Genomic DNA, 57,671 nt, shown 5'->3' with positions numbered 1-57,671 from the left:
CTTGAGTGACTTTATTTACCTGACAGATAGTTTGTGAAATCTATAGTTTGGCAAAATCAAAGCTGAAAAGCCACAATCTATGAATAATTCGGATACGATCAAGATTCTCTTCATTGCTGGTTTCGAGCGCAGTGGAAGTACTATTGTTAATAGAGTTTTAGGCCAGATCGAGGGATTTGTCGCCTGGGGCGAATTACGTGATGTTTGGCAACACGGTTTGGTCGAAGACAGAACTTGCTCTTGTGGAAAAAGATTCAACCAATGCCCTGTTTGGACTGATATTATTAAGTCTTTCTTTGATGCTCAACAGGGCAAAATAACCCCTCAAGAAATGATAGCACTTTCGAAGTTAGCTCGAAACGCGTTTTATCTTGAGAACTTTGGTTTACCTCTTCCTAGAAGCGTCAACTTAAATGTCCAAAAATATCTCAGTCAATTAGAGAATCTGTACACAGCAATTCAATCAAAAACAAATAGTAGAGTTATCGTAGACTCTACTAAGGCTGCTTGGTATGCAACTCTACTAAAAGAATCATCGAAGATTGACCTCTACGTCTTACATTTGGTTAGAGACCCTCGAGGCGTATGCTATTCACTTCAAAGTCGTAAGATGAAAGGTGAATTAGCATCCCAATGGTATAATCCCATCCATGCATCCGTTACGTGGCGCTTCAAAAATGTACTGTCGGAAAAGTTGTCTGCGTTAGAATCTGAGCAATATCTAAGGCTTCGATATGAAGATTTCATCGACAGGCCAAGTTACTATATAGAATTAATTATGGATTTCCTTAAAGAGGGTCTTTCTGAACCTCTCTTTAAGGAAAATGAAAAGTCTTTGGAAATGAAAGTAGACCATCTTTTTGCAGGTAGCCCAAGCAGTCGATTCAATCAAGGGGTGGTCAACCTTAAACTAGACAATCGGTGGAAAAAAGAACTCAACCCCATCAACAAAACTCTAATTACCAATATTACGAAACCTCAAATATCTGAATATGGCTATTTGAAAGGTCCTTAAAGTGCTCTTTAGAACGCGCTTGAATACTGTTACAAGTGCATTTAAAGAAAGCCTTACTTTTTGCATAGGAGCTTGCCCATAGGTTCTGTAGGCTTTTGATCATTGTGATATTGGCAGGAGCATAGAGAGAAAACGATTGATATGACACAAGAAGTTGAAAACAGTTTGCCGACTTTCTTAGGCATTGGCGCTATGCGTTGTGGAACAACTTGGCTTGACACGATGCTACGCTCTCACCCAGAAATCTATCTTCCAACACGTCGAAAAGAAGTTCATTTTTTCGACAAATATTACGAACGAGGACTGGATTGGTATACAAGCTTTTTTTCGGGAGATGAACTCTTAGCTTACTCAAGCGTTGGGGAAATTACGCCTGCTTATTTACATGTCCCTGAGGCTCCAGAGAGAATAAAGCAGTTACTACCGACCTGCAAATTTATTGCGATTCTCCGAAATCCAGCGGAGCGGGCTTACTCTCACTATGGTTTCTACTTGAGAAATTATGCTGAGAAAAGAGATTTTAGAACTTTTATTCAGCAAGAGCAAGAGGCTTTTTCAAAAGGTCTTTATGGTCAACAGATAGAAAGATACCTGCAGCATTTCTCTCTAGATCAATTTCTGCTTCTACTTTATGAGGATGTAGCTGAAGATCCGACCAACATTCTTAAAGCGATCGCACATTTTTTAATGCTTGACGAGCACTTGTTCGATACATCGCTGATTACCCAAAAAAGCAATCCTTCTGGAGTTGTGCAATTCCCACGAGTTCGCTCTGCTGCTCGCTACGTCAGAGATGCTCTACGTGATCAAGATTTAGACTGGATCTGGAACTTGGCAAAATCTTCTGGTCTAGAGAAGATGTTTTCGAAAAAGACTTCTTCCATTCCACCTATGTCCGCTGAGATGAAAGAAGAACTAATTAAAAAATACTGCCAAGACATTATCTTACTCGAAAGATTGACAGATTTAGATTGCTCTAGATGGAAGCAAACCTGTGTAGGGCCATGAAGGAAGATTGCTCTTGAAAGGTCTATCTTAATTTCCACATTTTGTTATCTGTAATTCACCGCATTAACTTCGATACATGCCTGACAGCTTTTCTAGTTGCAAAATAAGCGTCGCTATCATTATGTCCTGTTTCAACAGACGTGATACCACTTTAAAGTCTTTATCTTCTGTGTATGCACAAGATGAGGATTGCGATATATATCTCGTAGATGATGGTAGTTCGGACAACACATCCGAATCCGTTAGATCGCTATATCCAAATGTTAACTTGCTAAGAGGTGATGGCAGCCTATTCTGGGGAGGGGGTATGAGAGTCGCCTTTGGCGAAGCTCTTGAAACTGGATATCAGTTTTATCTTTGGCTCAACGACGACACCTTTCTAGAGAATGATGCTATCACTAAATTACTAAACACTTATTTCCAATTATTTCAAAAAGGCTATCCTAACTCCATTATTGTTGGTTCAGTCCAAGATCCAGCAACCGGACAGTTGTCTTACGGCGGTAGGTTGCATACTAAACGGTTCATCTTCAAGCGCTTCAGGTCTATTCAACCCAGTGATGAACCTCAGCAGTGCGATACTATGCAAGGTAATGTGGTGCTGATACCTCATTGTGTAGCAGAGACGGTTGGCAATCTAGATCCTACCTTTACTCATAAGTTTGGCGATCTTGACTATGGATTAAGGTCTCAGAAGCTAGGTTGCAAAGTTTGGATAGCACCTGGGTTCCTTGGAAAATGCTCGAGAAACACCGTAGTCAATACGTGGGCTGACTCGAATTTAAACATAACGGAACGTTTTCGGAAGGTTCTTCATCAGAAAGAATTTCCACTTAAGGCTTGGACTGTATATGCAAGCCGTCACAAAGGCTTTTTTTGGTGGATTCACTGGTTTTTTCCGTACATAAAGGCCATAACTGGAAAGAGAATGGAGAAGCACACAAATTCGAATTGAAAACAAGATAGGTTTTGTCTTCTGTTCTGAATACTTGCGTTGTAAATGTCTCTGTGCTCATAAGCTCTTGAGTAAAGGAAATTAAGTATGATACCTTCTCGCATTGGTTATCTTTCTGGCGCACCAAGAGTGTCTACTAAGGCAAATGCAGAAATGAGTGGCCCAAGGTCGCATGTATTAGGAATTATGCAAGCCTTTCAATCACTAGATTGGACGGTTCAATCTTATATAGTTGGTAATAAAGTTCCTGATGCTTGGATATCAAAAGGATCCGAAGAGAAAGTTAGCCGTAGCTTCTATATGGCTTTATCTGCTGACATTGTCAGATTAATTATTAGCAAAAAAAATTCTTGGAAAGCCTTTGATGAATTATTTGGGAAAGTGGATTGGGTTTACGAACGATTTGGTGCTTTTCAGGCAATGGGCTACCGCTTTAAGAAGCACAAAATCCCCTGGATACTTGAAACTAACGCTCTTCTTTCACAAGAATCAAAAGAAGAAAGAAAAACAACTGTTCTCTCTAGCCTTTTACGTAGATATGAATCCAAGGCTTATCGAGAGTGTGATGTACTTGTTTGCATAAGCGAACGACTCAAGCAAAAAATCATTGAAGAGTTTAAAGTACCGCCTCACAAAATTGTAGTCACTCCAAATGGTGTAGACACCGATTTGGTAAATCCGGACAAGTACCTTGAGAAGAGAATATTTCCGTCTTTTACAATTGGATTCGTTGGGAGCTTATTTCCTTGGCAGGGCTTAGATTTATTGCTTCAGGCCATAGAAAATTTAAGAAAAGATGAGGATATAGCTATCAACCTGGTTGTTATCGGCGATGGCCCAATGCTTGAGTCTCTTAAGGAGATGACTGCAGAAATGGAGCTTTCTTCTCAGGTTTGTTACTTAGGAAGGTTACCTCAAAGTGAGTTGTTTCCTGTCATATTGGGCTGCGATTTTTGTTATTCTGGGCACTTCGATCCCCATGGCCAAAATACTTATCGATCTCCATTGAAGCTTTACGAATATATGTCAATGGCGAAACCCGTGATTGCATCTGATATAGATGCAACTAAAAACTTGGTTTGTGATGGTGAAACTGGTCTATTGTTTTCACCCAACAACTTGGAAAGCCTGAAGAAGGCGCTTTTAGAAGCCTTTAATTCGCGGCATTTGTGTGATGTCATGGGAGAGCAGGCGCGTAAAATCATTGTTTCTAGCCATAGTTGGAAAAGCAGAGTAGAGGTCCTTGTGAAGGAAGTCGAAACCATATTGTGTTTGTGACCGCATCTAAATATGTCGGAGTAAAAGTCTAACTATGTCTATTACAAACTTTTTGACCTTCTATAATCTCCTCGGTGTGAAGGTATGGCCTCTAACAATTGCTGAACTTAATGCTCTAATCAAGAGTGTTATAGAGGAGGGACATAAATCAATCATTTCCAATCATAACATCCACAGTTTATATCTCTTTCACCATGACCCTAAAATGCGAGAGTTTTATGGTTCATCTCATTACATTCACATTGATGGGATGCCTATAATCTTATTCGGCAGGATTCTTGGTCTTCCAGTCACCAGATCTCAGCGGGTAACTTATGCTGATTGGATATGGCCATTAATAGAAGAAGCCGCTAAAAACGATTGGCGTATTTTTTACCTTGGATCTAAACCAGGTGTTGCGAATCGTGGAGCTGATATATTACGTTTCAAATTTCCCGAATTAAACATTGCTACGATGCATGGGTATTATGATGCTTCGCCTGATAGCGAAGAGAACTTGGCTGTCTTAAAGAAGATCAAAGAATATAAGCCGCATATCCTTATGGTTGGGATGGGAATGCCACGTCAAGAACACTGGATTTTAGATAATCTAGACAAGCTTGAGGCAAATATTATTCTACCTAGTGGAGCTTGTATTGATTATGTTGCAGGAGCTGTACCTACTCCACCCCGATTTCTAGGTAAGTTAGGACTAGAGTGGCTTTATCGTCTAGCGAGTGAACCTGCCAGGCTTTGGAAACGTTATCTAATTGAGCCATGGTTTGTACTATTTTTATTTATCAAAGATTTTTTGATGAAAATTAGTACTTTCATGAATTCTGAATATCAAAATTAGGCTTTATCAATAGATAAAAGTTTTCAGATACTAATTAGTATCCTAAGTACTTTTCCAAACTCGGTTGCGAGAAAAGTTAGTTTGCATCTAGAGAACAAATCTGGTGTTTATATTGTCAAGTGCCACAGCCTAAGTTCTATTTATTGTAAATGACTTGTTGAGTGCCAATATGACAGAATCAAAATCTATGTCTAGTCAAAATTCAGTCAAAGAAATAGAGAATGAAGTTATATAACGTGCACACTTCATTCTCTCTCAGTACATCTCGCGAGCTAACAGTCAATGGTTCCGCATCTACCTGTGAAACGTCACTGTCGTCAACATAAACCGTCAGGCTCCCATGCGTTATTCCCATGCTACGACTATAGATTCTCCTGCTTTTTCCCATGACATTCGTCGAATTCCTGGCCTTGCTGGCCTGCGTCGAGGGGCAGTCATGGGCTGGATACGTCGCCTAGTCCTTCTTAGCTCGGATGTTCTGTCAGTTGGTTTTGCTTGGATACTGGCTAGAAATCTAGGCATACCCACTCCTGCTTTTCTTAGCGCTGAAGGATTTGAACTCACCCTGATCCCAGTCTTAGGAATTAGCATTAGCATCTTTGCTGCCCGTAGTCTTTATCAGGCTGGAGAACCACGACGAGACTATCTCGGCATGATTAAGGCTCAGAGTCTAGCTGTCCTACTGCTGCTGCTGACCAGCTATTTCTTCAACCCCAATCAGTTTGTCTCTAGGTCGCAATATCTCCTGTACTGGGGCTTTAGCCTTGTGTTCTTAGTCCTCGGGCGCTTTGTTATTGATAAAGGAACTCAGCGTCTGCGGCTTCGCGGTTCCATCCGCTATCCCGCCATGGTGATTGCTGATCAGGACTACCGAGAACGAGCCATTCAGATTGTTCACGGTGAAGATCGATACCAAGTAGCGGGTATTCTGGATGCCAAAGCACTGGATCGAGACATTCGGGAAGAAACCTTCCGCAAGATGCAGCAGCTTGGGATTGCTGAAGTCTTTGTTGCGTGGGATGCGATTAAGAATCGCATGTTTTTAGGGCAGTGGTTTCAAACCCTAGGAATTACGCTGCGCGTCATCCCGATTGAGCAGAATCGTGTGTTTGGGGCAGCCAATCTCCACATGCTAAATGCTGAGACGCCCTGCATTACTTTTCGTCCTCCCGTTATTGCCGGAGGCCAATTCTGGGTTAAGCGCATTTTTGATGTCACGTCTGCACTGCTGATTTTGACGCTGGCGTCTCCAGTGTATCTGGCGATCGCGATCGCCGTCTTCATCGATTCTCCAGGACCTATTTTCTACAAACAGACCCGCGTTGGCCTGCATGGTGAACCCTTCAAAGTCTGGAAGTTTCGCAGTATGGTGAATAATGCTGACAAACTTCAGGCCCAGCTTGAGCAGCAGAATGAGACCAAAGATGGCGTTCTTTTCAAAGTCAAGGACGATCCCCGCATCACCCGAGTCGGCCACTTCATCCGCCAATACAGTCTGGATGAGCTGCCTCAGATTTTCAACGTTCTCTTTGGTGAGATGAGCCTAGTGGGACCTCGCCCTTTGCCCCTACGTGACGTTGAAAAATTCAAGCAGCACTACTTCATCCGTCAGGATGTCCTGCCGGGTATCACCGGAATGTGGCAAATTTCAGGTCGTTCTGATATTGACAACTTTGACGATGTTCTCAAGCTTGATCTTTACTACATTCAGAATTGGTCCGTCTTGCTAGACATCAGCATTCTCTTTAGAACACTGTCTGCTGTTCTGAAGAAATCTGGAGCCTATTAGAGAGCAGAGCGGCAAACGTCGGTTTTAGTGAAGGAATTAGGGATTTCGTCCTTCACCCAATGGCTTCGCAGAACCAAGCTGCATCCTTTTAACTTTTAGATTAGCTTGGGCAGTGATAGTGCCGATCAAGACGCATGAGAGTCTGCAGGAGAACGGTAGCGCCGTTGGCACAATCTTCAGGGCTGGTATATTCCGTCTCGGCGTGGCTGATGCCACCCTCACTAGGCACAAAAATCATGCCCATGTCGGTGATATGAGCGATCTCTTGAGCATCATGACTAGCTCGGCTCGGTAAGGAACAGTGAGTAAGCTTGAGGTCATCGCAGACCTGCGCGATCGCATTCTGAATGTGTGAGTTTGCTGGAGAGGGTTCATTGTGTAAGCGCTGAGTCATTGAAATTTGGGTATCTGTCTCTGCCGCGATGCTATCAATCGCCTGATGAATGTCTGACAGCAGCTGATCAAGGCGATCGCTCGACAGATCCCTCAAATCTAGACTCATTTCTACTTTGCCGGGAATACTGTTAGGCACGTTAGGAGAAAGCTCCAGTCGCCCAACTGTTGCCACTTGATCACCGGGCCGCTGGCCAATTTGGTTAACTGCCAACACGATTTGAGAAGCAGCAACCAGAGCATCTTGCCGCATTGACATCGGAGTTGTTCCGGCGTGACTCGATTGGCCCTCCACCGTAATCCAGTACCGACGCTGTCCTACAATGCCCGTCACGATGCCAATCTGCTTATTCAGCGTTGTGAGCATAGGTCCCTGCTCGACATGCAGCTCAACGAAAGCAGCCATTGATTCAGGCGTTCGACGAGCATGATCAATGATGTCCCAATCGCCTCCTACTCGCTCTAAGCAGGTTTCGACAGGTTCCTGAGAGCGACTGGAGTAGAGTTTGGGATCATTCAAAAGCCTGCCTGCCATTGCCTTACATCCAATCATCGTCCGCTCTTCATCGGCGAAGACAATGACTTCAATGGGATGGTCCAAATACAGTTTGCGCTCTGAGAGCGTTCTAACGGATTCGATCCCCGCCAGTACGCCATAGGTGCCGTCATAGTGACCTGCGTTGGGGACGGTATCGATATGAGAGCCAGTTACCAAGGGCGGAGCCGCTTCGAATCTGCCAGGATAGCGCCCAATCAAATTCCCTGCCTCATCAAGGCGAACGGTCATTCCAGCCTCTACCATCCAGCGACGGACTAATGCACGAGCGTGACAGTCTTCTGGGCTAAACGCCAATCGTTGCACTCCACCGTTTGGTAACTTCCCAAGCTGAGCGAGCTGGTGAATCATGGTTGATAAGCGATCACGATTCACCGCCAAAGACGACAGAACCTTAGAGACCATTCATTCACCTCTTTGCAAAATTGCCTTTAATACGCTCGATAGGACCATAAGCCACTATTCTTATGAGCAAAACTGTATACTGTATACAACCATACATCTGTAAGCGCCATTACAGTCAGCCCATCTTTCCCAATATTCTGAACTCTGTCACGAAAGGAATCTGCTTTGACAAGCTTATCTAAACCTATCCCCCGTCGAGAATCGCTTCATGAGCAGACCTATCAAGCTTTGCGTACCAGCATTCTTTCAGGCGAGTTGCTGCCAGGAAAGCGCTTAGTTGAAACTTATTTGGCCGAGCAGCTACAAGTCAGTCGTACGCCTATTCGAGAGGCGCTGAGACAGTTGCAGCGGGAGGGATTAGTCACGGATGACGCTAGTGGTGGACTACGGGTCATCTCAATCTCTATAGTCGATGCCGTTCACCTCTATGACTGTCGTCTTGCTCTGGAAGAATCCGCAGTTCAAGCAGCCTGTCTCAATGCGACCGAACCTATGCTAGACGTCTTGCAGCAGTCCATCATTCAAGCTGAGCGAGCAGTGCAGCGACAAACCTCCGCTCTCAACACCTTTGAAATGCTTAATTTGGATTATCAATTTCACCGCAAGATTGCTGAGAGCACTGGAAACCGATGGTTGACAGGATTACTAGACCAGGTGTTTGACAAAATGATGCTGCTTAGGGTGCATACAACTCGCCACAACCCTAAAGTTCTAGAGATTTGCAACGAGCATCGCGACATTTGCAAAGCGATCGCCTCCCGGCAACCAGAGATAGCTATGCAAGCTATTCGAACTCACCTTGATGCTAGTAAGCGGCGCGTAATACAGGCGATTGAGACTTTACATTCGACAACTAAATAAGCCGTCTAAGTTGTTCCTTTAGGCACATAGCTTAGCGAAATCTTTTTCATGGTTTTCCAATTTTCGATATTGTTCTAAAGTTTCACAACGATTCTTATCTACTAAGTTAATGATATTTTAATAACAACTATAACAAATCAGAAAGCCCACTTTAAATCGGTGAAGGCTGTAAATCGCTTCGTCGCTGCTCTAGTTAAAAAATCGCTCAACTCTTATTCTCTAATGAAGGGTTGAGACACTACCTTAGTGCAGTGTCTAGCTCAAAATTTTAAGCAAGGCGTACCTGTTTGACAACACTTTCAGGAATAGCTAACTCATAACTTCAAAGCTGTCAGACCACTAGGTTATCGGTTGCAATACAGGATGGTAAGATCGCTACTTGGTCACTACACTTGCTCAGCGAATTTCAAAAAGTATAGTCAAGTATCTTGACATCAGGCTCGAATACTTTACCTACTAGTTCTTTCGTTTCTTCTGTGTAGTAGTGTCGATATGGCCTTCCATCTGATACATTAAGTTTTGGCAAAGAGGTAGAAACGCCAATTCGAGAACATATTTGATTAAAATCGGCGTTTAAGTTTTCATATCTTCCGACAAAATCAACTAGCAACCTATTATCTTCTGAGTATATAAAATCTTTCTGATATCTCACTTCATTTTCACACCTCCATTTTATGTAATTTTCGAAGCTACCTAGGCTTTTTATGAACTCATGTTGGTAATGTGTCTCTCTTTTCAGCATGTATTTATAGAGAGATACTTGCCAATCCCATGGATTCCTAACAACCGCGAATGAGAAGAACGAATTGAATGCATCGAAACCCAAAGCATCTATCATTTCGGATGCTTTGATATGCCCATGGAATGGATGAGGCTCAAAGAAAGGTGACGGAAACCCCTTTTTCTTGAGTCTTTTATGAACCCTCCATTGCCACTGCCCGATCGCAAATGGCTGCCATTTCTCTACCGCAAACGGTCGTAGTGCATGTTTGATGCTGATACCGGCGTTCTTATGTATATGGATGAAGATGAATTTATACTTCTCTGATATGAGCATATGACTTTGTTCCTCAAATGATGGAGGCTACTAATTGAACATAAAATTCATATGACAATCTCAAATGCAAATCCATATGAAAATATTTGATTGCATAAAGGTATTAAAATACTACAGTCTACTCACACCAAAATCAGAATAAAAGACACACTAAAGCTTCAAAATAGATACTTGAAATTTTTTGGTAGGATTGTGCATCTTAAAAGAACAACTTCAGCAACTATTCACCTGGATCATAGTAAAGTTCTAGGCAAGGTAGATTAGAATACTTTATTTTCCCGATTCACGGGTATTCCCGTGAATCCCTTTAACTGGTCATCCCAAGTCTATGAAATTAAGATGGATTGCTATAAAGCACAAGCATATGCAAGTAGATGTACAGAAAACGCAGATTTTCTACAATAATCTAGCAGAAGCTATAACTTTATTTGAATATTTTTCGGCCTTCTTAATTAGGAAGAAATACAGGTGTTTCTAGTTTTATCGTCGTGCGCAATTTTAGAGGATCCTTTCGATAAGCTATACACTTAGCAGGTTCAATATTCCGGGTAAAATTAGCTTTTAACAAAAGATTCTCAACTCCTAATAGTCGGACAATTTTCTAGGCAAGCGCTGAAACCTTTGATTTTTTGTTGACCTAATGATTGAGGAAGAGAGTTACAACCCGCATTCTCTTGTTGGCTTTAAAAAAACTGTCCGAAGTGTTGTCAAACCGTCTTAAGAGAAATATGCGTTTTCAATCCTTATTATAGTCTTAAATCTATATGGTCATACTCATCAAAATAGAATTGTCATTGATTTGACGGTAGTAGACTTATTTCTCAATTTGTCATCTATAGAAAACCTGTCTTACATATTCCAAGATTTTTCTCAAAACTGGTAGTATTCCGTCTGAAGTTGACTGACTGCACGTATGAAGGTGGTAAAACATTTAGGAGTCCTGTACGCATATCAGCGAGTAGCATTCGTTTCGTCAAGGGAAGTAGCCTAAGTATGACTTTAGAGAATAAGACTGTTTTCATCTGTGGGTCTGCCTTGAAAGGACAGCCAGATCACGGTAATCTACAAGGCGCAGTCTTCTTGAGGAAAGCCCAAACCAAACCTTACTATCGCCTACATGCTGTAAGAGACGGTTGGCATCCTGGTATTTACGAAGTTGCGTCAGATGGCATTTCAATTCCTGGCGAGCTATATCAGTTGTCGATAGAGCAATACGAGCATCTGGTTGCTACCGAACCGCCCGATATGTATCCGGCGGAGGTGACTCTGACGGATGGTACAACGGCGATCGCGATGCTCTATCCCCAATCTCTCATCGAGCGAGACGGCTGGCCTGACATTTCTGACATCGGTGGCTGGGCTGCTTACAAAGCACAACAGCAGGCGTAGCTATTTCCGAATCGAGTCCATGTTCTCCAGATACCAGGCATAGGTCTTTTCAATACCTTCCTTCAAACTGGTTTTGGCTCGCCAACCCGACTTCGTCAGCCGTGACACATCCAGCAGTTTACGAGGAGTTCCATCCGGTTTAGAGGTATCAAAAACGAGGTCTCCCGAATATCCCACAACGACTTGAATCGTCAACGCCAGTTCTTTGATAGACACTTCTTCTCCAGTACCTACATTGACGAACTCAGTCTCGTCGTAATTCTGCATGAGGAAAATGAGCGCATCTGCCAAATCATCGACATACAAAAATTCTCGCAATGGTTCTCCCGTTCCCCACACGGTTACTGTGGGTGATTGATTCAATTTAGCTTCGTGAAATTTTCGAATCAACGCGGGAAGAACATGAGAATTAGCGAGATCAAAGTTGTCGTTGATGCCGTAGAGGTTTGTCGGCATCGCTGAGATGAAATTGACGCCGTACTGACGGCAATAGTTTTCACAGAGTTTAAGGCCCGCAATTTTAGCGATCGCATAAGGTTCATTAGTCGGTTCTAGGAACCCAGTCAACAAATACTCTTCCTGCATAGGCTGAGCACATAACTTGGGATAAATACAAGAGGATCCTAGAAATAAAAGCTTCTGAACTTGATGGCGGTAAGCACTGTGGATTACATTCGCCTCGATCATCAAGTTGTCATACAGAAACTCAGCACGGTAAGTGTTATTCGCCTGAATGCCGCCCACCTTAGCGGCTGCAAGAAAAACGTAATCAGGTTTTTCTTGAGCAAAAAACGTGTCAACTGCTTGCTGATTACGAAGATCTAATTCCTTGCTAGATCGCAAAACCAGATTGGCATAACCTTGATCTTTCAGTGCTCGAACAATAGCTCCACCAACTAGACCGTTGTGGCCAGCAACATAGACTTTTGCTTGAGAATCCATATCGTTTCTTTCCTGTTTAAATCAGGATCTATAGCAATTTCAATTAAAGCAAAACCCTGAGTTCATAAAAAGGTCACGGGATATCTGTTGACATCCACAGAACTGAAACGTGACATAGTCGAATCAAAAGCCCCCTGCTTGGTTTTCGCACCAGACTGTTATCCAAGACAGGACTTACTCAAGAGCAGGGCTTGCAAAAACAGGTTATCAAATACCTGTCCTACCTGCGGACACTTTAAGTAAGTCCGGAGAGATACCCGTACCAGAGGACTTTTGAAACTAAATAGTTTTCTGGGGCAACTCAATCAGTCCCCACCTATTTCAGGGATAGCGGTAAGCGACTAAGATTGGCCCGTGATCACCTAGAAGCGCCACTCTCGCTAGGCATCCGTAAAGTAGCCTTATCTAGAATGTCTTTTGGCACGCTGCCGTTGAGCGGAACCAACCCTAATGCTTTCAGGTCAGCGTCCACCATCAAATGGACGAGTTCTTCAAATGTGACCGAAGGTTTCCAGTTCAGTTTTTCAGTGGCTTTGGTAGGGTCACCAATCAGCAAATCAACCTCTGCAGGACGCAAATACCGCTCATCAAAGGCGACATAGTCTTCCCAGTTGAGGTTGACGTGTCCAAAAGCGATATCCAAAAACTCTTTAACTGAATGCGTTTCACCAGTGGCCACAACATAATCGTCAGGCTGCTCCTGTTGCAGCATCAGCCACATCGCTTGAACATAATCTTTCGCATAGCCCCAATCACGCTTGGAGTCCAAATTCCCCATGTACAACTTGCTTTGCCGACCTGCTACGATACGCGCAACTGCTCGCGTGATTTTTCGAGTCACAAACGTCTCGCCTCTTCGGGGTGACTCGTGATTAAACAGAATTCCATTACAGGCAAAAATGCCATAGGACTCACGGTAGTTGACCGTTTGCCAGTGGGCATAGACCTTGGCACAGGCATAAGGACTCCGAGGGTAGAAGGGAGTCGCCTCTCTCTGGGGTACTTCTTGGACCTTACCAAACATTTCAGAGGAACCTGCTTGGTAATACCGAACTTCAATGCCTGTCCGAGATCGATAGTCACGAACGGCTTCCAGCAATCTCAACGTCCCCATACCGACAGAATCGACCGTGTATTCAGGAGAATCAAAGCTGACACGAACGTGAGATTGAGCACCGAGATTATAAATCTCAGTAGGCTTAACCTCTTCCAGAATGCGACGCAAAGTGGTTCCATCTGTCAGATCGCCATAGTGCAAAAAGAGCTTAGCTGTTTGACTATGGGGATCCTCATACAGATGGTCAATGCGGTCAGTATTAAAAGTTGAAGTTCGGCGAATAATGCCGTGGACTTCGTAGCCCTTCTCTAACAAAAGTTCACTAAGATATGAACCATCCTGTCCTGTAATACCGGTAATAAGAGCTACTTTAGTCATTATGAATATTGACTCCTAAAAATACATAATTTGCTTCTAGATATAGCAAGTGCTCAGAGATGTGGCCTCAGCAAATCTACAAGCATTGCACTAAAAACATAAATACCGTCATCTATTTTGGCTTTGAAGTTGTCGAAATGCCAACCAAACGAAGGGAGGGATTGTTTTGAGATATCGACCAAACAGACGTCGAGGTTCTTGGAGCAGTCTATAAAACCATTCCAGGCCGCTCTCACGGACCCATTTAGGGGCATGCTTCTTGACACGCGCATAGACAGGAAAAACAGCACCCACGCCAATCATGACAGAATTCACTTTGCCCCGCTGATCCTCCATCCAGATCTCCTGCTTAGGACAACCTAAAGACACGAAGGTAAACCCCGCGCCACTAGCATTAATGCGCTGAGCGATCGCAGCATTCTCAGATTCAGTCAGTGCGCGGAAAGGAGGTGACTCAACCCCTGCCAATTTCAAATCAGGATAGTCTTGCTTTAATCGCTCTTGCATTTTGCTTAAGACCGGTGGCGTAGAGCCAAAAAGATAGACGGAAAGCCCCTCCTGAACGGCCTTGTCACATACGGATTGAAAAATATCCATCCCGGCAACCCGATCTTGAGACTTAGCGCCAATTTTCCTCATTACCCAAACCAACGGCATACCGTCAGGAGTAACTAGATCAGCCTTCGCAAGGATGCTGCTAAAGCTCTGATTCCAACGAGACTCCATCAGCATATGGACATTGGCAACGCAAACCACCTTGCTACACCGACGTTTCGCCCAATCAACCATAACGCTAATTTGCTCGCCTAGCGTTAAAGCTGTTACTGGTGTGCCAGTTACCTCGACCTTAGGAAAGTTCACTTTTAAATTCCTCGTCTAAAAAATTTCGCACCGCTCAGAACGTCTCAGTGGTATTGCTGGTTTTGAAACCAAACTTTACGGAAATTTCACCAAGATCACAAATGCCTTCAAAAGCCATACTCTGATCTCCGGAGATGCTGAATGTCATCCTTCGCAACAAGAAGCCGCTGTGATCGCCGGGGCATAGACAAAAATATCTGGATAGACCATCCGAGACCTGATGTATTCGAAACCCTCAACAGCTATTGGGGGTTCATCAAATTAGTTTGAATCCATCGCATGTAACAACGACTCGACCTATCAAATCAACTCATTTGTTCATAGTTCACAAAAAATTTAAATAGTGTACGGAATTTTACTTAGACACTTAAAAAAATTATTTAAAGCCCTTTAGATTCTATAGTAGCGAAGACTATAAGTATAATAAACTACTCACTCATTTACGTGTTTTCCCTCGTAACTTTAATGGATTATGGTAGATACATAATTAGCCCTGCTTAAGAGGGAAGTCCTTCAGGATGAGCTGTAAGACAAGCTATGTTGATGCAAGTAATGCGGTATTCCCATCGCCATTGTATAAAAATGGCGTTTACCCTGAAAACATTTTTCCTAAGTGTCTTCGGAATCCAAGTAGGTCTAACCTAGTCTCTTGTATCCAAGTTTTTCGGCAGCGTTACAAAGAATGGCAGATCTACTCATAAACCTATTCCGTAATTTTACAGATAGGCAAAATTTCTATGAAGTCGTTCTCAAAAACTGCCTCCATATGTTTAGCTACGGACATGAATGCTCGCACTCTGCATTCTGTGTTCCGTTTGTAGATTCCGTGTTCATCTGTAATCCTTTCATTCGCCAAGCATTGTGCCAATTTGTGTAACTGAACCCGAAAGGCCCTAGATAGAAACCATGTCTGGAATGAAGGGCGCAATCTCAGCTCCATGACAAACGAGGAATGGATAACTGGTGTCTTTAGTCATGGATGTCGTGTTGCTGAAGCTAACAAGATTGTCAGCACAGCTTTTGCAAAAAAGTTGATACAAGCTATCGGACTGCGATCGCGGACCAGCTATGAGCAAATCGTAGTTGGTCCTAAAAGAAGGGAAGCTACGGTTCTCAAACTAGACAGGTTTAGATGGCCTGCCGGCTTGCCGTAACGGAACTGGCGACGGCTCATTTGTCGCTAGACGGTTTAATTTGTAAGATGCATTGCTAACAAGCAAACGCAAACACGATTTGTGGCTACTTCAAGCAATGCCCTCTTCAACTACTTGGACTGCGTCCGTTCTCTGCATCGTTGCTTTCGGCGTTGGCGGATTGCCGATTATCAGCTGGATTGTTGAGGGACTGGCCCAGAAACGCTTAGCGGATTTAGGGACAGGCAACATCAGTGTCTCAGCAGCGTTTTATCACGGCGGTACAAGGTTAGGGCTGCTTGCAGTTCTGTCTGAGGCCTTAAAAGGGATTGCAGTCGTGACGCTAGCACGATCGCTCTTCCCCGTTTCTCCGGCTTGGGAAATAGTTGCTCTGATTGCTCTGGTGGTAGGACGCTATGTCGTGGGGCGAGGGGCTGGAACAACCAATGTGGTTTGGGGCTACATCGTTCACGATTGGGTGGGCGCTTTGATCATCTTTGTTGTTTCGGGGACCTGGTTTGCCATCGTTCGTCGTCGACAACAGGGTCGTTTATTTGTCCTCATTTTGATTCCCATTGTCGAATTACTGCGACGTCCAGGGCATCCAGCGGCGATCGCGTCCACCATCATTCTCAGTCTTCTTCTGGCCTGGATCTATCGTCAGATCCCAGATGATCTATCGTTGGCCTCCACGCAGCCAGCATCCGATTCTCGTAGAATGTTTGAGTATTTTCGAGGTCGAGATGTGATTAAGTCACTAAGCGATAAACCTCAAGTGCAGCAGATGGGGCGGAAAGCAGCTACCTTGGCGGAACTCAAGCAAGCAGGCTATGCTGTTCCACCCGGTTGGATTCTACCTGCTGCCTCTGGCGTGCGATCGCTTGTGTCTCACTTAGAATCCATCGAAGTCGATCCTTGGCAGCAGCCCTGGATTGTGCGCTCATCGGCAATTAGTGAAGACAGCGAAAGCGCCTCTGCTGCTGGACAGTACGAAACTATTGCTCATGTCAGCACTAGGGCGGCATTAACTGAGGCGGTTGAGCAATGCCGGGCATCTTATCATCGCCCAGAAGCGGAACAATACCGCCGCGATCGTGGCTTGGAAGAACAGTCGGGTATCGCTCTGCTGGTCCAGAAGCAGGTTGAGGGCGTGTACTCAGGGGTGGCCTTTAGCCGTGATCCAGTCGAGCAAGGCAATGCCGTTATTGTTGAGGCTTTAGCAGGCGGTGCCGACCAAATTGTGTCAGGTCGAGTTACTCCACAGCAGTACCGCGTTGATGTCGATGAAGTCGCTTTGACAGAATGGCCGGCTGAGGAGGTATCTCAGTGGGAGCCGGCATCAATCACCCTAGAAGCGCTCAATCAGGGTTTGGAGGACTCCGTGCCTTCAACTCTGATCCAGCAGGTCGCCCGTCTAGCCAGACATTTGGAGCTGTACTACCATGGCATTCCCCAAGACATTGAGTGGAGCTTTGATGGCGAAACGCTGTGGCTGCTTCAGGCACGACCCATTACAACATTGGTCCCCATCTGGACGCGCAAAATTGCCGCAGAGGTCATTCCAGGTGTCATTCGCCCGCTCACGTGGTCCATCAATCGACCGTTGACTTGCGGTGTCTGGGGTGAAATTTTCACTATCGTGTTGGGCGATCGCGCGGCAGGGCTTGATTTCAAAGAAACAGCGACGCTGCATTACTCACGAGCCTACTTCAATGCCACTTTACTAGGCGATATTTTTCGCCGTATGGGGCTCCCTCCTGAGAGTCTGGAATTTTTGACTTTAGGCAGTCCATTTAGTAAGCCTCCGATTCTAAGTACGCTCAAAAATGTTCCTGGCCTGTTACGGCTATTGGGCAATGAATGGAGCTTAATTCAAGAATTTTCTCGGAACGATCGCCAGCAGTTTGCACCTGTCTTACAGCAGCTTCGTCAGGGGCGAGCGTCTTCCCTGCCGGTGTCAGACTGTGTGCAAAGAACTGACTTAATTCTTGATCAGCTCAAAACCGCCACCTATTATAACATTTTGGCGCCATTGAGCTTCGCCTTGCGACGCGCCCTTTTTCAAGTCCCAGAGACTGCGCTGGACCCAAGTCAGCAACCTGAAATCGCCTCTGTGCAAGCCATCAAAACATTGGCAACCTCTGCCCGTCAGCAGTATCCTCACCTCTTAGACTTATCTCAGGGCGAAGGGATTTCTCCTACGAATGCTCTATTTAAAAAGCTGTCAACAGAGCCCAGCGGTCAGTCGCTCTTGACCGAACTGAACCAATTAGTTGAGCACTACGGCTACCTCAGCGAAGTGGGAACAGATATCGCAATTCCGACCTGGCAGGAAGATCCTCAGCCCGTTCGAGATCTGTTTACTCAGTTCTTCTTGAATCCACCCAATGCGCCGGACCGCCCCGAAGACACGACTTCGGAAGAGTCGCCACAGGGTGATACATGGCAGTACCGTCAAGTGCAGAGCCGATTAAATCTAAAGGGTCGGGTTGCCACAGTCTACTTGATGCTGCTGGCAGAATTGCGATGGAGTTTGCTGAGGTTGGAGGAACACGCGATCGCTCAAGGACTGCTACTGCAAGCGGGAGATGCTTTTTTTCTTACTCTTGAAGAGTTGAAACAAGGCGTAGCGGGATTACTGCAAGCATCCACGCTACAGGCTGTGGTGGAGCAGCGGCGATCGCAATTCACTCAGCGTCAGCAGTGGAATACTGTTCCATTCATTGTGTATGGCAACGATCCGCCGGCTGATCCTACCCGTACAAGCAGTCCTCTATCTATAAATGCAGGAGTCTTACAGGGCATTGGAGCAAGCGCAGGACAGGTAGAAGGTCCGGTCAAAATTTTGAACACTTTACAGCTTTCTACCCCTTTGCCGCCCAACACCATCATTGTGGTGCCCTATACCGATGCCGGGTGGGCACCCATTTTGGCCCAGGCAGCGGGATTGATTGCGGAGGTGGGGGGGCGATTGTCCCATGGGGCGATCGTGGCACGAGAATATCGAATTCCTGCAGTCATGAATATTGCTCAGGCGACTCAGCAGTTTCAGGATGGAGAGGTGGTCCGCATTGATGGCCGTGTAGGGACTGTCGAGCGGGTTCAGGACTAAAGGTGAAGGGATTTTTTTGCTGTTATAGCCGGATTCTACAGCTGTTGTCAGTTCCGTTAGGTCAAGGCGGCGGGCCGGATGACTAAAGTTATGCTTAGTGCGCCCGTGGGCTGCTTGGTATGAAAGTTGCCATTGTCAAAACGACTGCTGCCTAGATGACTAAAGCCAAACACTCGAAGGGGACGCGACATATTGCGTCCCCTTCGAGTATTAGAACCCTATAAAGATCAGTGCACCTGTACAGCTGTTAGTGCTGTCACACGGCGGCGCGCAGGTTTTTCGAAGCTTATTCGGCGGTTGCGAGTTCGGTGCTGCCCCGACGACGACGGCTGGTCAGAGTGTTGAACAGCATTTGCCCGATCGCCTTTACCAAGTTGCCTTCTAGCTCTTGGAACATCTCCATATTAAGACCGAAGGCGTCGTTAGCTTCCTCAACAATTTGGTCAGCCATTGCTTCGCTAACGTCAATATCATCCAAAGACTGACGATAAGTTGCTTTAAACGCCTTCTCGTCGCTGATGTCTTCGAACTCGTAGAAAGCAGTGCCTTCACCATCAGTCAAGTTCATTGCTCGCTGAGCAATTCCCTTTAGAATTTGACCACCAGAGAGGTCGCCTAAATAGCGGGTATAAGAGTGACCAACCAGCAGTTCTGGCTGAGTATTGGAAACCTCACGGATGCGATCAACGTAGGTTTGGCCTGCTTTAGAAAGACTGATTTGTTCCCGCCAGTTAGCACCATAGTAATAGTGCAAATCTGTTTCTAAGCTCTGCTTCCGGTGAAGCTCTGGGAAGTAGATTTTAGAAACAACGGAGTGATCTTTATGACGCTCCAGTTCCTCTTCCATTGCTGTGTAGGCAAAGTAGAAGTTGGCAACTAGCTTCCGGTAAGAGTTCTTTTCAACAACGCCACGCAAAAAACATCGGACAAATCCGACGTTCTCAGCCATCGTATGCGCTTTCTTAGTGCCTTCTCGAAGCTTGCTTGCTAAATTACTGCTCATGCTAACGTCCTAGTCTATATTCCTAACTAGCGCTGTAAATTGGGTGTCAAAAACAAAGCCATGAATGTCACAGTATAGGGTTTTGATGAGACTTTTCATTACATTTTTTTACGGCCAAAACCTTATAGTGGATGCATAAACGCATTTTTTCGTGAAAATAGACCGCCAAAGGCTTTGATTGGTCTACGGTGAGGTGGTTGTTCCCAAATAGATGAATTCTGTTCACCTTTGTTTACATGAGGACACGATCGCTATCAGGACACGATTGCACGTTTTTCATTTTTCACCTCCGTAGCTGTCGCTAGTTCCGCTAAGACAAGACGGCGAGCCATCTGGCGATACGCTCAGCTCTGGGTGTTATTGAGTGCACAAATCTAGGAGTCTAAGCTATGTATCCACAGACATCCACCTTCGCTATAAAGCGAGCGGCTCAATCGGGTGCTCACTGCGGATACGATTGCTGTCTACTGCCGAAAGTACTTTATTTTCTGCAGTAGATGACTCCAGGCATTGGATAACGATGTCAGCAACATCGGTTCGGGTGATGCTGCCTGCTGCTTGAACGTTTTCGGTGACGATACCTTGTCCGGTTGCTGGCTCAGATAGCAGCCCTCCTGGACGCACGATGGTGTAGGGCAATTGGCTGGCAATCAAGTGTTCTTCGGCTTTAGCTTTAGCTAGCAGAGCCGGACGCAGCGTTTCCAAGACGGGTGGTGGAAGGGCGATCGCGCTCTCTCGCACACCAATAGAAGACACCAGCAAAAACCGCTGGCACGGCAGCGCCTTAGCCGCATCAATCAGAGTCCGGTTACCCAAATAGTCCGACCGAGGCTCGTCGCGGGTCATTCCTTTACCGCCGACCGTCGTGACGACCTTGAAGGGGGCATCTCCGAAACACTGTATTGCGGTCTTTACAAAATCCGCATCCAGAGCATCCCCAATCTGTATGCTTGCCCCTAGGGATTCTAACTGGGGACGAGTATCAGCTGTCCTGATTAAGGCGATAACTGTATAGCCCTTTTGACAAAGTGCTTTGACGACCTCAAAGCCAACGCCTCGACTGGCACCCGCGACAAAGCAATTCTGAGAAGTGTGTTGATTCATGATGACTTACGGTCGTAGCCTCTCTAACTTAGGAATGAATGAATTTTAAGTTCTCAGTTTTGAGTTTTGAATGATTGAGTCATCGGCGAATCCAAAGTTCAAAGTTGATACTTAAATACGTTCCCGTTCCTTAAAACAGCCTAAACCGTCTAAGTCCTTGCCATGGGAAGTCATTTTTTAGACAGGTCTTATCGGCTGAGTGTGGGGAATGGGGTGGCTTGGCTTAAATGCATGCCGCTATAAGTTTTACTAGTTCAATTGTGCGGCATAGGGGTTTCTACAAAAGCACAGTCTGTTAGGTCGGCTTCGCGAAAAGAGGTTGTCGCTGCGCGCCGTAGCTGCTGCCAGCCATACACTGCGCTGCGTAAAGATACACCAATGCAGGCGAGTGAAGTTGCTGCCAGTAGGCTTCCTCGTCCCCAAGATCCTGTGGTCAACAAATTGCTGCCATTCGTCCACACCAAAAAGGCCAGACCATAAGCTGCGATCGCCCCCATCATCGCGAATAGCGCTTGGATCAGCCCGAAAGCCCTTCTCCAAGCAGCCAGCAGACCCACCATGCCTAAAAACACGGCTCCTGCGACGGCAACCGTAGGATCGTTGTCGGCTAGTCGTCCACCATAGAAGAAGCCTGCCAGAGCGGCTGTTGAAGCATGTGCGGGCGGGGCAGCAACCTTAGCCCAGAAAAACGAGAGTGTTTGTAGACCCGTACTGACTGTGGCGATCGCCAATGCGGTATGCAATGCAAGCACATAGGGCCATGCAGCCTGTCCCGGCAAAGTCCCCATCGTGGCAAACACTAGACTGCTAATGGCATGGAACATGAGCGCGATCGCTAGCAGGACTGGTATCCCCAGTAAGCACCCTTTCTGGGGATAAAAGCCTGTGCGACATCGGACAAAACGGGCCGCAGTCAGATCCGTGCGGGAAAAATCACAGCCTCGCAAATCACACTCTAGGAAGGAAGCCCCACGCAGCCTCTGACCTCGCAGCGATTTGCCTTTCAGGTCTTGGCGAATAAATTTTGATGGAGAAGACGGTGACATTCAGGGACTCAACCCATATTGCATCAGCCCATTGGCTAAAAGCCATAGTCCCAGCGGGCGCGGTAGCCCCTAGCGTCAATGTGGGTAAATTCAGTTGAGCGGGCTAGGCCCCCTCGGTTGCCCCACCAGGCATCCAGCTTAGAGTACACGTCGTGAGGGTGAATCCCTTCAATCCGAAAATTTACGCCATCGCCACTGATATGGCGCGACGTTTTGGAACCGCCCACACGCAGATTCGTGGCGGGATCGCGATACCAAGAAACGATTTCGACGGGGCGATTGTCAAATAGCGTACGAATCTCCTCTAGTGTTTCAGCAATGCGGATCATGCCATACACCACATCGACACTTGCTGGAATCCGGGTGCCGCTGTGGGTCGCTTGTGCCCAAGTGAAGTAGCCGCCTGCAATGATGGGATCATGGCTGTAATAGGTCCCCTGAAAACCTGGAAGGTTCAAAGATTGACCGCGATCGCTCGATGTTTCTTTGCGACCTGCTGGATTAGCATCTTGAGGATAATTGTTGGGTTCAGTGCCTTCAATTTCGACATCAGGAGCGTACACATACCAAGTAATTCGCCCATCTTCACCCAGCGCAGTTCCTGATAGGGTCACCTTCAAGTAATTACCCTCAACTTCGGCGTATGACTGCAAGTCAAAAGACGTGTGCTTGGAGACGAATTCTTTCTCTGACGGTGAGAGCCGATTAAGAGGCGTATGCCTGGCTTTGAAAACAGTATCACTGGTTATTTTCAGCGTAATTTTCTGACCTGAGACTTCAATATCCGCTGCGCTGACGTACCACGTATCAGACAGTTGATCGCCCAACTGCACCTCTGCCAGGGTTAGTTTTGTGTGGTTCGCGATCGCGGGCAAGAAAGACTGCAACTCGAACTCGCGTCCGGCAGCGATGAAAATCTTGTCGCGATCGGAGAGTTCACTAGAGAGCAGAGGTTGCTGTTTGAACAGCGTGTCGTTCAATACGGTAGCCGTAACTCCAGAGCCGACAATCTCGACATCGGCTTTGCGGACGTACCAAGTCAAGGCGTTTTGATTGTCTAAGGCTGCTTTGGTCAGTTCCAGACGGAGATGATTGTGGTTGGCCTCAGTGAAAAACTTGACGTCGTACTCAGCCCCATTTTCCACAAACCGCTTTTCGGTATCAGCCAGTTCGCTAGATAAGACTGGCTGGAGCTTGAACAAAGTGTCATTCTTAGCTTTGACCTTCATAGCATCTGTAAGTGAAGTCTGTAGGTAGAGACAGAACGTGAATTATGCCTCAAAAACCTCGAAACAGATCAACAGTTAGAGGAGAAGAGCTTGTGTTTATCAGCAGCGCGATCGTACACAATCCCTGTGAGTTCACAATTGTCCTCTAGGTGATGAAGCTTTTCGGTAAGGGCCTGTAACAAGATGTTGGGCTGATTTGAGACGGCAGTTTTCACAAGAGTTTCCTCAACAAACGACACAGTTCGAATCAGGCTGTTGGACATAAAAACAGACTGTGGTCTGAAATTTTCACGGACAAAACGGTGTTCCCTCTCTTGCCAAACACTGGAGCAATTTACGACAAAGTGTGATCCGGGCCGAAATTTCATGCCTTCTCAAGATTTTTAGATTGTTTTGTTCTAATGGCTGCATTCACTTAGATAATTTCATCGTGAAGACCAATGACAACTCTTCTTCAACGACAAGATACATCCTTGTGGGAGAGATTCTGTAATTGGGTGACTAGCACCGAAAATCGACTTTATGTCGGCTGGTTTGGTGTTTTAATGATCCCTCTTCTCGGAGTCTCTACAACCGTCTTCGTACTGGCCTTTATTGCGGCCCCTCCTGTTGATATTGACGGCATCCGAGAGCCACTATCGGGCTCTTTGCTGTACGGCAACAACATCATTACGGCGGCTGTTGTGCCCTCTTCTAATGCGATCGGCCTCCATTTTTATCCCATTTGGGAAGCGGCCACGTTAGATGAGTGGTTATACAACGGTGGTCCTTACCAGATGATTGCCTTCCACTACATCCCTGCGTTGCTTTGCTACATGGGGCGAGAGTGGGAGCTGAGCTATCGTTTGGGAATGCGCCCCTGGATTTGTGTGGCTTATTCTGCACCTGTTGCTGCAACAAGTTCCGTCTTCTTGATCTATCCCATTGGTCAAGGTAGTTTCTCGGATGGTTTGCCAATGGGGATTAGCGGCACCTTCAACTTTATGTTTGTCTTCCAAGCGGAACACAACATCTTGATGCACCCATTCCACATGCTTGGGGTTGCAGGGGTGTTGGGAGGCTCGCTATTCTGCGCCATGCATGGCTCTTTGGTCACTTCCAGTCTGATTCGGGAAACGACCGACAGCCAGTCACAGAACTATGGGTATAAGTTTGGTCAAGAGGAGGAAACTTATAACATCCTCGCGGCCCACGGATACTTTGGCCGTCTAATCTTCCAATACGCTAGTTTCAACAATTCACGCTGGCTGCACTTCTTTTTAGCGGCTTGGCCTGTTGTTTGCATTTGGTTTGTCGCCCTGGGCATTAGCACAATGGCGTTCAACCTCAATGGCTTTAACTTCAATCACTCTATCTTGGATTCTCAAGGTCGAATCTTGCCGAGTTGGGCTGATGTGTTGAACCGAGCCAATTTAGGTTTTGAGGTGTTGCATGAGCGTAATGCTCACAACTTCCCTCTAGACTTGGCTAGTGAACCTGCCATTCCTGTTGCTTATCAAGCGCCAAGCATTCCTGTCTAAGTGACCTTTCCTGTGGACGAATGCGTTGAACAACACAGCGCCCTCTAGAGGGGCGCTTTTCTCGTGTGTGGATGCGGTCAGGTTGCCTAGCTTAGGCTTGCGCCCTGACCGCTGTCCTGTTCAACCCTATTGATTCAAGATATTGATTTGTTTCCGAGCGTTTGATAATTCAGCTTCTAGCGCTGCCATCTTCTCTTGAAGATAGACGACTTCATTAGACGCAGATGGTTTCTCGGTGCCTGACGAAGCGTTGGCTTTGCCCGATAAGTTTGATGCCATTCCGGGGTGTAGCTGCCCTAGCTTTTTGAGAGAAGTCGCTGCTTTCTTCTGAGCTTTGTCCTGTAAGCCCTTCGGTGTCTGTCGAAATTCAGAGCGGCGATCGCTGAAGGCTTGAAGGTATTCGTCAATGTAAGGGCGTATTTGGTCTATTTGAGTTTGATCTAGAAGACTGGAAATCTCTTCTAACAACAGTTGATTCCAGGATTCGATAAGCTCCCATTTCACCCCAATACCTGGAAATACCATGATGCACAGCGGAACGAATTCATCCCGAATGGGCGAAAGTGTATTGTCTAGAAAAGACAGCCAGAAATAGGCTTGATTCATTTGTAGGTCACGGATGCAGGAGTGGGTGACTCCGGGATCATTGAGAGATCCGCGACGACTGTAGTGAGCGGGAAATCTTTCAATGAGTTGGCTGTAGGTTCGATGGGCGATCGCCTGACTCTGCGGCAAACACTGCTCAACAATGGCCAGCGCTGGACTGTTGAGAGAATGGTTGCTGGCAGCTAAACAGACCCGTTGCCAAGGGAGTGCAACCTGCTCCTCTACAAATTTGAAATAGGGGGAGATCAAGAGTCGTTCTGCTTCTGACAGACTGTGGAGAATCAGCTCATTGCAGAAATTCAGAATCGTTGTTAAAAAGCCTAAGGTCCGACTGTCTTTAGATTGAATGTGCTGCTGCTGAAACTCGATCAGCAACGGTTCGAGTTCCTGAGCTAGCTTCTCAATGGGGGGCATGCCCCAAGCTTCCATCGACAGAGCTTCTTGCTGCAAAGCACTGCTGTGGTGGCTGGCCATCGACAACGTCGTTCGTAGTCGGTTGGAATCGGCAAAACCCGAAGCAGACAGCTGGTAAATCTCTACCAGTTTGAGATAAATCAGCAAAGCAAAATTAGACATTCGCTTTGCGTCATTGAAATCCACCACTCTAGGAATATAGGAGTAGAGGGACTCAGCTTTGAGGCTCGCCATTTGACATTTAATGACGACAACTCGCTCTGTAATCTTGGCAGCTGTCTTGTAACGTCCTTCTTGAGACGCAGCTTGGATAATGTCTCGACGGAAATCCGCCGTATTTTTCGACTCTGCAACGGACGACCAATCTGGAACGTAGCGTGCTTCCCAAATGTGGGTCAGGAGCTCAACGGCGGGCGTTTTGACATGATGAGAGGCAGAAATCAACATGAGTTTTTTAATAAATAGTGATAGCTAGCAGACAGCAAGAACGATCAGCGTTTATACGCAGAATGGACGTTCTTGGAGAACATGACGATCTCATCTGACAGAGAAACCAGATTTACAAAGAAGGAAACCGTCGGATTTGAAGGGTGACTGCAAGTGTGTTTGACAGACTTGAGTCCCTTGAATATTTAAATCGGTAACTTAGCTCACAGAATCACAAGCAACCGCTTTTGAAATGGGTTGACAGAAGTGCCCTTTTCGAGAGAGGTGCTCTGAATGAAGTCGGTTAACGGGAATTGACTTCGTAATCACTGTTCTCAAGAGAGTAACCGGTAAGACTCAAAAAGATTTGCATTAAACCTGCTGTAATCATAAATTAAAACATACACCGACATATCAAAAGCAATCGGTCTGACATTTTTTACTTTTTTAAAATTCATACTATCTAGATGTTTAAAGTGCGAATAATCAATAGATTTTCCGGATAGGTTAATAGCTACCTAGAGCACAATTGCGTCCGCTGCATTTACTAAAAATGACATAGAATTGATTATTCCTAATAATTTTGATGATTCAATTCGTACCATATGGACCTGCAAGTCCGCAAGTTTAGCTAGAGCACCTATGTAAGCACTATCCCTGCATACCAACGCATCTAGAAACTAGAGAGAACTTTTTGTGTTCAGCATGAGGCGCCGCAATAGTGTCGAAGTCTCTTCAGGGTTGGTATTTTTTTATACCTAGAACTACCCATGCAAATTCATATTAGATCGAATATCAATGGATATTGATTTTGAATAAATATTTATGTATGAACCGACCTCAAAAAGATTTTATGTTTTTTGGGAAGAGAAATATTTTGGGAAACTCAAAACTTTGATGAGAATATTTTGTAATACTTAAACGCAAAAAAGCCCTCTTTGATGAGGGCTACTTACCTGTTCGCTCTGGCACAGGAAGGTTTAGGACCAACGCTGGACAACTAGCCGAATGGAGCCATCTTCTTGCTGCTGTTGTTCAGCAATCTCGAAGCCTTGGTCGGCTGTTTCGTTGAGAAGCTTTTGATAGGCGTAGCGCTGAGTCACTTGCCTGATGAAGCCGTCAACGGATAAAGGCTGCTGCCAAAACTGAAGATCGGCGACGAGGGTGTACTCTTGACCGTTCCAAGCAAAACCAACATCGCGATCGTTGGACTGCTCGATCACAAGAGCAGCTGTGTGGGTTTGACCCTGATAGCCTCTAACCTTAGCGGGGCCTGGTTTCCATTGAATGTCTAAGTCTGTCAGAGCAGTTTGTAGAGCCTCCAGGTCGTGAATGCGGGTTTTGATATGGCTGAAATGGGACATCGTTTTACAACCTTCTGAATACTATGGACTACATGCTGTTGAATCGAAGACTCATTCTTTGTCCATCGGATAGTTCCGGTAGGAATACACGCCGAAGATGACACAGCAGATAACAAACACTAGGAGGGCTGAAAAAATTCCGCTTGCAGTAGAGCCAAATTGGCCTTCTCCATAGGCTAGGTAGAACGTGTTAGGCATTGATCAACTCCATTAGAGACATTTTATTCAAGCTTTTTTATCAGGTAGGGTAGGCGTGAGCTTCAAAACTCAGTGCCCTAATTGATTGAGAAAATCTTTGAAAAATCACATTTTCAATAGGTTGGATTTCGTTGGATTTTGCCCCGTTCAACACCAACCTATCCTTAAAGAGGGCTAATCCAATAGGGTGGGTAGCGCCCACCCTACGGTATTTCTATGGCTTGAACTCAGATCTTGAACTAAAGCATTATTCCCTGCATTCGCTCCCTAAATTCCTCAAATTTAGGAGGCTTTGACCTCAGGACCTCCCAAATTTGGGGGCGGGTGGATTAAAGCAGTAGCGTAAATTCGACTGCAAGGTTCAAGTTAAACAGATTGTTTGCGTTGGTCTTAGTAGTCTGTCAGGCTTGGATTTTGTTGGTTAGGTTGATGTGTAGGAAATCCAGCAAAACTGTTAGCAATGTTGGTTTACTCTACGAGAAGGCAAAGCCTACGCTCCGTTCTACTCAACCTACGCGCACTTCTATTTTTTAGCGTTGACACAGCAGTAATGCGCTAAAAACCAAGATCGGTTGTATTAAAGTTGACGCCCTCTAGGAGGATGGTGCCGTTGTAGACCTGCAAGATAATAATGATGAACAGTAGAAGGGCAACGAGCAATGCTCCCATAACCGGTGCTGTTCCCCAACCGGGGTTGACCCGTCCCGCTTCGGAGTTCAGTCTCCTGAGGGTGTATTGAAGGGGAGCGACTTTTTTAGGGACAAATCTTTGTTCCATAAAATACCTCTATTCAAGAAGCGTAGTGTTTAAGGGGGGTTGATTGAGAGAGGTGGGGAAGCAATACATCGCTTCCCCACACGGGTACAGAGGTTCCCGCGCCAGGTATACCGAGCTAGATTGTGGTTTGCCGGGTTGTGGGATCGCCCACTTTCTTGAAATAGCCCCATTCCACCTGTTCGGCGCTTAATTCGGGGTCGATGCCAGAGAACACGTCTTGGAAGAGCGCTCTGAGGCCGTGCCAAATATGACCAAAGAACCAGACTAAGGCGAAGCAAGCGTGGAAGAAGGCAAAGAACCCTCGGTTACTGGTTCTGAAAGCGCCATCTGAGTTGTAGACGGTGCGATCGAACTCAAACGGTTCACCCAGTTGGGCTTTGCGGGCATATTTCTTCACCGTTTGCGGATCGGTGAAGGTCTTGCCGTCCAGCTGTCCACCATAGAAGGAGACGTTTACACCTGTTTGTTCAAAGCTATATTCAGCATCCGATCGCCGGAATGGAATATCGGCTCGTACAGTTCCTTCTTGATCAAACAGAACAACGGGGAAGTTTTCAAAGAAGTTGGGCATTCGCCGGACTTCCAATTCCCGACCTTGCTTGTCTTCAAAGACGGGGTGACCGAGCCAGCCTGTGGGCAAGCCATCGCCATCAACCATGCGCCCGACTCGGAATAGACCGCCTTTGGCCGGACTGTTGCCAACATAATCATAGAAAGCCAGTTTTTGAGGAATGCTTGACCACGCTTCTGATGGGCTTTTGCCTTCCGCTTCCGCTGCGTGAACTCGACGGTTAATTTCCTGTTTAAAGTATCCTTGGTCCCACTGATAGCGAGTTGGTCCCCACAGCTCGATGGGATTGGTAGCTGTGCCGTACCACATCGTTCCTGCTGCAATGAAACCACCCGCAAAGAAAACCGCTAAACCGCTAGCCAGGGCACCCTCGATGTTCCCCATCCTGAGTGCCTTGTAAAGGTATTCTGGAGGCCGCACGAGAATATGGAAAAGACCACCGATGATGGCGACAATACCTGCGGCAATGTGGTGGGCAACTACCCCTCCCGGATTTTGAGGATTAAAGCCAGCGGGTCCCCATTCGGGGGCAACGCCTTGGACGTGTCCAGTTAGGCCAAACGGATCAGAGACCCACATGCCCGGACCGAAGACGCCCGTCAGGTGAAAAGCTCCAAACCCAAAGCAAAGGAGTCCTGCTAGCAGCAGGTGAATGCCAAAGACTTTAGGCAGATCGATGATGGGTTCGTCGGTTTTGGGATCGAAGAAAGTAGCGACATCCCAATAAACCCAGTGCCAGCAGGCCGCAAGAAATTCTAAGCCGGAGAAGACAATGTGAGCAACAGCGACCATTTCAAAGGTCCAGAAGCCTGGATCGGCAAAGGTTTCTCCGGTGATGCTCCAGCCTTGCCAAGAGTTAGTGACGCCCAAACGGGCAACGAAGGGCAGCAAAAAACAACCCTGTCGCCACATGGGGTTGAGAATTGGATCGGTGGGGTCGTAGCGAGCTAGCTCAAATAGCAGCATAGAGCCGGCAAACCCAGCACAAAGCGCATTGTGCATGAGATGCACTGAAAGCAGTCGTCCTGGATCATTAATGACGGAAGTATGGACGCGGTACCAAGGCAGTCCCATGGGGTCTTCTCCCGGATGTTAAGTGAACATGTGTTTAGGATTTTGTTATGGGGACTCACGGGTGTGAGTCCCTACGGTGCTTTCCTTATGGGGTTCACAAGTGCGAATCCCTGGGGGATCCTTGCCGTGAGTCTTTACACGGCGGATCCCATGAAATGAATTGCCCTAGCGGAGGCTGGGGTCGATGGGGGGCATGGAAAGGACAGGTTCGTTGTCGCGATCGATCCCGGTCTCAAATCCGGCGGCGGTTGCACGAGCACGGCCTGAGTGCCAGAGATGACCGACTAGGAAGAAGAAGGCGAAGATGAAGTGTGCTGTTGCCATCCAGGTGCGGGGCGAAACAAAGTTGAAGGCGTTTGTTTCGGTCGCTAAGCCTGCAACTGAGTTAATTGACCCCAATGGAGCATGGGTCATATATTCAGCGGCTCGCCGTAGCTGCCAAGGTTGGATGTCGTGCTTGATTTTCTCTAGATCCAAGCCGTTGGTACCCCGCAGTGGCTCTAGCCAAGGTGCGCGGGCATCCCAAAAGCGCATGGTTTCACCGCCAAAGATGATTTCTCCAGTCGGCGATCGCTGCAAATACTTACCCAACCCGGTCGGTCCCTGAGCCGAGGCCACATCCGCCCCCAAATTCTGATCTCGTGCCAAAAACACTAAAGATTGAGCCTGGGATGCTTCTGGAATAGTGGGACCGTAGAAAGCGCTGGGATAGACCGTATTGTTGAACCAAATGAATGCAGTAGCGATGAACGCCTGTCCGGCAACGTTGCCTAGGCTTTGAGCCAAATAGGTTTCTCCCGTCCACGGATACAGGTTGTATGTCCAACGCAGGGGCGGTACCAAAATATGCCAAATTCCGCCAATCACGAGCAAAGAACCCACCCAGATGTGCCCACCGATGACATCTTCCAGATTGTTGACGCTGACAATCCAACCACTGCCACCCGTTGGCAAGCGGAATAGATAGCCAAAAATGACGCGGGGGTCGAGGGTCGGATCTGTAATCATCCGCACATCACCACCACCGGGTGCCCAGGGGTCATACAGGCCGCCCCAAAACATTGCCTTGCAGACAAACAACAAGGCAAAGAGACCTAACATTAGGATATGAAATCCCAAAATTTGGGCAACTTTGGCGCGATCGGTCCAGTCAAACTGGAAAAAGCCTGAGAGCTTTTCGGGGCCTTGAATAGCATGATAAATGCCGCCAGCGCCCAAGACAGCGGAGCCGATCAGGTGAGCTACACCAATGGCGAAGAAGGGGAAAATACTGGTTACGGCACCGCCTTGACCCACGCCAAATCCGAGCGTGGCAATATGGGGCATCAAAATACATCCCTGCTCATACATTGGCTGAGACAGGTTGTAATGGGAGACTTCAAAGAGCAACATGCCGCCTGCCCAAAAAGCAATCAGTCCAGCATGGGCAATATGTGCACCTAAGAAGCGTCCCGTTAGTTCAGGGGTAATGAAGCGGGCATTGCCTGCCCACCAGGCGAAGCCACTAGAGGCTTCGTCGTAGCCGGGTCTGGCTGGAGCAAAGATAGAACCTTCCTCCGCCGGCAGCGTGGCCGATACGTCTGGTACGGTTTCGATGGGTGTTTCCACAGGGGAATACCTCCTGGAAATAGATAAACTTCGTTGCTACAAGGTTTTCTTTTTGGCGGAGACTGACGCGAACCCTGTTCTGCTGGCCCGCGTCAGTCCTGATGGGGTTATTCAGAGAATCCCCGAGGGAGGACCTCTTCTGGGAAGACAAACTTCTTCGCCGGCTGGTCTAGCTCTGCCATCCAAGCTCGAACGCCCTCGTTGAGCAGAACGTTTTTGGTGTAGAACGTTTCGAATTCTGGGTCTTGTGCAGCGCGGATTTCTTGGCTCACAAAGTCATAGGCCCGTAGGTTGAAGGCCAATCCGACCATACCGATCGCGCTCATCCACAAGCCTGTCACTGGCACAAACAGCATGAAGAAGTGCAGCCAGCGCTTGTTCGAGAAAGCAATCCCAAAAATTTGAGACCAGAAGCGGTTAGCCGTCACCATTGAGTAGGTTTCTTCGGCTTGAGTCGTGGCGAAACCCTTAAATGTATTTTTGCCATCTGAGTCCTTAAACAGCGTATTTTGCACGGTCGCACCGTGAATGGCACAGAGCAGCGCTCCACCTAATACGCCGGTAACCCCCATCATGTGAAACGGATTCAGCGTGTAGTTGTGAAATCCCTGGAAAAACAGTAGAAAGCGAAAGATAGCGGCAACACCGAAGCCAGGAGCAAAAAACCAGCTCGACTGACCCAGGGGATACATTAAAAAAGTAGCGACAAAAACGGCGATGGGAGCTGAGAAGGCGATCGCGTTGTAAGGCCGTAAACCCACTAAACGGGCTACCTCAATCTGCCGCAGCATGAAACCCATGAGTGCGAATGCGCCGTGGAAAGCGGTGAAAGTCCACAGTCCGCCAATTTGACACCAGCGAACAAAATCCCAGTTGGCTTCGGGTCCCCACAGCAGTAGCAGTGAGTGCCCCATGCTCTCGGCAGGCGTTGACACAGCCACCGTGAGAAAGTTGCAGCCTTCCAGATAGGAACTGACTAAACCGTGGGTGTACCAAGAGCTGACAAATGTCGTGCCCGTAAACCAGGCTCCGAGTGCCAGATAGGAACAGGGAAACAGCAATAGACCAGACCAGCCAAGGAACACAAAGCGATCGGCCTTTAACCAGTCATCTAGTTCGCCTACCCAGCTTCTGGTGGGCTTAACTGCGCCCATTGAAATCGTCATAATGATGTCCTCATTTCTCCAAACGTGTCCAAAGGGTTGAGTCAATGTGTGGGCAGATTTTCTGCCCCTGCAGGATGGGATGACTGACCTTATTGGTCAGCCGATCCGCTAAACGGGTTCGCTTTCCCCAGGACCGTCATTCATGAAATAGGGTGGTCCTGGTAGCGCGAGTTCTTGAATGATTTCGTCGAAGTAGGGAATAATTCTGGCGGCGTCGGCTTCCCCTAACTGCGCGATCGCCTCTGCCTTGAGACAGCGCATATATTGCAGAATGTTGGCTAGGGGAATGCCAATGTTGGTGTATATCTCCTTGATGCCCACCAAGCCGATTTCTCTTAAGGGGCGATCGTCACCGGCCAGCAGGCAGTAGCTAATCAAGCGGACATACCACCCCACGTCGCGTTTGGCCGCTTCCGTTTTGCGGCGATTACCGCTATTGCTGGGCGTTTTGGGGCAGACTCGCCAGAATTGTCGAGTGCCGCGCTCGACAATCGTCGGCGCCTTGGCTTCTAACGTCTTGGCTAATCGAATACGCTCAGTTCCGGTTTTGCAGAATGTCCGAATCATCCGCAACTCGCCGGGTGTCGGATAGCGCTTTTCTTCATCAGCATTGAGAATGACTTGTTTAACGATGCTCATGGGTTTGAGATTTGAAATAAATTTGAATGCCCCCAAACCAGCCGATATAAATTCGGTAGGCGAAGGGATTGCAAGGGCGATTAATAGGCTTCAACCGCGCGTAGAATTTTTGGGTTGTTAAAGAAGGGGAATGCATGGGGGGTTAAAAAAAGATGCGGTGAAAGGATGAAGGCAGAAGAACAGATTGATCTTTTGCCTAAAAAGGGGTTCAAAGGTTTTGACGGTTTTGAACTTGGCGTCACCTCTACTCGGTGAATAACACTGAGCGGCTTTTTCGCCCCCTCACCCCTTCACCCCTCCGTCAGGCGTTGACTTCTTCGCCCTGAGCAACTTCGGCAGGCTGCTTTTCAGGGGTTTTGGTGTCTGCATTAGCGTTGCCGTTATCGCTGTGACCGTCGTGAACCTCTAGCGACTGAGACGCTTCATCTGGCTGGGTTGCAGAGGCGTCCTTTGGTGTCTCTGATGACGTCATGACCGGAATCTTGGCGGTAGATGGATTAAGTTGACTTTGCATCCACTCGCTAGCTGTATGGGGATTTTCTCTTGGTCTAACAGGAGCAACTGGACCGTGCGGCGATCGCATGGCAACACCGCGCGGCGTGAGATAGCGCTCGTAGGGCACAACGTCTTCCCCAAAGACTTCGGTATACTCGGCGCTGTCTATCAAGGCATCAACGAAGGCGTAAAACCCTTGTCGAGCGCAGATATCGTAGTAGTCCGCCATCTCTCTCCGTCCTTGGGTCGGTCGTCCCAAAAGCCGCCGGTGAATATATTCGATCGCCTTAGTGATGTACAGTTCTTCCCAATACAGGCGGCGGAAGGGTCGCGATTTCGCCAGTTGACGGACAAACTCTCGCAGCGTGATGTAGCCTCCCTTCAGCTGCGTTTCAGCAATAACCTGTCGCTGACTATCGAAGACCTCACGACCAAATACTTGTCGATAAGTTGCCAAAATGACGGCTTCAGGAGAGTGATGAGTGAGATTAACGTTGAGCTGTGAGAGAGCCGGTTTCTTACCGGAACCCGCAGTCTTGCCGTTGCCATTATGAACAGATTCCCATCTCAAAACGTGATGCTCCGGAGAGCCAGGAACTCTGCCTAAATCAGCCCTTCCGTTACCGCTATTACTCAGATCGTGATGACCGTTTCCAGCCCCACTACTGATCAAAATGCGGCGACTGTCTTCGCTAAAGTGCGCAGGCTGAGATTTTGGATCTCGTGTTTCCTGCGGAAAGACTGCACCAAACTGAATTTCCAGCGGATCGTTGCCCGTGCCATAGGGATGCTGATTGGGCAACGGCTGCTGATACTGTCCAAAGGTCGTGACAAACTGAGGTACCTTGCGGGCTGGAGCACTGTACTTAAACAGATCCAGTTGCGGTCCCCAGTTGCGACATTCCTGTGCCTCTGACCCTAGACCTCTGAGGTAGGGAACAGTTTCTTCCCCAAAATAATCCGCATATTCTTGAGAATCGACGAAGAGATCGACTAGAGCCGGAAAGCCCTGAGCAGAGATTGCTTCAAAATAGGTCTGAAACTCTTCGAGGCAGCTGATTCCTCGTCCTAAGAAGTGACGGCAAGCCAGTTCAATGCTACGGCTGATCGTGTAAGGCTCATAGTACAGCTGGCGATAAAGCCGCGATTTCCCCAGTTGGCGAATGAATTCCTTCATCGACCAGTATCCACCTTTGACCTGGGACACCAGTTCTGATAGCTGAGGTTCATAAGTGGCGGTGACATCGCGCTCGAATACTTGTCGATACGCGGCTCGTACCACCTGCCCTTTTTCGATATCAGGCAAACCTGGTTTCATTACCCAGCGTGGTTGAGCGATCGCGCTATCGCGGTAACTCTGGGGTAGGGGTAAACCGGCATGGTGTTTTGACACCCCAATGCGGAGTTGAGAAGGCGGCTTTTCAACCCAATAATCATTGATCAAAACATCAAAGTATTGCTTGACCAGCCCCGCCGCTGCTGATTGCTGCGGAAAGTAAGTAAGGGCTTTCCACTGCATTTCTCTGAGCGCGACAACGGTGGCAAGGGTGACATCTTCAGGAATGACGCCCCGCAGTCCGCACGTGTTGACGCTGATAATGCTCGTATCGCCCGCCACGATCGCGTAGGTGATGTATCGCAAAAACCAGCTCAAATCTCGCATGGACCGCTTCATCCGCACAGGGCCATAGCGAGAAATGTCAATCGCTCGAAAGCTACTGGGAACTGAAGGTTTCCCCCCAGTGAAGATATCTTTGAACCACTCCATAATGCCGTTGGAGGTATCTACCGAACGGGGGCGATCGCGATTAACCGCCTGCGCTTTTTTCTGACGTTTGACCGCAGAAAGATAGTCCTCTGCCACGTAATAGTCTGAGCCTGGCATTCCTACGGGGTCTGCTGGCCGCTCTAGATAGCTCATGGGGTTGCCCCCAATAAAAATGCGGTTAGCCCCCGCCGCAACAATCTTGTCAGCATGCCGGGTCAGCGTTTCAGCAATCTCCAAGCGCTTCAGCCCTGACCCAAAGAAGATTGAAAGCTCCTGCGACTCACCGTGACTTAAATAGCGATCGCGCTGTTGTGCCTCAGTCAGGATAGCTGTGGGCACCGTGTGATATTGCTGTGGATTAACGACTGGGCTGCCCCCGTTGGTCCGATCAGTCATGGCCTTTTACCAACTTAAGTTTCAAACGTTTCTAAAAATCCAATTTTCAAGGCATTAACCCCTGAATTAGGTAGTCGAAATAGGGCGCTACCTCCGCCGCGTCTTCCGTGACCAGCAGTTCCAGTGCAGCTTCTTTAATACAGCGGATGCACTCCGCCACGTTTTTCAGGGGAATTTCTAGTGAGAGATACATTTCCCTAACACCCCTGACACCACTGGCTTGGAGCGGATCAATATCACCCACTACAACGGCATAGGAAATCAGACGAAGAAACCAACCCTGATCGCGTAGGCAAGACGACCGAAAGTTGCTGTTGCCGCTATTGCTAGGAGTCACTGGACAACGCTGCCAGAAGCGCTGACTCCCTGATTCGATGATGGAATCAGCGTTGCTCGTCAAAACGGCAGCAATTCGAAGACGCTGGTTTCCTTCTGCAAAAAAGTGCTGAATGGCGTCGAGTTCTCCTCGACTCAGATACCGAGCCTCGCGATCTGCATTTGCGATCGCTTGAGTAATAATGCTCATGATGAAAGATGCTTTCTATATCAAACGGAACGGATGGAATGTTCAAACTCCAAAATGAAGCTGCTGAGGTAAAGGCGTACTGCCGTACGCCCGACGCGACACTAAGCTTCAAGAAAGAGGTAAAGGCGTACGGCAGTACGCCTGACGTGGCACTGTAGCTCTAAGAAGAGGTAAAGGCGCACAGCGTGCGCCTGGTTCAGCTTGCAACCTAAATAACTAACTGAGGCCCGAGCAGAGATGGTCTAAATACGTGCCCATCTCTCGACCTGCCTCAGCGCCTAGCATTTCATTCGCGACCTCTTTCATCGACTGAATAGAGCGCACTGTAGCGCCGACAGGAACGCCCAGGGAATTGTAGGTTTCCTTCAGTCCGTTCAGCACTCGCTCATCCAAAATCGATGAGTCACCCGCCAACATTGCATAGGTTGCGTAGCGCAGAAAATAGTCCATGTCACGAATGCAAGCAGCATAGCGGCGGCACGTATACATGTTGCCGCCAGGAGCTGTGATGTCTGTATAAAGCAGAGCTTTTGCCACCGTTTTGGTCACAATTTTGGACGCATTGGCGCTCACCGTCATAGCTGCCCGTGCTCTTAGGTCACCACTGCGAAAGTAGTTTTGTAAATTTTCTAAAGAGGCATCATCTAGATACTTCCCCTGAACGTCTGATGAATTAATCAGCGTTGTGATGGCATCTTGCATTGAGGTATCTCCTATTAGCTGAATGAATCAAGTGGTCTAAAAAACAAGTAGCTGGCAGATTGGGAATCAGCTTTATTCCGCTAGGACAATGACTGAATGATGAGGTCGAAGTAGGGAGCAACTTCTTGACCGTCCTCTTCGCTCATGACGGACATCGCTTCTTCTTTCAAGCAGCGCATACATTCCGCAATATTTCTAATGGGAATTTCCAGGTTGTTATACATTTCTTTGATGCCCACTGTGCCGATTTCTTCAAGGGGCCGTTCGCTGCCCGCCAGAATGGAGTAAGCAATTAGGCGAACATACCAACCTTGGTCTCTTTGGCAAGAAGCCGTCTTACGCTCATTACCACTGTTGCTAGGCGTGTTTGGACACCGTTCCCAGAATCTCCGGCTGCCATTTTGAACAATTTGTTGTTCATTTTCTGCTAAGGCCTTGGCAATTCGAATTCGCTGGTCTCCTGTCTTAGCAAAGTCCTGAAAAATTCGAAGTTCCTTGGGCGCAGGATAACGGGCTTCACTATCCGCATTTAAAATCAGTTCTGTCACTAAACTCATTTATCTTCTCCCAATGTGAATTAAAGTCAACAGCTTGAACTGAACACTTGAGGACCAGAGGAGTCCAGATATCTTTGATAAAGCCGGATTGGAATTTCAAAGACAACTCGTCAATTACAAGCACCGAGCCATTGCAAAATTGAGTTTCGAGAGAGTTGGTTTCAGATTTCCATACCTTTCTTGACACAAGTCTTGGCTTTGCATGAAATCCGCAGGTCCAATGTCTGCAAATGAAAAATAATCCAGAAATTTGGACCTGCTTGAATTCTTCAAAAACCAACACGAAGGACAATACAGAAAATTGCTGAAAGAATAGATAGAGAGATCGGAATCTAATACTTTCACCCTCTCTTCACAGAGAAATGATTAAACATTTCTGAATCCCTAGACAAACAAATCAACCCATTCGTCACAGGCATTTTTGCTTCCTTAAGGTTTGCAAAAAGAATAAGAAAAGAAAATGAAAAACTAATGAAAAGATGAGAAGCGCTTTAAAAAAGTTTATGTTTTCAGAAAAGGAATTTCATCTTCTTCAGTTCTTTAGATTCTCTTGATTGAATACTGCTAAAAACTCAGGTCATTCAAGGCTTACAAAGAATAGCCAGCCGATCATGCTAGGCCCAAATTCGCTTGTTTCCGTCTGCATAGAGAGATGAAATATTACGCTCTGATGGCTATTTTTTTGGCCTTCTGTTTAGTATTACTCGCTGTTTACAGCGGTGATCTAGAGAGAGATCGTTCCCCCAATTATGACGACATTAAAGCGGAGATTAGTTTCGTTGAGGCTTAGGATCGCGGCTTTTGTAAGCAGAAAATAGAATCCTTTAGGACTCGTCATCCATTCGGGACAGAACGCTTTGAAGATACGCATGACCGCGCCTGCTCCAGGAGCTCAGCTAAGGGCTGACCTCATTGTCTTCTCGTCATTTGACCTGTTAACGATGGCAGCCTCTGGTTCTTCTCAAATGACTTCAGCTAACCCAATTCGAGTAGAGATATGAAATATCGCGCTTTAATCGCTTTTTTTCTAGCCATGTGTTTAGGGCTGCTAGGAGCCTGTAGCCAAAGCCCCATTGATAGCGAGTCACTTAGCTATGACGACATTAGAGGAAGTGGATTAGCCAACAATTGTCCTCAACTGACTGAAACTAACTTGGATTCAATTGAGATTGATGCCAATCAGTCTTATCAGCTCAAAGAGCTTTGTTTGCAGCCCAAAACATTCTTGGTCAGGCGATCGCCCCTAATGAAGCGCTCAGAAGGTAAGTTTGTTGCGACCCGCCCCCTGACTCGAAAAAGCTTCTCCCTCGATCAGATTGCCGGTTCTCTGACTCTTAACCCTGAGGGCAATGTCACTTTTGTCGAACAAGGTGGGTTTGATTTTCAGCCGGTAACTGTGCAGTTACCGGATGGAGAACGAGTTCCCATCTTGTTTACGGTCAAAGGACTAGTCGCCGAAAATCAGAATGCGTTCAACAACCTCACTCCGGCTACGCGCCTGGTTGGAACATTTCAAGTTCCGTCCTATCGCACCTCCAGCTTTATTGATCCAAAGGGACGAGGGTTGTCGATGGGATATGACTCAGCAGTAGGATTGCCTATTCAGGCAGACAGCGAAGAATTCGTTCGTCAAAACATCAAGTCGTTTGAGATGGGACAGGGGCAAATTTCTCTGCAAATCAATCGGGTGAATCGCACCACAGGCGAGATTGCTGGAATCTTCGAAAGTAATCAGCCTTCTGACACCGACTTTGGCGCGAAAGAAGCAATGGACGTCAAAATTCGGGGGCAGTTCTACGGTCGTGTAGAGCCAGGGGTTGTGTAAACAGCCGTTCTTTTCAGGAGATTAATCCACCATGACTAACTTGAATCGTGAGCCAGAAATTGTCTATCCCATCTTCACTGTTCGATGGCTAGCAGTCCATACGCTGGCTATTCCAACGGTGTTTTTCCTGGGTGCGATCGCCGCCATGCAGTTTATTCAGCGCTAGCGCAATGAACCCACCTCAAAATGGCGTGAGTTCGCTCAGGTGTTGAGTCATTTTGTAAGGGGGTGTTGAGCGGAGCAAAACCTAACAAAGTCCCTCGTCGGTGTTAGGTTTTGCTGCTAAGAGGCATTTCATTCAGTCTAAAAAAGACCCCAGAGCTTTTTAAAAACTCTGGGGTGCTGATGCCAATTATTGCTGTTGCTATCGATTAGGTTTGCCCCCAGACCACTGCTTCCCAACAACCTTAGGCTGAACAAGAATGTAGCCTGCGATCGCCGTTAAATCCTTTTCCGTCAAGTCCCGCATTTTTGGAAAAATATCAGTCCGTGCAGTAGACGGATGCAGTTCTGCAAGAGTCCTCAAGCCATCATAAGTGGTTGGCTCGTTGAGATAATCCACAATGCTGCTGACTGAGTTACGAGGTGGGGTGGCCCGGGCCAGCGTAGCGGGGGATAGATCCACGCTGGGGTTAGTTTTTGTTCCGCCATCTAAATGGCATGAAGCACAGCTGCCATTGAATTTACGCTGTCCTTGAGCGAGCTGTTTTGTCGTGAGCGTAATCGGATCGCCTGAATCGTTTAACGGCACCGTTCGAATGTCTCGATTAATTTCAGCACCAGCAGCAGAGCCAGCCCATAGTGTTGTAGAAATTAATCCAGCAAAAACTGATCCAACAACTGCTTTTATCAATCTCTTTTTAAGAGGGAAAAACATTCTAAATTTATCTCCAAAATGACGCTTATAAGCTGAAAATATCACACATTTCAGAATATTTAATGAACTTATTTCGTTTTTTAAGGAAACTCTTAAATTAGAGGCTGTGAAAATTTTATCTTGAAATATTTTTCGAAGCTACTGAGTTTAATTAAGGTTGAATGCCTGATTCTGGAAAACCTGATTTTCCTAAAAAAAGAGGACTGACAATCCTCATTTTTGAATTCAGTATTTATACAGAGAGATTGGATGAGGGGACTTTTCAGAAATAAGGGCAGCTTAATTTTCTACCATCACATTTTATAGGTCTTTGGCATTGAAGGCTCTCAATCCCTTATATAGCAAGCTTTGAGGCTGTAACTTTTTCTAAACCACCTAGCCATCTTCATTAGTTTTTCATTTTTCTTGCCTATTCTGCTTGCATACAAATCAAGGCAGATTACTTTCTGATCAACCCTTTTCCTCTATGCCACTTAGATTTTTGCTGGGAAGCAAAGTCTGATCATCTATCAGATGATTTGCTTTTCTGGGGAAGTTGATTGCTAATCCTCAGGCAAAAAATAAGGAGTGGCTACTCGAAGGATCCTGCGAGGGTGGTTCGGAAAAAGTTTGCTGTTAATGAATTCGGCTTGCTAGAGCATACTCATGATTGTCAAAGTCAAAGATTTAAAAATCAGTGCTGATTTGCCTTTCTGTTGTGGCAAGCGGCATTTTTTTCATTAGGTAAATCATGAATGCAAAGTTAAATAATTCGTTGATACAGGAGCTTTAAAATGACACAGCTTGGTAGAGCGATCGCGCTTGATCGTCCTGACCAACTTAAAGAAGTGCGGGAGATTCAGTGTCCTGTAGACACCGCCAAGCCTTCCCCTCGCGTTAATCCGTGGGAACGCTTTTGTCGATGGGTGACTAGCACCGAAAACCGCTTCTACATTGGCTGGTTTGGGATCTTGATGATTCCCACCATTTCAACAGCAGCCATAACATTTGTGTTGGCGTTCTTGTTTGCGCCAGCGGTTGATATTGATGGTACTGGAGGGCTGTTGTCGGGGGCCCTATTGAGTGGCAACAACGTCATTACGGCGGCTGTTGTGCCGACCTCTCCAGCAGTAGGTCTACACTTCTACCCTATCTGGGAAGCAGCTTCTCTCAACGAGTGGCTGATTAATGGCGGTCCCTATCAGCTCATCGTGCTCCACTTCGTTATCGGTATCATTGCCTATCAGGATCGCGAATGGGAACTGAGCTATCGCTTGGGGATGCGCCCTTGGATTTCTCTCGCCTTCACAGCTCCTGTTGCCGCGACTGTCTCGGTGCTGTTGATTTACCCCATTGGTCAGGGCGGCTTTTCGGCAGGAATGCCTTTGGGAATTGCAGGTACCTTCACGTTTATGCTGCAATTTCAGGCGGATCACAACATCCTGGCGAATCCCTTTCATCAACTGGGTGTGATCGGTGTATTCGGCGGTTCGCTGCTGTGTGCTGCTCATGGTTCTCTCGTCACTTCGGCGCTCATTCGTCGTTCAGGATCGCACACTTCATTGACGGAATCATCCTGGACAGGCAAGCCTGAGCAAGTCTACAGCTTTGAGCATGTTCAAGCGAATCAGCAAAAATTACTCTGGCGGAGCGCGAGCTTTCAATCGTCGCGATCGCTGCACTTCTTCCTAGCGGCTTTTCCCGTTGCCGGCATTTGGTCAGCCGCTTTGGGCGTGGATATGGCAGCCTTTGGCTTCGATCAAAATTCTTTATCTCAAGTGTCAGGCGGATATCTGCAAAAGACTGTCGTGCCGACCTGGGCAGACATTGTGGGGCAGGCCAATCTTGGCTTGCAGGCCATTGAAGAGACTCGCGAAGCGTCTTTTCCAGTCTTTCTTGGAGAGGTTTCTGAAACCGATACGAATATCAAGACATAGCTATGACTCAGTGTGGCTGTGGCTACCAGTCAGCTATCCGTCTTTTAGCGGCAGGCTGATCCTGGTGAACTTTCTCACCAAAATGACGAGAGCTGTATCGATGACCTCCGACCTGTCTAGTTAGTTTTCAAGTTTCTACTCGGGCGTTCTGATAAATCAGTTTTGTTTAGTAACACAGGGAGGTTTTAATGACGACGAGTCCTCCGAAGCAGAGGCAACCGGCGCGGGTTGTTGTTGATGACAATCCCGTCCCAACCTCGTTTGAGCAATGGGCAAAACCAGGGCACTTCGACCGGACCCTGGCCCGGGGACCCAAAACCACAACTTGGATTTGGAATCTCCACGCCGATGCTCATGACTTCGATACTCATACAGGTGATCTAGAAGATATTTCCCGCAAAATCTTCTCAGCCCATTTCGGGCATCTAGCTATCATCTTTATCTGGCTTAGCGGCATGTATTTTCATGGCGCACGGTTTTCCAACTTTTCGGGTTGGATGGCTGATCCCATCAACGTGAAGCCTAGTGCCCAGATTGTTTGGCCATTAGTGGGTCAGGAGATCCTTAATGCCGACGTAGGCGCTGGTTTTCGAGGCATTCAGATTACCTCTGGCCTGTTCCAAATGTGGCGTGGTCAGGGCTTTACCCATGAGTTCCAGCTCTTTTGGACGGCTATGGGTGCTCTGGTGATGGCCGGTGTAATGCTGTTTGCCGGATGGTTCCACTATCATGTGCGAGCCCCCAAACTAGAGTGGTTTCGTAACTGGGAATCGATGATGAACCACCACCTAGCTGGGCTTTTGGGCTTGGGTAGTTTGGGCTGGTCGGGGCACCTAATCCACGTAGCAACTCCCACCAACGCATTGTTGGATGCTGGGGTGAGTCCGGTGGATGTGCCACTACCCCATGAGTTCATTCTCGACAAAGCCTTAATGGCAGAGATGTATCCCAGCTTTGCTCAGGGCTTACGCCCCTTCTTCACGCTTAACTGGTCGGCCTATGCGGATTTTCTCACCTTCCGAGGCGGTCTCAATCCAGTAACGGGAGGGCTATGGCTGACGGATATTACTCACCACCATGTGGCGATCGCCGTTCTGTTTATCATCGCAGGACACTTCTATCGGACAAACTGGGGCATTGGTCACAGTTTCCGGGAGCTACTGGATGATGCCAGAACACCCAAGATGTTTCCTTTGTTTAGCTTCATCGGACCGGTAGGACACCGAGGTTTGGAGCGAATCTTTGAAAACTCTTGGCACGCGAACTTGGCAATTCACTTGGTGCAGTTTGGCACAGCTAGCTTGCTGGTGGCTCATCACATGTATGCGATGCCGCCTTATCCCTATCTAGCAACCGACTACGCCACTGTGACATCGCTCTTTACCCACCATGTGTGGATTGCAGGCTTCTGCATTGTGGGAGGTGCTGCCCACGCTGCTATCTTCTTTGTGCGAGACTACGATCCTGCTGATCATGTCAACAACGTGTTGGATCGGGTGCTGCGGCACCGGGATGCCATCATCTCTCACCTAGTGTGGGTTTGTCAGTTCCTCGGCTTCCATAGCTTTGCCATGTATTGTCACAACGACACCATGCGAGCGTTTGGTCGTCCTCAGGATATGTTCTCCGATACGGGGATTCAGCTACAGCCCATTTTTGCCCAATGGATTCAGCAAATCCATACAACAGCTATCAACAGTTCGACCGCTCTGGCAGCCGAACCGCTGGGCGATGTGTTTGGAGGTCTCCGCAACATTGACTTGGTGGGTTTAGGAACAACAGTTCCTCGGGTTGCAGAACCCATCAGCCATGCCTTTGGCGGTGATGTTGTGGCCGTCGGTGGCAAGATTGCCATGATGCCGATTCATCTGGGTACGGCAGATTTCTTGATTCACCACATCCATGCGTTCACCATTCACGTCACGGTGCTGGTGCTGCTGAAGGGCGTGCTGTTTGCCCGCAGTTCCCGTCTCATTCCTGACAAGGCTGAACTCGGCTTCCGGTTCCCCTGTGATGGACCCGGTCGTGGTGGTACCTGTCAAGTCTCTGCTTGGGACCATGTATTCCTGGGGCTGTTCTGGATGTACAACTCACTGTCGATTGTGATTTTCCACTTCTTCTGGAAGATGCAGTCGGACGTTTGGGGGGTGGTCAATGCCGACGGTACGATCTCTCACATTACGGGCGGAAACTTTGCCCAGTCGTCGATTACCAACAATGGCTGGTTACGAGATTTCCTCTGGGCCCAGGCATCGCAGGCGATTGGCTCCTACGGCTCGGCAGTCTCGGCCTATGGACTCATCTTCCTGGCAGGACACTTTATCTTCGGCTTTAGTCTCATGTTCCTTTTCAGTGGCCGTGGCTATTGGCAAGAACTGATTGAGTCCATCGTTTGGGCTCACAACAAGCTGAAGATCACGACTGCGATTCAGCCTCGGGCATTAAGTATCACTCACGGACGGGCTGTGGGCGTTGCTCACTATCTGCTGGGCGGCATTGTCACCACGTGGGCCTTCTTCACGGCTCGCATGTTGGTAGTGGGTTAGCCATTGACGACCGACAGAGGTGTGGTTCTGCCACACCCCTAGAGATCACACTCATAACGTTTTCACTTTCGAACCATGGCGACAAAATTTCCGAAATTTAGTCAGGATTTGCAGCGAGATCCGACGACTCGTCGGCTCTTCTATGCGATCGCCACGGCCCATGACTTTGAAACCCATGATGGGATGACCGAGGAGAATCTCTATCAGAAGATCTTCGCCTCCCATTTTGGGCATCTAGCCATTATCTTTCTTTGGATTTCTGGCATTTTGTTTCATGTGGCCTGGCAGGGCAATTTTGAGCGGTGGATTCTAGATCCGCTGAACACTAAACCGATCGCCCATGCCATCTGGGATCCTCAGTTTGGTCCTTCGGCGATCGAATCCTTCACCCGAGCAGGGGCTGGGAACCCTATCGATATTTGCTATTCCGGGGTTTATCACTGGTGGTACACCATTGGGATGCGAACCAACACCGACCTGTTTGTAGGGTCAATATTTTTGCTCTTGTTAGCTGGGGTCATGCTTTACGCTGGACGGCTGCATTTACAACCCCGCTATCGACCCAGCTTGGCCTGGTTTAAGAACGCCGAATCGCGTTTGAATCACCACTTAGCAGGACTCTTTGGCGTCAGCTCTTTGGCCTGGACAGGGCATTTGATCCACGTTGCTATTCCTGAATCACGGGGACAGCATGTGGGTTGGGACAACTTTTTGTCTGTCCGTCCCCACCCTGAAGGTCTGGTTCCCTTCTTTACGGGCAACTGGGGCGCATACGCGCAGAACCCTGATACCTTAGACCATGTCTTTGGTACGTCCCAAGGAGCCGGAAGCGCAATTCTCACTTTCTTAGGAGGCTTTCATCCTCAAACAGAATCACTCTGGTTGACGGATATGGCTCATCACCATTTGGCGATCGCCGTCATCTTCATCATTGCCGGCCACATGTATCGCACGAATTGGGGCATTGGCCACAGCATCAAGGAAATGACAGATGCGCTGCAAGGGCCTGGCATCAAAGGTTTCTTCATTGCTCCCCGCACTGGACAGGGGCACAAAGGGATTTATGACACTTACAATAATTCCCTCCACTTTCAGCTAGGCTGGCACCTTGCTTGCTTAGGGGTAGTGTGCTCTTTGGTGGCGCAGCACATGTATTCCATGCCGCCTTATGCTTTCATGGCTCGGGATTACACCACCATGTCGGCTCTTTATACCCATCACCAGTACATTGCTGGGTTCTTGATGGTAGGAGCCTTCGCCCACGGAGCCATTTTCCTAATCCGGGACTATGACCCCAAAGCCAATGAGGATAATGTCCTTGCTCGCGTCCTGGATCACAAAGAAGCCATCATTTCTCACCTTAGCTGGGTGTCTTTGTTCCTGGGTTTCCACACTTTGGGACTCTATGTTCACAACGATTGTGAGGTGGCCTTTGCGGCTCCTGAAAAACAAATTCTGATTGAGCCGGTCTTTGCCCAATGGATTCAAGCCTTCCACGGCAAGACGCTGTATGGGATTAGCTCATTGCTTTCCAATCCCGACAGTGTTGCGACCACAGCTTGGCCCAACCATGCCAATGTATGGCTACCGGGCTGGTTGGAGGGTATCAACAGCGGCACCAATTCGCTGTTCTTGACCATCGGACCGGGAGACTTGTTGGTGCACCATGCGATCGCACTTGGTCTTCATGTCACCACTCTCATCCTTGTGAAAGGCGCCCTGGATGCACGCGGTTCTAAGCTCATGCCGGATAAGAAAGACTTCGGCTACAGCTTCCCTTGCGATGGCCCAGGTCGTGGCGGCACTTGCGATATCTCCGCTTGGGACGCTTTCTATCTCGCTATGTTCTGGATGCTGAATGCTCTAGGTTGGATTACCTTCTACTGGCACTGGAAGCATTTAGCTATCTGGAGTGGCAATGTTGCTCAGTTCAACGAAAGCTCAACTTACCTAATGGGTTGGTTCCGAGATTATCTGTGGCTCAACTCAGCTCAGCTCATTAACGGCTACAATCCAGCCGGAACCAACAGTCTCGCAATATGGGCTTGGATTTTCCTATTCGGTCACTTGGCTTGGGCCGTGAGCTTCATGTTCCTGATTACCTGGCGAGGCTATTGGCAGGAACTGATTGAAACGTTGATTTGGGCACACGAAAATACGCCTCTGTCCTTTGGCTACTTTAAGGACAAGCCAGTAGCCCTGTCGATTGTGCAGGCGCGACTAGTGGGGCTAACTCACTTCACGGTTGGCTACATCGTCACCTATGGCGCATTCCTCATTGCGTCAACGGCGAGCCGATTCCCGTGATGAAACATTCGTCAAGGTAAGCTCAACAACACCTTGACATCAGAACTGGGACTCTCCTCCCAGACGGGTCCTGGCCTAGGGTAGTGGCCAGGACTTTTTTCCAAAATTTCTAAACTTTGTTGATCAACGAGCAAGACCATGACTTTCTCTCAAAAGCCCAGCTTGGCCTATGCCAATAGCGAGGATGATCCGGTTCAGCCTTACAAAGGCGACCCTTGTTTGGGCAATTTATCCACCCCGATTAATAATTCTGGCTGGGTCAAGACCTACATCAACAACCTGCCAGCCTATCGGCCAGGACTGACGCCTTTCTTGCGCGGACTAGAAATTGGTATGGCTCACGGTTACTTCTTGGTGGGTCCTGAAGTTGTTGTCGGTCCCCTACGCGAAACTGCACATGGGGCGAATCTGAGCGGTCTAATCACGGCTATTTACATCACCGTCTCTGCCTGCTTAGGTATTTCCATCTTTGCCTTAGCTACTTTCCAAGGAGATCCCAGAGGGGCCTACAACTCGCAGTCCGAAGATAATCTGCGTCCCCTCCGCCGCAAAGAAGATTGGTTTCAACTCTGTGGTGGCATTCTCCTCGGTTCAATGGGAGGGGCTATTTTTGCCTACGTCCTGCTGGAAAACTTTAGTGACCTCGATGCCATTCTGCGTGGTGCTGTAAATGGTTTGTAGGCGATCGCCCTTTTCCAAAGCGTTGCGACGTGAGTTCTGGTAATTCAAAACTCAACGTTTTTCTCCTCTGTTTTTTTCGCTAATTAGGAGCAATTCAAATGGCTGATGTAACACAACTCACCGGGGACTATGCTGCCTCCTGGCTGCCGTGGCTGTTGATCCCCCTCACTACCTACATCCTGCCGTTTCCTGCGTTCGCGATCCTCTTTCTTTGGATTGAGCGAGAAGGAAACATCGACTCGACACCTGGACGAACTGCCCCATTAGGGCCTCCAGGATCTCTGCCATCGGAGCAACTGAATGTGATGGGTGCTGAGCCGACATCCTCATCTGAGACTACGGGCTAAGGAATATTTGAAGAGACTTGAGCTTCATGAGCCCTTACCCCATTTGCAAATTTGGATCAATGACTGCGTGTATTGCGGTGCTTGCAGCCCCAGTATCTGTAACGACCCAAAAGCGAAATGGTTTTAAGCCCCGAAAAGCTGTTTAATTTCCAGGAGTGTTTCCGATGCGAAACCTATTTGCTGCACTGATGGTGCTGTTTCTATGGATTGGTATCCTTCCGGCGGCCCCAGCGATCGCGGATACCCATCTCATTCCTTGTCAAGAATCCGCAGCATTCAAAGAACGGATGCAAAACGCCCCTCAAAACTATTACTTTGACCAGCCCTACAAATCCTACTCGTCCAATTTACTCTGTGGTGCGGATGGGTTGCCCCATTTACAATTGCGATTCGATAGAGCTATCGATGTGATTATTCCCTTTGGAATTTTCTTCTACGTGACTGGATTTATTGGCTGGTCAGGCCGCTCTTATTTGATTGGCAGTAAGCGGTCTTCTAAACCAGAAGAATTGGAAATCTTTGTCGATATTCCTTTAGCCATTCGTTCCTTTACTCAAGGATTACTGTGGCCTCTGCTGGCGTTTAAAGAGTTGACCACTGGAGAACTCACTGCCAAGAAAGAAGAGCTATCAGTGTCACCTCGATAAGGTTTTTCCGTAGACTTTATCTAAAATCCGTTTATTGTCTGCTTCTTGTTGTTCACTTTTTGAGAAAACCATGCAACATTTCACAAAATACCTAACCAGTGCCCCCGTTATGGCGACTGCTGCAATGATTTTCCTGGCGGTTGTGCTGATTGAACTCAACCAAATCTTTCCTGGTTTGCAGTATGGAACCTATTTTCATTCAGCACCTTAAGCCCTTCTGAAGTAAAGGCAAGGTCTTGCCAGAGAAGTTTGCGATTAGCATACCCAATGGCAAGACCTTTGCCTGGAACGTCGAGAGCTTGCATCAAAGATAGACGCAGATCATATAGCTTGAATTACAACACACAAATCTGAATTTCTTACGAAGACAGTACTATTCATTTGACAAGACTACTCGGGGTTCACCCCCTCCTTAAAGTTCAAGTCGTACAGATGAAGGCGTTTTGACAGCAAAACCAACATCAAAATGCATCTGTATTGCGGCTTAAAAAATGCGCCTAAAGATTAATTTTAATAAACTTCAGTAAAATACTAAATAAAAGGATTAATAATGATTTCCATAAGGCAGCCTTTTTTTAACTTTCTGACTTTTTGGGAAGTTGCTCTTTAAAAACTATTGTCAAGGCAGCCTTCTTATAACATTCATCATTTATCCCAGACGGGCAAAGATCTATGCGGATACTACTCGTTGAGGATGACGAATCTGTTGCGAAAACCCTTGAAAAAAGCCTGATTAGTGAACATTATGCGGTTGATGTAGCTAACGATGGCCAAGCGGGTTGGCAGCTCGTTAGTTCCTTTGATTACGATTTAATTTTGCTGGATGTCATGCTACCTAAATTGGATGGCATTCAACTCTGTCGGCGACTACGAGAAAACTCGTATCACATGCCGATATTGCTAGTCACTGCGCTAGATTCTAGTACTCAGAAGATTGAAGGTCTTGACGCGGGTGCTGATGATTGCATTACGAAGCCTTTCGAGATAGAAGAGTTGTTGGCTCGTATCCGGGTGCTGTTGCGGCGGACTGAGACGCCACTGTTATCGATGCTGAGATGGGGGGAGTTGAAGCTGGATCCCAATAGTCAAGATGTGACCTATGGCGATCTTCCCATCAAGCTTACGCCCAAAGAATTTCGTCTGTTAGAGCTGTTTTTAAGAAAGCCGTCTCAAGTTTTCAGTCGTGGAGCTATTCTAGACAGCCTGTGGAGCTGTAGTGAAACTCCGGGGGAAGATACGGTCACCGCTCACATCAGAGGTTTACGGCGAAAGCTAGTAGCCGTGGGTGTCCCTGGCGATCTCATCAAAACCGTGTATGGGGTTGGATATCGGCTTAAGCCCATTGAAGCCTCTTCTCCGCGATCGCGGCATCAGTCGACGTCCAGTACGCAAGCCCAACTGGAAACGCAACTGACAAGCATTCAGCAAAAGCAAACCCAAGCTGCCTTAATAACGCTGTGGAAATCAGTTAAGTCTCAACATTTAGAACGGCTTGCTGTTCTCAAGCGAACTATTCAAGCGCTGCGAGATAGACGTTTTACCCGAGGTCTGCGGGAGGAAGCTTATCAAGCTGCCCATAGCCTGACTGGAGCGCTTGGTATTTTTGGCTTGAAGTCGGGTTCTGATCTGGCTCGTTCAATTGAGCATATTCTGCATGGCAAGGAGGCGCTTTCTAGTCAGAGTCAGCAGCAACTGGTCGAGTCTGTCGAGGCGCTAGAAACAGAACTCAATCAGGCACTCAGTCACCTCAATCGGTCTTCTTCACGAGGCTCCTCTCCGCTTGTTGTTCTTATTGACAAAGACTTGGGCTTAGCCCAGCAGATTGCCACGACACTGCGATCGCACGGTTTTAGCCTACAAATCTCTGCTGATGAAATGGCTCTAGAGCAGCTATTGCTCTCATCAGAAACGTCCTCATCAGCGGACCATACTTCAGATACTGCTGCGTCGACCAAAGATTTGCCGGATGTCATACTGCTGAACTTTTCACTAACGGATAGCACTACGGCTTCCCTTAAACGACTGGCACGAATTATCAACCAGACCCCTCCCCTGCTGTTGGTGGTGTGCAGCGCCGATGGCGATTTAAGTCATCGAGTAAAAGCTGCTCGATTGGGGAGCCATTCATTTCTTCATGCTCCCACTGTGGACAGTGTGATTAGGAGTGTGCTGGAGATAAAATCTCGTCTGCATCCTGCATCCCATAGGGTATTAGCGGTTGATGATGACTCTCAAGTTTTGCAAGGACTTCAAACCCTTCTAGAGCCTAGAGGCTTTGAGCTAGTTACCCTGAATCGCCCCCATGACTTCTGGTCGACGTTACAGACTGCGTCACCCGATTTGCTACTGCTAGACATTGAAATGCCGAATTTCAACGGTTTTGAGCTGTGTAAAGCCGTTCGTCAAGCTCCCTTCTGGAATCAGTTGCCTATCATTTTCTTGACGGCTCATGATGATGCTAATACCCGGGCTGCTGCCTTTAGAGCTGGCGCTAACGACTTAGTGGAGAAGTCGCACACCGATTCAACGCTGTTGAACTGTCTTTTTGAACAGATCAAACAGTCTCAGCTGCATCAAGCAATGACCGCGATCGCCCCTTCCCCACACTCCTAAATTCCTTAAACTTCCTCCTCTCTTTCCATTCCTCCATGCTCTCCTCTCCCTCCTACCCAATCCAAACTCTAGAAGGGCTGCTGCACCGCATGACTGATCACATTCGTCGGTCCATTGAGCTGCCAGAAATTCTCACCTCAACCGTCAACGAGATGCAGCTGTTTCTCAAAACGGATCGGGTCAAGGTCTATCGATTTCAGGAGGATGGCAGCGGCAAGGTTGTTGCAGAGGCCATTGCTGACAAACGTTTGCCGTCGCTGCTAGGACATTACTTCCCCGCTGAAGACATTCCTGATCGTGCTCGCGAAATGTTTCTCAAGGCCCGTCAGCGAACGATTGTTAATGTGAAGCGGCAAGAAATCGGCATTAGTCCACTCATTTGTCACAAAACTCAGGCCCCTCTATCTAATGATCTTTGGTTTCGTCCCGTTGATCCTTGCCATGTGGAATATCTGATGGCGATGGGGGTGCAAGCGTCCTTAGTGGTTCCCATTCTCCATCAGGATCACCTTTGGGGTCTGCTAGTGGCTCACCATAGTACGCCCCGATGGTTTAGTCCTAAAGAACTGGAGATGGTTCAGCTGATTGCAGATCAAGTCGCTGTGGCGATCGCTCACGCTGACATCTTGACTGAAAGCCGCTTAAGAACTCAGCATGAAGCGACGATCAATCAGGTTGTCTCGTTACTTCATGCCCCCTCTAGGGATGCTTCAAAAGTGGCGCTTGGTAAGGCCGTTGCTGCTTTAAAAAGTACGAGTGGACGCCTCCATGTAAGCGCTAAGGACTCAAGCAGCATCCTTCAGCTCACCCATGGACACCAACCTAATGTGCCCCACTCGAAGGGCGATACCCCCCAGTCACGGATGGTTCCTCCCGTACTGGAACAGCTATCTGATTGGCAGACGTGGCTGAATATGGAGGTTCCTGTTCATCCTCAAGGACGGCTGTGGGCAATCACGGACATTCAGCAGGCTCAACTACCGTGGACTATTGCTTTCGCACTGTCGCGGAGCAATCTGCGAGGAATGATGGTGGTAGAACTCCGGCACCGAAATCATTCATTGGGTTATTTAAGCTTCTTTCGTCGAGCGATCGATGTTGAAAATGTATGGGCTGGTCGACTCAATGCAGCCGATCCTCGACAGAATCGTCCTCGACAATCCTTCGAAACTTGGCGAGAGCTAAAGCGTAATCAGGCGCATGCTTGGACCTCTGAAGATATCAGATTGGCTCAAGCACTAGCTGATCAATTTGCTTCGGTGTTGTATCAAACGCAGCTTTACGAAGAAGTACAGGCACTCAACACGGATTTGGAAAAACGGGTATTGCAGCGCACTACTGAGCTGCAGCGAGCTAATGCCAATTTAAGGCTAGAAATCATGGAGCGAGAACGAACGCTCAAAGCGCTTCAGCAAGCCAGGGATTCTCTAGAGCGCTTGAGTTACCAAAATGAACTGATTCTCAAATCTGCTGGGGAAGGAATTTGTGGCTTGGATTCCAGGGGCAAGGTTGTTTTTGTTAATCCTGCCGCTGCTGAAATTCTCGGATATACAGCTAAACAGATGGTGGGGCAGTTCATGCCGCAGCTAATCCGTCACTCTAAGCCAGATGGTACGCTTCATCGTTGGGAAGAAAGTCCTATCTTCAATACCCTACGACGGGGAAAAACTCACCATGTCTCTGGAGACTTGTTTGAACGACGGGATGGCTTCAGTTTTCCCGCAGAATATGTCAGTACTCCTATTCAGGAACGAGACAAGATTCTGGGAGCTGTCGTCACCTTCAAAGACATCACGGAGCGACAGATTATCGAACGAATGAAAGACGAATTCATTTCGGTTGTCAGCCATGAACTGAGAACACCTTTGACATCCATTCGAACAGCCCTCGGATTATTAGCTCAAGGGGACCTCAATGTGCAGGCTGAGAAGCGCCAGCGCATGGTTGAAATCGCTTTTTCCAATACCAACCGCTTAGTACGTTTGGTCAACGATATCTTAGATGCTGAGCGCATTAAACTTGGCAAAGTCACGCTGAATAAACAGATTTGCAACTTGACTGATTTGATGGCGCAAGCTGCTGATGAGATGCGGGCGATCGCAGAAAAAAATCAGGTCCATCTTGCTATCCAATCTCTCTCAATTGAACTGTGGGCAGACCCTGATCGCCTCATTCAAACACTGACCAATTTGCTGAGCAATGCCATTAAGTTTTCTCCCCCTGGATCAACGGTGGAAATGATTGTTCATCAAATTCAATCTGATCAGGTCTCCGTTCCTACAGAAGCTTTGCCATCTCAGGATCCTGGCGCTTTTTCAAGAATGGAGGCACCATCTGAAATGCTGCTCGTTCAAGTGAAAGATCAGGGTCAGGGCATCCCTGAAGACAAACTGGAGGTTATCTTCAATCAGTTCGAGCAGCTTAATGTTTCAGACACCGAGCATCAAGGCGGTACGGGATTGGGTCTCGCCATCTGCCGCAGCATCATTCAACAGCACAACGGTAGAATTTGGGCAGAGAACAATGCCGATGGAGGCAGCACCTTTTTCTTTACCCTGCCGCTGTAGGCAGTAGGGTTGAGCCTTCATGTTAGACCTGATGGGCAAAAGGTAGCGCCAATCCTCTACCCCGACTTCTCTACGTTTACGACTCTCTTGGAGTTAGAGGACTGTAGCCACACTGCGTATTGTTCTTCGTCGAAGTGTATTGCATTCAGCAAAATCATCACACCTCAAGGGACTGCTTTATTTTTATCCTTAGTTATCTTTTGCTTTTCTTTTAGCCCTCCCTCTCCTCACTCATTAAGGAAATGACTCATGGACTCCAAACATGTTCTGATTATTGATGATGAAGCCGACATTCGAGAAGCAACTCAGCTTTGCCTAGAAATTACTGGCCAGTGGGAAGTTTCCAAGGCCGGTAATGGTCAAGAGGGATTGGCGATCGCGGAGACCGCAATGCCAGATGTCATCCTGCTAGACATCATGATGCCAGGCATGGATGGGCTCACTATCCTGAAGAGACTTCAGAAAAATCCTAAAACTCAACAAATTCCTGTCATTATCTTGACGGCAAAGGCCCAGTCAAGTGAACAGCGGCAATTTAGTCAGTTAAATGTTTTATCTGTTATCACTAAGCCCTACGATCCGTTAACTTTATCAGAGCGTATTTTTTCCGTGCTTACATGAGGACTGACATAGTTCTGGCATAACTTAAAAGTTTGAAGACTTGAAATGCCTGAATTCTCTTATCTAAATTAACCAATTTGCAAGAGCTATGGCGAGCGTCAGATTCAAGAATGATTGAGCTATATTCAAGCGTTGACCGTCCATCTGACAAAATGCTAGAACCTGACGCGCAGAATCCTACACACTCCTATTATTCAATACATTCGTTAAGCTCGTCAGCAGTGGCCTCTAGGTGAGCTTCGCGAGATATTGTTGGTTGTTCACCAACCTCGACAGTTCCAAGAGCTGATGCTTCTGATACAGTCTCACCATCAAAATTCTCCTCAGCTGAAGTGGTAATTGTCGCGTCTTCAGAAATTGTATCTGGCTGCTCTGCCGTCATGTCACTTGATTGAGACACGTCATCTGCCTCTACATTCTCTTCCTCTGACAAATCTAAATTAGTGAGATCAAACTCAAGTCTGATGTCAGTTTCAGAACTGGCAGGACTGGAGCTGACAAAAGCCTCCTCGTCAGGCGGAGTATCCCGTTGAACACTTAGAGTCACGTCCTCATCAAGGCACAAGGTCTGTGCTTGTGTTTGCCCGTTAATCGAAATAATGATTCCTGGCAATAAGAACGCGGTGAGAAGAAGGATTCTGTTTGCTAGCCGACTCGTTTCTTTTGGAAGGATTGTTGAATATTTCATAGGACTGAATCAATATCTAGAGGACTTTGTGAAACTGTCCCAAACCAATGTAAGCCGTTAGAGATTTCATTTTTAATGTTAATAAAATAGAGCCTTACCTGCTTCATGCAGTGTCACCAGTTTTTTCCTGAGCCTACATTCAAGTCTTCTCTACCGCTGTAAGCGTTGTGTATTGAGGGAATACAAAGCTTGCGAAGTGTTACGGTGAATTTTGTACAAGACCGCCATACTCCACAACCTGTAGAACAAGTTCGTTACAAATAGGACTTACGCACGGTCCCCTTGCATCTCCCAATTTTGGGGGACGTTGTATCCGGCTTCCCCATATTTGGGGATTAAGGGGCCAAAGCCGGATGCAACTGCGTAGGTCCTGACAAAGTTACGCTACGCCTGGGGAATGGACGAAAACAGTTGGGTTTCAAACGTGAACCAGTCAACAGCCTCTATGCCAATGACGGGTCAATAGCCTAAACAATAGCTTGGGCACAAGAAGACGGCTGTACCTTTAGTAAGCTCTGTGAGATACAGTTAAGGAATTCTGCAAAAAGGGCAGGTTATTTAAGGACGACGGTAAGCAGGGCGATCGCTATGACTAATCTCAACTCAAACGACCGACTCGATCGCCTTGAAAGGTTAGTAGAAGGCAACGCTGTCGCGATCGCTGCCATGCGGCAAGAAAACCAGATAGCTACTCAAGAGCTACGAGAAGAGAATCGAGTCGCTACACAGGAACTGCGGCAAGAAAACCAGACAGCTACCCAAGAGCTACGAGAGGAGAATCGAGTCGCTACACAGGAACTGCGGCAAGAAAGCCAGACAGCTACCCAAGAGCTACGAGAGGAGAATCGAGTGGCCACTCAGGAACTGCGGCAAGAAAACCAAGCGGCCGCTCAGGAACTACGAGAGGAGAATCGAGTCGCCACTCAGGAACTGCGAGAAGAGAACCAAGCGGCTGCTCAGGAACTACGAGAAGAGAATCGAGCCGCTACTCAGGAACTGCGAGAGGAGAACCAAGCGGCCATTCAGGAAGTGCGAGAGGAGAATCAAGCCGCTACTCGGGAACTGCGAGAGGAGAATCGAGCCGCTACTCAGGAACTGCGAGAGGAGAATCAAGCGGCCACTCAGGAAGTGCGAGAGGAGAATCGAGCCGCCACGCAGGATATGAGGAACTCTATATCAGTTACTAATCAGGAGTTAAGGGATTCTATTAGCGATGTCGTTTCTATGATTGGTTCTGTCTCTGACGATATTGAGCAGCTGAGGCAGCAACAGGCTGAAACCGATGTGCGATTCAACAACCTGCTAGCTGATGCCCGTGCTGACCGACAAAGAGCCGATCAGCGCCACGCAGAAATGATTGAACGATTTGATGTGCTTCTAGCTGATGTCCGTGCTGACCGACAAAGAGCCGATCAGCGCCATGCAGAAATGATTGAACGATTTGATGTGCTTCTAGCTGATGTTCGTGCCGATCGTCAGCGCATTGATGACGCTTTAGTCCGTGCTGACCGCGATCGCGCCCTCAATGAAAGCGAACATCGAGCCTTCCGAGAGACATTTCAAACATTGCTAGCTGAGCTATCTCGCCTGTGGCAACGACTGGCTTGAACAGGTACTCTTTTGGAAATAGTCCTTGTCGGGTCTCATAAGGCCCTATCTGAACTAAATTCTCCATGTGTGGAGGGGAGCACGTCATCCGCTCATGGTAGAAAAAATATCCTAGAAGATATCGTTTCTATTCGGTGATAGTCATGACCCCCGAGGACCGTCAGCAACTGGATTCCCATGTCCGCGCAATCGCAGCGATTCTGCATAGCGACGCG

General features: G+C 47.6%; 49 protein-coding genes (1 of these 49 running past the window's edge). 25 read left to right on the top strand and 24 right to left on the bottom strand.

Annotated elements, in window-relative coordinates; translation table 11 throughout:
- From PN498_RS10540 to PN498_RS10510, 7 genes are all read left to right on the top strand, one after another.
- Positions 1–5: the end of a sulfotransferase domain-containing protein gene (locus tag PN498_RS10540; protein WP_272062704.1), read on the top strand. Its footprint begins 850 nt before the window's first position; the window shows 5 of its 855 coding nt (coding positions 851–855); its start codon lies beyond the left edge, outside the window; it ends in the stop codon at positions 3–5.
- A gap of 74 nt (positions 6–79) precedes the next feature.
- On the top strand, positions 80–1,015 hold the full coding sequence (locus PN498_RS10535) for a sulfotransferase (RefSeq protein WP_272062703.1): 936 nt from the start codon (positions 80–82) through the stop codon (positions 1,013–1,015).
- Between the two features lie 141 nt (positions 1,016–1,156).
- A complete protein-coding gene (locus tag PN498_RS10530) occupies positions 1,157–2,023 on the top strand; it encodes a sulfotransferase domain-containing protein (RefSeq protein ID WP_272062702.1) in 867 nt (288 codons plus the stop codon).
- A gap of 76 nt (positions 2,024–2,099) precedes the next feature.
- Positions 2,100–2,978 carry a glycosyltransferase family 2 protein gene (locus tag PN498_RS10525; RefSeq protein WP_334312242.1) on the top strand — a complete coding sequence of 293 codons (879 nt, stop codon included), beginning with the start codon at positions 2,100–2,102 and terminating at the stop codon, positions 2,976–2,978.
- 87 nt (positions 2,979–3,065) lie between these two features.
- The gene (locus PN498_RS10520) at positions 3,066–4,256 is read left to right on the top strand and encodes a glycosyltransferase family 4 protein (protein ID WP_272062701.1); all 1,191 of its coding nucleotides are present in this window, start codon (positions 3,066–3,068) and stop codon (positions 4,254–4,256) included.
- Between the two features lie 34 nt (positions 4,257–4,290).
- Positions 4,291–5,091, top strand: a complete 801-nt coding sequence (locus tag PN498_RS10515) for a WecB/TagA/CpsF family glycosyltransferase (protein WP_272062700.1) — start codon at positions 4,291–4,293, stop codon at positions 5,089–5,091.
- A gap of 340 nt (positions 5,092–5,431) precedes the next feature.
- Positions 5,432–6,880 carry a sugar transferase gene (locus PN498_RS10510; RefSeq protein WP_272062699.1) on the top strand — a complete coding sequence of 483 codons (1,449 nt, stop codon included), beginning with the start codon at positions 5,432–5,434 and terminating at the stop codon, positions 6,878–6,880.
- A gap of 100 nt (positions 6,881–6,980) precedes the next feature.
- Here PN498_RS10510 and PN498_RS10505 read toward each other — a convergent pair whose 3' ends face one another.
- Positions 6,981–8,234 (bottom strand): Zn-dependent hydrolase, encoded by a 1,254-nt coding sequence (locus PN498_RS10505; protein ID WP_272062698.1) that lies wholly within the window; start codon positions 8,232–8,234, stop codon positions 6,981–6,983.
- A 165-nt stretch (positions 8,235–8,399) separates the two neighbouring features.
- Here PN498_RS10505 and PN498_RS10500 point away from each other — a divergent pair, with 165 nt between their 5' ends.
- Complete coding sequence (locus tag PN498_RS10500) at positions 8,400–9,095, top strand: GntR family transcriptional regulator (RefSeq protein ID WP_272062697.1); 696 nt, start codon at positions 8,400–8,402, stop codon at positions 9,093–9,095.
- 406 nt (positions 9,096–9,501) lie between these two features.
- Here the strand turns inward: PN498_RS10500 and PN498_RS10495 are convergent, their stop codons facing one another.
- Positions 9,502–10,152 (bottom strand): sulfotransferase family 2 domain-containing protein, encoded by a 651-nt coding sequence (locus PN498_RS10495; RefSeq protein WP_272062696.1) that lies wholly within the window; start codon positions 10,150–10,152, stop codon positions 9,502–9,504.
- Positions 10,153–11,145: 993 nt separating this feature from the next.
- Here PN498_RS10495 and PN498_RS10490 point away from each other — a divergent pair.
- Complete coding sequence (locus PN498_RS10490; protein ID WP_272062695.1) at positions 11,146–11,541, top strand: allophanate hydrolase-related protein; 396 nt, start codon at positions 11,146–11,148, stop codon at positions 11,539–11,541.
- Here the strand turns inward: PN498_RS10490 and fcl are convergent, their stop codons facing one another.
- The 3 genes from fcl to PN498_RS10475 all read right to left on the bottom strand — a co-directional run bounded on the left by fcl (position 11,542) and on the right by PN498_RS10475 (position 14,779).
- Complete coding sequence (gene fcl, locus PN498_RS10485) at positions 11,542–12,483, bottom strand: GDP-L-fucose synthase (protein WP_272062694.1); 942 nt, start codon at positions 12,481–12,483, stop codon at positions 11,542–11,544.
- 358 nt (positions 12,484–12,841) lie between these two features.
- The gene (gmd, locus tag PN498_RS10480; protein WP_272062693.1) at positions 12,842–13,918 is read right to left on the bottom strand and encodes a GDP-mannose 4,6-dehydratase; all 1,077 of its coding nucleotides are present in this window, start codon (positions 13,916–13,918) and stop codon (positions 12,842–12,844) included.
- Positions 13,919–14,026: 108 nt separating this feature from the next.
- Positions 14,027–14,779 (bottom strand): WecB/TagA/CpsF family glycosyltransferase, encoded by a 753-nt coding sequence (locus PN498_RS10475; protein WP_272062692.1) that lies wholly within the window; start codon positions 14,777–14,779, stop codon positions 14,027–14,029.
- 1,251 nt (positions 14,780–16,030) lie between these two features.
- On the opposite strand from PN498_RS10475, the gene PN498_RS10470 reads away from it, so the two are divergent.
- Positions 16,031–19,024 (top strand): glycerol-3-phosphate acyltransferase, encoded by a 2,994-nt coding sequence (locus tag PN498_RS10470; protein WP_272062691.1) that lies wholly within the window; start codon positions 16,031–16,033, stop codon positions 19,022–19,024.
- Between the two features lie 56 nt (positions 19,025–19,080).
- Here PN498_RS10470 and PN498_RS10465 read toward each other — a convergent pair whose 3' ends face one another.
- The 6 genes from PN498_RS10465 to PN498_RS10440 form a co-directional block, all read right to left on the bottom strand.
- Positions 19,081–19,215 carry a hypothetical protein gene (locus PN498_RS10465; protein ID WP_272062690.1) on the bottom strand — a complete coding sequence of 45 codons (135 nt, stop codon included), beginning with the start codon at positions 19,213–19,215 and terminating at the stop codon, positions 19,081–19,083.
- Positions 19,216–19,310: 95 nt separating this feature from the next.
- Entirely contained in the window at positions 19,311–20,027 is a 717-nt protein-coding gene (locus tag PN498_RS10460) for a biliverdin-producing heme oxygenase (RefSeq protein ID WP_272062689.1), read from the bottom strand.
- 414 nt (positions 20,028–20,441) lie between these two features.
- A complete protein-coding gene (locus tag PN498_RS10455; protein WP_272062688.1) occupies positions 20,442–21,131 on the bottom strand; it encodes an SDR family oxidoreductase in 690 nt (229 codons plus the stop codon).
- Between the two features lie 254 nt (positions 21,132–21,385).
- The gene (locus tag PN498_RS10450; RefSeq protein WP_272062687.1) at positions 21,386–22,177 is read right to left on the bottom strand and encodes a pentapeptide repeat-containing protein; all 792 of its coding nucleotides are present in this window, start codon (positions 22,175–22,177) and stop codon (positions 21,386–21,388) included.
- A 35-nt stretch (positions 22,178–22,212) separates the two neighbouring features.
- Positions 22,213–23,406: a D-Ala-D-Ala carboxypeptidase family metallohydrolase gene (locus PN498_RS10445; protein ID WP_272062686.1), complete on the bottom strand. Its 1,194-nt coding sequence runs from the start codon at positions 23,404–23,406 to the stop codon at positions 22,213–22,215.
- Between the two features lie 68 nt (positions 23,407–23,474).
- Entirely contained in the window at positions 23,475–23,621 is a 147-nt protein-coding gene (locus tag PN498_RS10440) for a hypothetical protein (RefSeq protein ID WP_272062685.1), read from the bottom strand.
- Between the two features lie 225 nt (positions 23,622–23,846).
- Here PN498_RS10440 and psbA point away from each other — a divergent pair, with 225 nt between their 5' ends.
- Positions 23,847–24,926: a photosystem II q(b) protein gene (psbA, locus tag PN498_RS10435; protein ID WP_272062684.1), complete on the top strand. Its 1,080-nt coding sequence runs from the start codon at positions 23,847–23,849 to the stop codon at positions 24,924–24,926.
- Between the two features lie 126 nt (positions 24,927–25,052).
- Here the strand turns inward: psbA and PN498_RS10430 are convergent, their stop codons facing one another.
- The 11 genes from PN498_RS10430 to apcD (PN498_RS10380) all read right to left on the bottom strand — a co-directional run bounded on the left by PN498_RS10430 (position 25,053) and on the right by apcD (PN498_RS10380) (position 38,213).
- Positions 25,053–26,393, bottom strand: a complete 1,341-nt coding sequence (locus PN498_RS10430; protein ID WP_272062683.1) for a hypothetical protein — start codon at positions 26,391–26,393, stop codon at positions 25,053–25,055.
- A 959-nt stretch (positions 26,394–27,352) separates the two neighbouring features.
- On the bottom strand, positions 27,353–27,736 hold the full coding sequence (locus tag PN498_RS10425) for a DUF1257 domain-containing protein (RefSeq protein WP_272062682.1): 384 nt from the start codon (positions 27,734–27,736) through the stop codon (positions 27,353–27,355).
- A 753-nt stretch (positions 27,737–28,489) separates the two neighbouring features.
- Positions 28,490–28,711 carry a photosystem II reaction center phosphoprotein PsbH gene (gene psbH / locus PN498_RS10420; protein ID WP_272062681.1) on the bottom strand — a complete coding sequence of 74 codons (222 nt, stop codon included), beginning with the start codon at positions 28,709–28,711 and terminating at the stop codon, positions 28,490–28,492.
- Positions 28,712–28,826: 115 nt separating this feature from the next.
- A complete protein-coding gene (gene psbB, locus PN498_RS10415; RefSeq protein ID WP_272062680.1) occupies positions 28,827–30,356 on the bottom strand; it encodes a photosystem II chlorophyll-binding protein CP47 in 1,530 nt (509 codons plus the stop codon).
- A 165-nt stretch (positions 30,357–30,521) separates the two neighbouring features.
- Entirely contained in the window at positions 30,522–31,901 is a 1,380-nt protein-coding gene (gene psbC, locus PN498_RS10410; protein ID WP_272062760.1) for a photosystem II reaction center protein CP43, read from the bottom strand.
- A 170-nt stretch (positions 31,902–32,071) separates the two neighbouring features.
- Positions 32,072–33,118 carry a photosystem II D2 protein (photosystem q(a) protein) gene (psbD, locus tag PN498_RS10405; RefSeq protein ID WP_442951413.1) on the bottom strand — a complete coding sequence of 349 codons (1,047 nt, stop codon included), beginning with the start codon at positions 33,116–33,118 and terminating at the stop codon, positions 32,072–32,074.
- Positions 33,119–33,238: 120 nt separating this feature from the next.
- The gene (gene apcD / locus PN498_RS10400; protein WP_272062678.1) at positions 33,239–33,769 is read right to left on the bottom strand and encodes an allophycocyanin subunit alpha-B; all 531 of its coding nucleotides are present in this window, start codon (positions 33,767–33,769) and stop codon (positions 33,239–33,241) included.
- A 301-nt stretch (positions 33,770–34,070) separates the two neighbouring features.
- Complete coding sequence (locus PN498_RS10395) at positions 34,071–36,428, bottom strand: phycobilisome rod-core linker polypeptide (protein ID WP_272062677.1); 2,358 nt, start codon at positions 36,426–36,428, stop codon at positions 34,071–34,073.
- 46 nt (positions 36,429–36,474) lie between these two features.
- Positions 36,475–36,954, bottom strand: coding sequence for an allophycocyanin subunit alpha-B (apcD, locus tag PN498_RS10390; protein ID WP_272062676.1), 480 nt, complete (start codon positions 36,952–36,954; stop codon positions 36,475–36,477).
- Positions 36,955–37,170: 216 nt separating this feature from the next.
- On the bottom strand, positions 37,171–37,656 hold the full coding sequence (locus tag PN498_RS10385) for an allophycocyanin subunit beta (RefSeq protein ID WP_272062675.1): 486 nt from the start codon (positions 37,654–37,656) through the stop codon (positions 37,171–37,173).
- Between the two features lie 80 nt (positions 37,657–37,736).
- Entirely contained in the window at positions 37,737–38,213 is a 477-nt protein-coding gene (gene apcD / locus PN498_RS10380; protein WP_272062674.1) for an allophycocyanin subunit alpha-B, read from the bottom strand.
- A gap of 997 nt (positions 38,214–39,210) precedes the next feature.
- Here apcD (PN498_RS10380) and PN498_RS10375 point away from each other — a divergent pair.
- On the top strand, positions 39,211–40,038 hold the full coding sequence (locus tag PN498_RS10375; protein WP_272062673.1) for a photosystem II manganese-stabilizing polypeptide: 828 nt from the start codon (positions 39,211–39,213) through the stop codon (positions 40,036–40,038).
- 31 nt (positions 40,039–40,069) lie between these two features.
- A complete protein-coding gene (psbF, locus tag PN498_RS10370) occupies positions 40,070–40,204 on the top strand; it encodes a cytochrome b559 subunit beta (protein ID WP_272062672.1) in 135 nt (44 codons plus the stop codon).
- A gap of 198 nt (positions 40,205–40,402) precedes the next feature.
- On the opposite strand, the gene psbV is transcribed toward psbF, so the two are convergent.
- Positions 40,403–40,810: a photosystem II cytochrome c-550 gene (psbV, locus tag PN498_RS10365; RefSeq protein WP_442951412.1), complete on the bottom strand. Its 408-nt coding sequence runs from the start codon at positions 40,808–40,810 to the stop codon at positions 40,403–40,405.
- On the opposite strand from psbV, the gene PN498_RS10360 reads away from it, so the two are divergent.
- The 11 genes from PN498_RS10360 to PN498_RS10310 all read left to right on the top strand — a co-directional run bounded on the left by PN498_RS10360 (position 40,797) and on the right by PN498_RS10310 (position 55,160).
- The gene (locus tag PN498_RS10360) at positions 40,797–40,937 is read left to right on the top strand and encodes a hypothetical protein (protein ID WP_272062763.1); all 141 of its coding nucleotides are present in this window, start codon (positions 40,797–40,799) and stop codon (positions 40,935–40,937) included. The two genes, psbV and PN498_RS10360, sit on opposite strands and share 14 nt — an antisense overlap.
- A gap of 751 nt (positions 40,938–41,688) precedes the next feature.
- Complete coding sequence (locus PN498_RS10355; RefSeq protein WP_272062671.1) at positions 41,689–42,831, top strand: Photosystem Q(B) protein 1; 1,143 nt, start codon at positions 41,689–41,691, stop codon at positions 42,829–42,831.
- 188 nt (positions 42,832–43,019) lie between these two features.
- Positions 43,020–45,377 carry a photosystem I core protein PsaA gene (gene psaA, locus PN498_RS10350; RefSeq protein WP_272062670.1) on the top strand — a complete coding sequence of 786 codons (2,358 nt, stop codon included), beginning with the start codon at positions 43,020–43,022 and terminating at the stop codon, positions 45,375–45,377.
- Between the two features lie 75 nt (positions 45,378–45,452).
- On the top strand, positions 45,453–47,684 hold the full coding sequence (gene psaB, locus PN498_RS10345) for a photosystem I core protein PsaB (protein WP_272062669.1): 2,232 nt from the start codon (positions 45,453–45,455) through the stop codon (positions 47,682–47,684).
- Between the two features lie 138 nt (positions 47,685–47,822).
- Complete coding sequence (locus PN498_RS10340) at positions 47,823–48,365, top strand: photosystem I reaction center subunit XI (protein WP_272062668.1); 543 nt, start codon at positions 47,823–47,825, stop codon at positions 48,363–48,365.
- Between the two features lie 98 nt (positions 48,366–48,463).
- Positions 48,464–48,712, top strand: a complete 249-nt coding sequence (locus PN498_RS10335) for a hypothetical protein (RefSeq protein WP_272062667.1) — start codon at positions 48,464–48,466, stop codon at positions 48,710–48,712.
- Positions 48,713–48,876: 164 nt separating this feature from the next.
- Positions 48,877–49,359, top strand: a complete 483-nt coding sequence (locus tag PN498_RS10330) for a Photosystem I reaction center subunit III (RefSeq protein WP_272062666.1) — start codon at positions 48,877–48,879, stop codon at positions 49,357–49,359.
- A gap of 70 nt (positions 49,360–49,429) precedes the next feature.
- Positions 49,430–49,570 (top strand): photosystem I reaction center subunit IX, encoded by a 141-nt coding sequence (locus PN498_RS10325; protein ID WP_272062665.1) that lies wholly within the window; start codon positions 49,430–49,432, stop codon positions 49,568–49,570.
- 461 nt (positions 49,571–50,031) lie between these two features.
- The gene (locus PN498_RS10320; protein ID WP_272062664.1) at positions 50,032–51,972 is read left to right on the top strand and encodes a response regulator; all 1,941 of its coding nucleotides are present in this window, start codon (positions 50,032–50,034) and stop codon (positions 51,970–51,972) included.
- Between the two features lie 35 nt (positions 51,973–52,007).
- The gene (locus tag PN498_RS10315; protein ID WP_272062663.1) at positions 52,008–54,539 is read left to right on the top strand and encodes an ATP-binding protein; all 2,532 of its coding nucleotides are present in this window, start codon (positions 52,008–52,010) and stop codon (positions 54,537–54,539) included.
- A 249-nt stretch (positions 54,540–54,788) separates the two neighbouring features.
- Entirely contained in the window at positions 54,789–55,160 is a 372-nt protein-coding gene (locus tag PN498_RS10310; RefSeq protein ID WP_272062662.1) for a response regulator, read from the top strand.
- A gap of 190 nt (positions 55,161–55,350) precedes the next feature.
- On the opposite strand, the gene PN498_RS10305 is transcribed toward PN498_RS10310, so the two are convergent.
- Positions 55,351–55,707, bottom strand: coding sequence for a hypothetical protein (locus PN498_RS10305; protein ID WP_272062661.1), 357 nt, complete (start codon positions 55,705–55,707; stop codon positions 55,351–55,353).
- A gap of 729 nt (positions 55,708–56,436) precedes the next feature.
- Between PN498_RS10305 and PN498_RS10300 the strand changes: the two genes are divergently transcribed.
- On the top strand, positions 56,437–57,456 hold the full coding sequence (locus PN498_RS10300) for a hypothetical protein (RefSeq protein WP_272062659.1): 1,020 nt from the start codon (positions 56,437–56,439) through the stop codon (positions 57,454–57,456).
- Positions 57,457–57,671 lie beyond the last annotated feature (215 nt).

Source organism: Oscillatoria sp. CS-180, assembly GCF_028330965.1.
Classification (GTDB): Bacteria; Cyanobacteriota; Cyanobacteriia; order Phormidesmidales; family Phormidesmidaceae; genus Halomicronema.
The sequence above is the reverse complement of the archived record's forward strand: the minus strand, read 5'-3'. Positions and strand labels throughout refer to the sequence as shown.

Bases quoted from the DNA above. Each gene is read 5' to 3' on its own strand.
- PN498_RS10340 (WP_272062668.1), top strand. From the start codon at position 47,823: ATGACTTTCTCTCAAAAGCCCAGCTTGGCCTATGCCAATAGCGAGGAT.
- psaB (WP_272062669.1), top strand. From the start codon at position 45,453: ATGGCGACAAAATTTCCGAAATTTAGTCAGGATTTGCAGCGAGATCCG.
- psbB (WP_272062680.1), bottom strand. From the start codon at position 30,356: ATGGGACTGCCTTGGTACCGCGTCCATACTTCCGTCATTAATGATCCA.
- PN498_RS10375 (WP_272062673.1), top strand. From the start codon at position 39,211: ATGAAATATCGCGCTTTAATCGCTTTTTTTCTAGCCATGTGTTTAGGG.
- PN498_RS10315 (WP_272062663.1), top strand. From the start codon at position 52,008: ATGCTCTCCTCTCCCTCCTACCCAATCCAAACTCTAGAAGGGCTGCTG.
- apcD (WP_272062676.1), bottom strand. From the start codon at position 36,954: ATGAGCATTATTACTCAAGCGATCGCAAATGCAGATCGCGAGGCTCGG.
- PN498_RS10385 (WP_272062675.1), bottom strand. From the start codon at position 37,656: ATGCAAGATGCCATCACAACGCTGATTAATTCATCAGACGTTCAGGGG.
- apcD (WP_272062674.1), bottom strand. From the start codon at position 38,213: ATGAGTTTAGTGACAGAACTGATTTTAAATGCGGATAGTGAAGCCCGT.
- PN498_RS10335 (WP_272062667.1), top strand. From the start codon at position 48,464: ATGGCTGATGTAACACAACTCACCGGGGACTATGCTGCCTCCTGGCTG.
- PN498_RS10520 (WP_272062701.1), top strand. From the start codon at position 3,066: ATGATACCTTCTCGCATTGGTTATCTTTCTGGCGCACCAAGAGTGTCT.
- PN498_RS10325 (WP_272062665.1), top strand. From the start codon at position 49,430: ATGCAACATTTCACAAAATACCTAACCAGTGCCCCCGTTATGGCGACT.
- PN498_RS10490 (WP_272062695.1), top strand. From the start codon at position 11,146: ATGACTTTAGAGAATAAGACTGTTTTCATCTGTGGGTCTGCCTTGAAA.
- PN498_RS10360 (WP_272062763.1), top strand. From the start codon at position 40,797: ATGTCTCGATTAATTTCAGCACCAGCAGCAGAGCCAGCCCATAGTGTT.
- PN498_RS10505 (WP_272062698.1), bottom strand. From the start codon at position 8,234: ATGGTCTCTAAGGTTCTGTCGTCTTTGGCGGTGAATCGTGATCGCTTA.
- PN498_RS10430 (WP_272062683.1), bottom strand. From the start codon at position 26,393: ATGTTGATTTCTGCCTCTCATCATGTCAAAACGCCCGCCGTTGAGCTC.
- PN498_RS10320 (WP_272062664.1), top strand. From the start codon at position 50,032: ATGCGGATACTACTCGTTGAGGATGACGAATCTGTTGCGAAAACCCTT.
- PN498_RS10355 (WP_272062671.1), top strand. From the start codon at position 41,689: ATGACACAGCTTGGTAGAGCGATCGCGCTTGATCGTCCTGACCAACTT.
- fcl (WP_272062694.1), bottom strand. From the start codon at position 12,483: ATGGATTCTCAAGCAAAAGTCTATGTTGCTGGCCACAACGGTCTAGTT.
- PN498_RS10455 (WP_272062688.1), bottom strand. From the start codon at position 21,131: ATGAATCAACACACTTCTCAGAATTGCTTTGTCGCGGGTGCCAGTCGA.
- PN498_RS10450 (WP_272062687.1), bottom strand. From the start codon at position 22,177: ATGTCACCGTCTTCTCCATCAAAATTTATTCGCCAAGACCTGAAAGGC.
- PN498_RS10495 (WP_272062696.1), bottom strand. From the start codon at position 10,152: ATGCTCATATCAGAGAAGTATAAATTCATCTTCATCCATATACATAAG.
- PN498_RS10425 (WP_272062682.1), bottom strand. From the start codon at position 27,736: ATGTCCCATTTCAGCCATATCAAAACCCGCATTCACGACCTGGAGGCT.
- PN498_RS10530 (WP_272062702.1), top strand. From the start codon at position 1,157: ATGACACAAGAAGTTGAAAACAGTTTGCCGACTTTCTTAGGCATTGGC.
- PN498_RS10515 (WP_272062700.1), top strand. From the start codon at position 4,291: ATGTCTATTACAAACTTTTTGACCTTCTATAATCTCCTCGGTGTGAAG.
- psbF (WP_272062672.1), top strand. From the start codon at position 40,070: ATGACTAACTTGAATCGTGAGCCAGAAATTGTCTATCCCATCTTCACT.
- PN498_RS10510 (WP_272062699.1), top strand. From the start codon at position 5,432: ATGCGTTATTCCCATGCTACGACTATAGATTCTCCTGCTTTTTCCCAT.
- PN498_RS10445 (WP_272062686.1), bottom strand. From the start codon at position 23,406: ATGAAGGTCAAAGCTAAGAATGACACTTTGTTCAAGCTCCAGCCAGTC.
- PN498_RS10300 (WP_272062659.1), top strand. From the start codon at position 56,437: ATGACTAATCTCAACTCAAACGACCGACTCGATCGCCTTGAAAGGTTA.
- PN498_RS10330 (WP_272062666.1), top strand. From the start codon at position 48,877: ATGCGAAACCTATTTGCTGCACTGATGGTGCTGTTTCTATGGATTGGT.
- psbH (WP_272062681.1), bottom strand. From the start codon at position 28,711: ATGGAACAAAGATTTGTCCCTAAAAAAGTCGCTCCCCTTCAATACACC.
- PN498_RS10460 (WP_272062689.1), bottom strand. From the start codon at position 20,027: ATGAGCAGTAATTTAGCAAGCAAGCTTCGAGAAGGCACTAAGAAAGCG.
- psbA (WP_272062684.1), top strand. From the start codon at position 23,847: ATGACAACTCTTCTTCAACGACAAGATACATCCTTGTGGGAGAGATTC.
- PN498_RS10465 (WP_272062690.1), bottom strand. From the start codon at position 19,215: ATGTCGCGTCCCCTTCGAGTGTTTGGCTTTAGTCATCTAGGCAGCAGT.
- psbD (WP_442951413.1), bottom strand. From the start codon at position 33,118: ATGGGCGCAGTTAAGCCCACCAGAAGCTGGGTAGGCGAACTAGATGAC.
- PN498_RS10525 (WP_334312242.1), top strand. From the start codon at position 2,100: ATGCCTGACAGCTTTTCTAGTTGCAAAATAAGCGTCGCTATCATTATG.
- PN498_RS10535 (WP_272062703.1), top strand. From the start codon at position 80: ATGAATAATTCGGATACGATCAAGATTCTCTTCATTGCTGGTTTCGAG.
- psaA (WP_272062670.1), top strand. From the start codon at position 43,020: ATGACGACGAGTCCTCCGAAGCAGAGGCAACCGGCGCGGGTTGTTGTT.
- PN498_RS10470 (WP_272062691.1), top strand. From the start codon at position 16,031: ATGCCCTCTTCAACTACTTGGACTGCGTCCGTTCTCTGCATCGTTGCT.
- PN498_RS10310 (WP_272062662.1), top strand. From the start codon at position 54,789: ATGGACTCCAAACATGTTCTGATTATTGATGATGAAGCCGACATTCGA.
- apcD (WP_272062678.1), bottom strand. From the start codon at position 33,769: ATGAGCATCGTTAAACAAGTCATTCTCAATGCTGATGAAGAAAAGCGC.
- gmd (WP_272062693.1), bottom strand. From the start codon at position 13,918: ATGACTAAAGTAGCTCTTATTACCGGTATTACAGGACAGGATGGTTCA.
- PN498_RS10395 (WP_272062677.1), bottom strand. From the start codon at position 36,428: ATGACTGATCGGACCAACGGGGGCAGCCCAGTCGTTAATCCACAGCAA.